The organism is Enterococcus sp. AMC1623 (assembly GCF_058216495.1).
Genome location: NZ_CM177096.1, coordinates 3,261,029 through 3,318,699, shown reverse-complemented (window position 1 = coordinate 3,318,699; position 57,671 = coordinate 3,261,029). Strand labels below are relative to the sequence as shown.

Here is a 57,671-nt window from a genome sequence, read left to right as displayed (position 1 = left end):
GCATCGATAGAATGTTGAAATTCTCCCATAAACATCGATGTTTCCTCCCGTCGCCACCTAATAAACACAGTCTACCACAATCCCCCACTTTCTACCACAATTTATACAAAAATGGAGGGAAAGTTGTTTGATTTATCTTTACCAAAAAAGGAATTTCTAGAAACGACAAGCTTTTAAAAGATTTTAAAAAAACTTTAAGAAAATAGGTCTACACCATAGAAATGATGTTCACTATTACTAGAATAGCATGTAATAATAAGGACAGTAGATATACCGAACGCCAATACATTTTGAAGAAACGCCCATATTTGATTTCTGCATAAAAATACGCATGAAAAAATGCTAGACCAATTCCTAAAGAAAGAATCGATAGTAAGTAATACGGAAAAATAGAGGTCGTAAAAGTTGCTACTGATAGCGCATGTATCCCATAAATTAAAAAAGGTACGGCTAAATCAGGCGCTTTTAATTGAAATCGTTTGGTTAAAGACAATAATTTGACAATTATTTGTGCTACTAAAAGCACAATCAGCGGGAAAATATACCAGAGCAATAGAATCGGTGAGAATGTTGTCATTAGTTTGTATCCTTTCTTTTTACAATTAGTTTATGTTTATTTTTTATAAGTAGTCCTTGAAAACAAATTATTATACCAAAAATCGAAACAGCACAAAAGAGAAACCTATCTCTTCATTTTTTCTGACACTTTGATATTTTTATGATTAGAAATCTTGAGTTATTTGGCTATTGGTTGTACACTGTCACTATCAATAAAAAAGGATGACTCAAAATGAACGACAAAAAACCAAGCAGTACATTTTCTAAAATCACAAAAGTTGTTATTTGGTTAATGTTAGTTATTACTATTGGCACAGCTATTTTAGGTGCACTTGCAGCATTTTCATAAGAAAATACTTCCAAATAAGAGGTCTGAGTGTAATTACCCAGACCTCTTTTTTTGTATTAACTTTGTGCAACTTTCCCTGCAATTCGTAATAGCTCACGTGCATGTTCCAAAGTTAATTCAGTAATTTCTGCACCTGCAAGCATACGCGCAACTTCCTCCACACGTTCTTCATTTGTTAGTTGAGCAACGTGTGTTTGAGTGCGACCTTCTTTAACTGCTTTGGAAATAAAATATTGATAATCAGCAACTGCTGCAACTTGTGGTAGATGCGTAATACACAGCACTTGAGAATTTCTTGCAATTTTTGCGATTTTCTCAGCAATAGCTTGTGCGACACGGCCACTCACCCCAGTGTCTACTTCATCAAACACAATGCTGGTCATTTCTTGCGTTTTCGAAAAAATCGTTTTTAAGGCTAATAAAATACGAGATAATTCCCCACCAGAAGCAACTTTGACTAAAGGTTTTAAAGGTTCCCCTGGATTTGTGCTCAAATAAAATTCAACTTGATCAAAACCAGTTCCGCGTAAAACTTTGCTTTCTTCAAAATGCACATCAAATTGAGTATTTTCCATATAAAGCTCAGATAGTTCTTGCAAAATTTCTTGCTCTAATTGTTGAGCAATTTGTTGCCGTTGCTGATGCAATTCTTCAGCTAATTGCCAGACAGATTGTTCTTTTTCTTCTAACTGCAATTCTAACTCTTCTAATTGACCTTCTGTAATGGTTGCTGCAGACAGCTCATCAGAAATTTTTTCATAATAAGCTAAAATGGCTGGTACCGAATCACCATATTTTCGTTTCAATTGACGGATTGTTTCTAGGCGCAACACAACTTCTTCTAAACGTTCTTCATCTAATTCTAAATGATCCATTTGACGGGAAATATCACTTGCCGCATCTTGTAACAAATAATACGCATTTTGGATGTTTTCGCTAATTTGTTCATATTCCACATCCAAATGGGCAATTCCTTGAATTTCATTAAATGCAATACTAACTCCATCCAGACTATCACCCGTTTCTGATGAAAGCATCCCATATGCCTTTGCTAAAGCATCGACAATTTTTTGAAAATTACTTAGTTTGTCACGCTCTTCAACTAACAGTTCTTCTTCATTTGGTTGCAAATCCGCTTGCTCAATTTCTTCTTGTTGAAAACGCAGCATATCCATCCGTTGTACGTAAGATTGTTCGTTCAATTGAATTTTACGTACGCGTTTTTCTAATTGACGGAATTCATGGTAGTGCATATGATAATTTGCTAATTGTTGTTGAAATTTTTGAGAACCAAAACTATCCATTAACGATAAATGTTTCTCAGCTTGAAGTAATTCTTGATGTTCGTTTTGACCTTGAATATCTACTAAATACATCCCAATCCGACGAAGATTTGCCAAAGTTACTGTCCGCCCGTTCACTCGGCAGATATTTTTGCCAGAAAGAGACATATCTCGTTGAACAATTAATAGTTCATCGGAATAATCAATGCCTAACTCATCCATTACTTGGCGAAACCCTTTTTGTTGTGGTAATTCAAATAACCCTTCCAGTAAACATTTATCTGCTCCTTGGCGAATATAATCACTGGAACCACGACTGCCAGCTAGTAGGCCCATCGCATCAATAATAATCGATTTTCCGGCTCCTGTTTCTCCCGTTAACGCCGTCATTCCTTGATGAAAAGACAAATGTAATTTGGGAATAATAGCAAAATTTTCAATCGTTAGCTCTAGTAGCATACGATTCACTCCTAGCGGTTATATTTTTTTAATTCGTTAAACAAAAGACTACGTGCTTCTTGTGTACGTGCAATCATTAAAATATTATCGTCATCATTAAGTGTACCAAATAATTCCTCTTTAAAACGTTTATCAATTAAATTAGCAACTGCAGAAGCATTTCCTGGTAAAGTACGCAAAATAACAAATTTATCCATTTCATCCACCGAAACAAACGCATTTTTTAATAATTTATCCAATTTTTCGACAACGTCTTCCGTGGATTCTAATGGTAAACTGTAGCGGTAACCTCCTGAAGCCGCCGGTACTTTGATTAATTTCAATTCTTTGATATCTCTAGAAATTGTCGCTTGTGTTACGTAAACATCTTTTTGTTTTAAATACGCTACAAATTCTTCTTGTTTTTGAATATCATATTCAGTTAAAAGTCGCGTAATCAAACGATGGCGCTCTTTTTTTCTCATAAAGCTTTCCCCCTAGTTAAATTCTTATTTATCATAGCTCATTTTCTCCTAGAAAGAAAGAACCATCCCGCTAAAAAAAGACTCTTTAGAAAACTATTTCTTTCTAAAGAATCTCATTTTATTTATCTAATTGTTGATGGGCTTCATGAACTATTTTTTCAATGTCTACCGTTTCAGAAATCTCACCTGCTGTTGCTGATTTTTGTAAATGGACAATAAATTCAATATTTCCTTCGCCACCTGTAATCGGTGAATAACTTAAATTTTTCACGTCATAGTTCTCATTAAGTGCAAAGTGTAAAATATCTTCTAACACCGCTCGATGTGTTAACGGGTCACGAACAATACCATTTTTCCCTACAGCTTCTCTACCTGCTTCAAATTGAGGTTTGATTAAAGCCATTACATCACCTTGATTGGCTAAAATTGCGTGAAGGGGTGGCAACATTAAGCGTAATGAAATGAAAGAAACATCAATTGTCGCAACTTCTGGTACGCCATTTGTAAAATCTGACGGTTGACAATAGCGGAAATTCGTTCTTTCCATCACTGTCACTCGTGGATCTTGGCGGATTTTCCAAGCTAGTTGATTGTATCCTACATCCAACGCATAACTTTGCTTCGCACCATTTTGTAGAGCAACATCGGTAAAACCACCTGTAGATGCACCAATATCTAGTACTGTTTTATCTTGCACGGTAAAATCAAAAATTTTTAACGCTTTTTCTAATTTTAATCCACCACGAGAAACATACGGTAGTTTTTGTCCTTTAATCTGTAACATTGTGTCCATTGGAATTTTTTCGCCGGGTTTGTCTAAACGTTCATTATTTTTTTCCATGTAGACTAACCCTGCCATAACGCCACGTTTGGCTTGTTCTCGTGTTTCAAAAAGGCCTTGTTGAAATGCCAACACATCGACTCGTTCTTTTTTCATGTAGTTCCTCTTTCTTTATAAATAAAATAGGCCGCAAACTTCTTTTAATAACTCTGCGTCAAATGTCGATAATAAAGCTAATTCATTTAAAATTGCCTCAGCAGCAGTTAGTTCATCTGTTAAAGCTTTTTTAGCTCCTTCTAAACCTAATAAACCTGGATACGTACTTTTTTCAAGTAATTTATCTCGATTTGTTTCTTTACCTAATTCTTCAGTCGTACTGACAACGTCTAATAAGTCGTCTCGAATTTGGAAAGCTAGGCCTAGATGTTTGGCTAATTGATCTAACTTTTCAAGGGTGCCTTCTGACTGATTAGCTAAAATCCCCCCGGCAACCACTGCAAAACGAATTAATGCCCCTGTTTTGCGTTGATGAATCGCCATTAATTCTTCTATTGAAAGTTTATTTCCTTCCGCTTGCATATCAGCGGCTTGACCAGCAACCATCCCATGTGTTCCGGAAGCTTTAGCTAATAATTGTAAAAGTAAAACTTTTTCAGTTGGTTCGATTTCCGCCATGCTCACTAATTCAAATGCTAGTGTTAATAAACCATCCCCAGCTAAAATAGCCATCGCATCACCATATACTTTATGATTGGTCGGTTTTCCACGACGTAAATCATCATTATCCATCGCTGGTAAATCATCGTGAATTAATGAATACGTATGAATCATTTCAAGTGCTGCTGCTGTTTGATACCCACCCAAAGAAATTTCTTTGTTAAATGATGCAATTGTAGCTAACAATAAGAGTGGTCGAATTCGTTTCCCACCAGCATCAATTGAGTATAGCATACTTTCTTGTAGTCTTTGATTATTTGTATGCTCACGAACAAACCGAACCATTTCTGTTTCGGTTTGTTGAATTTCTTTGGTTTGAAAAGTTGTTAATCTACTCATTTTTCCGCCTCTTCAAATGGAACTTCTTCATTGGCTTCTGTCATCATTTTAGTTAATGTTTGTTCTGCCTTTGATAGGGTATCTTTACATTGTTTACTCAAAATCATGCCTTGCTGGAAAGCAGTTAATGCTTCTTCTAAAGGAACATCACCTTGTTCTAGGCGTGTAACAATTTGTTCTAATTCTTGTAATGATTCTTCAAATGTTGGATTTATCATGCTTTTCCTCCTTAATTTCAAGAACTTCAACTTTTGCTTGCCCATCTTGATAATGGACATCTAAAACATCGCCGACAGCTAACTCTTGAACTGATTTGACAACCGTTTCTTTGGTCGTATAGCTGTATCCACGTCCCATAATTTTTAGTGGGCTTAATAAATCCAGCGATTGAAGTGTTTGTTGAAATTGTCGTTGCTTCTGTTCAAAAATCAATTGCATTTGTTTATCTAAACGTTCTGACAAATAATTGACTTGTTGTTTTGACTCACGAACGCGTGCAGTTGGCACAACTTGCGCCAAACGATGAATGGTTTGATTGGCTGTACGTTCTTTTTCATAAATTAATGTTTGCATTTGTTGCATTAAGCGTTGTTGTAGTTGATCTAACTTCAATGATTGTGCTTCATATAATCGCTCGGGTTGACGGAATATATAGGAATTTTGTACGCGTTGGAAACGTTCATCTTTCCGTTGCATTTGATTAGCGTACGCTTGAATTAAACGCGCTTGACGTTCTTCAATTCGCAATAACTCCTCTGTCAAAACGGGAACTGCCAATTCAGCTGCTGCAGTTGGTGTTGCAGCTCGAACATCAGCAACTAAATCAGCAATCGTCGTATCTGTCTCATGTCCAACAGAAGAAATAATTGGGGTCTTTGCTTCAAAAATGGCGCGAGCTACCCGTTCTTCATTAAAGGGCCATAAATCTTCAATTGAACCGCCGCCACGCCCAATAATCATTGTATCAAAATTTCCCATCGCTTCTACGCGTCCAATGTTTTTCACCACATCATCCGCTGCTTTAGCTCCTTGAACAACTGTTGGGAATAATACAATTTGAGCAATTGGATATCTTCGTCGTGTCGTGGTAATAATATCACGAATAACTGCCCCACTTGGACTAGTAAGCACTGCAATCCGTTTCGGATATTTCGGCAATATTTTTTTTGGTGCTTGAAATAAACCTTCTTTATCTAATTTGGCTTTTAACTGTTCATACGCTTGATACAATGCGCCTACTCCATCAGGTTCCATATGCTCAACATAGATTTGATAATTCCCACTAGCTTCGTACAAAGAAATACGCCCAACAGCCATCACTTTCATCCCTTCTTCGGGTCTGAAAGCGAGTTTGTCAAACGCTCCTTTGAACATTACTGCTGAAATTTTAGCACCATCATCTTTTAAGCTGAAATACTGATGATTTGGACGCAAACGAAAATTTGAAATTTCTCCAGTTAAAAACACTCGTTCTAAATACGGATCAACATCAAATTTTCGCTTTAAGTATTTCGTCAGCGCAGTCACAGACAAATACTTCTGTGTCATTTTATTTTTCTATCTCCTGACGTTTTGCCGCTTCAACGGTTTGCATCATTAACATGGTAATTGTCATTGGGCCAACCCCTTTTGGTACAGGCGTGATATAACCTGCAATTGGTTCTACTTCGTCAAATTTCACATCCCCAATTAATTTACCTTCTGGACTGCGATTCATCCCTACATCGATGACAACAGCACCCTCTTTAACGAACTCTTTGGTCACAAAATGGCCTCGGCCAATTGCCACAACTAAAATATCGGCTTGTTTGGCAACTTCTGGTAAATTTTTTGTACGTGAATGTGTCATCGTAACCGTCGCATTTTTAGCTAATAATAATTGTCCCATTGGTTTACCCACGATATTGCTACGACCGATAACTACGGCATTTTTTCCTTCTAAATCAATATTGTATGCTTCAAACATCTTCATAATACCATATGGCGTACAAGGAATCATTTCAGGCGCGCCGGCAAATAGACGTCCTAGATTCATTGGATGAAAACCATCGACATCTTTTTTAGGATCAATTGCTAATAAAATTTTCTCTTCATCAATATGGTTTGGTAAAGGAAGTTGGACTAAAATGCCATGAAAAGCTGGATCTTGGTTGTATTTTTCAATTTCTGCCAACAACTCATCTTCAGTAATTGTAGCTGGATAACGTTCTACTTTTGAATGAATCCCGATACGTGTTGCTGCCAATTCTTTGTTTTTGACATAGGTTTGACTAGCTGGATTTTCACCAACTAATAAAACAACTAACCCTGGTTGAAGATTTTTTTTGACTAATTGTTGGACCTCTAAACGAATTTCTTCTTGCATTTTTTCTGCTAATTCTTTTCCATTGATTAATACACCCATTTTGTTAAATAGCCCCCTTGCATTTTTTAACATTTTAACACATATTGATTTCTCAAAAAATATTTTCATTATCATTTTCAAAAAAACATTCATTTTCGTTCGTGTATTCGGTATAAAAAACGAAAATTCGAGTTATCCAATCCATAATCTTCGTTAATTCGTTGTAGAAAAGAAGCTAGCCTATTCGCTAGCTTCTAATTTATTATTGATAGTTGATAACACACCATTGATAAACTTACGTGATTGATCATCACTAAAGGTTTTTGCTAATTCAATTGCTTCATTTAAAGCAACTTTATTGGGAACATTATCGACATACAACATTTCAAATAATGCGATACGTAAAATAGTTACATCCATTTTAGAAAGACGTTGTAGACTCCAACCACGGCGTAAATGCTCTTGAATCATTTTATCCAATGATTCTTTATTTTCACAAACACCAGTTACTAATAAATCTAGATAGGTCGGTATAAAATTTTCGTGTTCTTCATCAATCATATCTTCATGTTCTAATTCAATCGCATGAAAAATGGCGTCTTTTTTCTCTAAATCTTGATTGAAATCTAACGGAAATAGTGCCTGAACAGCCATTTGTCTGATTTCATGTCTTGATAATTCTTTACTCATTTTCTTCCTCGTCATTTCCAAATAGTTCTTCTAAATCCAATTGTTCTGGTTTTTCTGGGACAACCGCCATCACATGAATATTCACTTCTGACAAATTAACATCTGTCATAAATAAAACTTGTTCTTTCACACGTTTTTGCATTTCCATTGCTACTTTTGGTACAGAAACCCCATATTTCATATAGGTATAGATGTCTACTTTGATACCAGTATCGTCCATTTCTAAACGAACACCTTTACCATAAGCAGAACGACCTAATAGTTCTGTTACGTTATTTGCGAATGTGCTTTGCATACGGTATACGCCATCTACTTTTGAAGCAGCAATACCAATAATTACTTCAATCACTTCAGGAGCAATGACAATTTCCCCTAATTCTTGATTAGCATCTAATACGAAATTTTTTTCATCGACCATTCTAAATTCCTCCATCTCTGAATACGATTTAACCTTCTGCGGTATTTTAGATAAACAGATACCACTGAAAAAAATCTTACAGTTCAAAACCTATGTTGACAGTCCTCAAACAATCCTTACCACTGTTTTTTTCTAGTGGAGAATGAGCCTGAACTTCGATTATAGTTTATCATTTAATCACCAGATAAGCTATAAAAAGTCCTCTTATTCAGTCGAAATTACAAGATGATTAATTCTTTTGGCGAATGTGTTAAAACTTTATTTCCTGTTTCAGTAATCAATAAATCATCTTCAATCCGAACGCCGCCAATTCCTGGTAAATAGATTCCTGGTTCATCGGTAATGATATTGCCTGGCACAAAAGCTTTCTCAGCACGGAAAGAAACATTCGGTCCTTCATGAATCTCTAAGCCAATCCCATGGCCGGTAGAGTGGCCAAATGCTTCACCATAACCAAAGGAAGCAATATAATCTCGAGCCACTGCGTCTAATTCAATCCCTGTCATTCCAGGTTTAGCTGCTTCTAAAACCTGCAATTGCGCATCTAAAACAATTTGATAAATTTCTTTTAATTTTTCTCCTGGATCACCAATCGCAAATGTACGAGTCATATCAGAAACATAACCATTATAATAACAGCCAAAGTCAAGTGTAATTAAATCCCCTTGCTCGATGATTTTGTTACTTGCTACCCCATGCGGCATAGCTGAACGGACACCACTAGCTACAATTGTTTCAAACGAGACACTTGTCGCACCTAACGAACGCATAAAGAAGTCTAATTGATTGGCTACTTCAATTTCTGTCATACCAGGACGAACCATTTTTAAGATATGTGAAAAGGCTTGATCTGCAATATGACAAGCTTGTTGAATCGTTGCAATCTCTGTTTCGTCTTTTACTTCGCGTAAATTTTCAATCATGCCAGCAATAGGAACCAAGGCAGACTCTTCAATGATATCTTCTAAAACAGTATATTCTGCAAAACTAACTTGTGTCTCTTCAAAAGCCAATGCGTTAATTTCCTCTTCTTGACAGATACGAGCAACTTCATCAAAAATCGGACCGGCATTTTTGACGATTTCATATCCTTGTGCTTGTTTTGCTGCTTGTTCTGTATAACGAAAATCAGTCACAAAAAAAGCTTTGTCTAATGTAATAACTGCTAATCCTGTTGTACCAGTGAAATTTGTTAAATAACGAAGATTGTAAGGACTCGTAACTAAGAAACCGTCTATCGCTTCTTTTTTCATTGCTTCACGTAATTTTTGTACTCGTAACATGTTATTCCTTCTTTCCCTTTAAATTCATTTTTCATTATAACAAACTTCGTCTTAAAGAGAAAAGAGTAGACTTATAAAAGCAAAAGACGAATCAATGTCTTCACTGATTCGTCTGTTAATTATTTACTTTTTCCAAAGAAAAATGAAATGACTGCTGCAAAAATAACTGCTCCTAAAATAGATGGAATAATCGCCATTCCAGCTACATTAGGTCCCCAGCTACTGAATAAACTTTCTCCAATTGAAGAACCAATAATACCTGCAATAATATTAAATAAACAGCCACGTTTTTCTCCGGTAATGGAACCTGCGATTGCGCCGATAACCGCACCGACAATCAATACCCATAACCAATGCATATGAAGCACCTCCTTATACATGATACTATTATTCTAACACACACGCTTCGTTGCAGAAAATAATATCTATATAAGGTAAGTTATTTTTTCTTCCCAATAGAGAGTACGCCACGTTTGATAACATCGAAAAAGCTCAATGAATGGACCATTCGACTAGGCTCCACGTATGCTCTTATTGCTCGTAGCACTACTTTCGGTTGTTTTGAAGCAAACGTATATGTTCCATTACGTTTCGTTTGAATTGCGTAACGCGGAATCCATTTCCCTTTGAACAAGACAGAAGCAACAACGTAATCAACTTCTTCCCAAGGGATTTGAATGAATTTTCGCGCATCGCGATCGTTATAAAATTCAAATCCTTTATCGCCAATCATAATTTTTCCATAATCTGTTAGTCCTGTAAAAGCTGTTGCGTTGATAACTAGATCAACTTTTGTATTTAACGATTGAACCATCTTTTTCACCTCATATTTTTCTATTAGTATAGCGTTTTTCATTCCAACTTGTAAAATCAAATTATGTAAAGAAAACCAGACGAAGAAACGTTTCTTGTCTGGTTTCGTTTGAAATAATTATAATAATCCGATAACGTGGCCTAAGATACCAACAACGAATAATCCAAGGATAATCACGATTGGTGAAACTTTTTTCTTCAATAACCACATACATAAGAATGTCAATAATAGTCCTGCTAAACCAGGAATCAATTGATCTAAGTTATCTTGTAATGTTGTGACTTGGATATTAGACAATGCTTTACCAGCTGCGATATCACCAAAGACTGATTGCAATCCTTCACCTGTCATTTGAACTTTATCCCATTCGATATAAGCACCTGGTGAAAGTTCAACTTCTGAAACAGTTGGAACAAAACTAATATTTACCCATCGTTGGACTAAGGATGCCAAGACGAACATACCTAGAATCGAAGCACCTTTTGTTACATCTTGTAATAAACCACCAGATAAATCATCTGTAATTGCTGAACCTGCTTTATAACCAAATTCTTGTGTATACCACATGAATGCCCAACGAATAATATTCCATGCTAGGAAGAAAATGATTGGACCTAAGATATTTCCACCCATGGCTAGTGATGCACCTAATGCACCTAACATTGGACGTACAGTGAACCAGAATACTGGATCACCGATACCGGCTAAAGGACCCATCATCCCAACTTTTACCCCTTGAACTGCTACATCATCCACAGCTGCTCCGTTGGCACGTTCTTCTTCTAAGGCCAATGTTACACCCAAAATTGGTGATGCGATATATGGATGTGTGTTAAAGAATTCCAAGTGGCGTTTTAACGCTGCTGCGCGGTCTTCTTTTGTTTTATATAATTTTTTAATTGCTGGAATCATTGAAAAGGCGAACCCGCCGTTTTGCATACGTTCATAGTTCCAAGATCCTTGGATAAATGTTGAACGCCATGCAACAGCTAAACGATCTCTTTTCGTTAATTGAATTTTTTCTTCTGCCATTTTTCCTATTCCTCCTTTGAAAGATTAATAATCGTTTAGAATGTCACCTAGAGGGTCACTTGCGTTTCCTCCGCCTCCACCTGTTGAAGAACCACCCATTTTAGATAGGTTCAAGTAGATAAGCGCTAAAGCAACACCGATTGCACCAATTCCGATAAGAGTCAAATCAGTAATGGCAGCTACAACAAATCCAAGAATGAAGAAAGGCCAAACTTCTTTGTTTGCCATCATGTTAATGACTAATGCATAACCAACGGCTACAACCATACCACCGCCGATAGCCATACCTTCTGTTAACCATGCAGGCATTGATTCTAAACCAGATTGAACAACTGATGCTGGAATAAATAGCAATGCAGCTGCTGGAATTGCAATACGAACACCTTGCATACAAATAGCTAAAATTTGTAAAATTTCGATTTTTCTATAGTTTCCTTCTTCAGCAGCGGCATCCATCATGTGAACTAATGGTACAGCTAATGTACGAACAACCATTGTTAAGAATAAACCAGCTACAGCTAGAGGAATAGCGATCGCAATTGCAGAAGGGATACCTGCTGCTCCTTGACCACCTAAAACTAAAATAATTGCTGCTGCAACTGATGCTAACGCTGCATCGGGTGCTACGGCTGCGCCAATGTTTGCCCATCCAAGAGCAATCATTTGTAATGATCCACCTAGCATAATCCCTGCTTCTAAATTCCCTGTTACTAATCCAATTAATGTACATGCTACCAATGGTTGATGGAATTGAAATTCATCCAAAATTCCTTCCATACCAGCTAAAAAGGCAACAGCAACGACCAATATCACTTGGATAAAATTTAAATCTGACATGATAAACCTCCTAGTTCAATTTATTTTTTTATTTCAACTCTGATTTTGCTTTATTTAATAATTCATCTAAATTAGCTCTAGAGTCATTTGGTACTTTACGAACATCAAATTTTAATCCTAATTCTTTTAATTTTTCATAAGATTTGACATCGTCTTTCCCCATAGATAATACGTTATTTACCACAACTTTACCGGTTGAATGTGCCATTGAACCTACGTTTACTTCTTCAATTTCTACGCCACCTTCAACTGCACGAACAACATCTTGTGGATTTTCAAATAATAATAATGCTTTTGTTGAACCAAAACGTGGATCTTTTGCTACTTCAATCATTTTATCAATTGGAACGACATTTGCTTTTACTCCTGGTGGGGCTGCTTGTTCAATCAGACGTTTTCTCAAATCGTCTTTAGCTACAGCATCACTAACGACAATAATACGTGTTGGCTGTGTTGCTTTTGTCCAAGCCGTTGCTACTTGACCATGTAATAAACGTGAATCAATACGTGCTAAGACGTATTTAATTTTGCCATCGCCCACAACTGTTCCTGGAGGAAGTGCTCCTTTTGGTGTAGCATCATCTGCTGCTTGAGCAGGTGCAGCAACTTCTGGTTCTAATTCTTCTGGTTTAATTTTGACACCATCGCGCGCAGTGTTTAAAATTGCTGCGGCAATATCTTGTGCCGAATTCATTGAAAAACGAGAAGCATAGGCTTCAATCACCATTGGTAAATTCATACCTGAAACAATTGCCCACTTATCTTTATGACCTTCTAATAAATTATTAGCTTGGTTAAAGGGGGTTCCTCCCCACAGATCAACTAAGAAAAGAACTTCTTCTTGGTCATCAAATGAATTAATTGCTTCTTGCATTTTTGCTTTGATGTCATCTGGACCTTCACTTGGTGCTAATACACAAGCAGCTACGTTTTCTTGTTCACCGAAAATCATCGCTCCTGATTGCAAAATCCCTTTAGCGAAATCTCCATGACTTGCTAGGATAATTCCTACCATCTTCTTACCTCCTATTTTCTAAATTTCTATATTTCTTTACAACTTATCTAACAGTTCCATCAAATTGACTTTACGATCAGTTGGGACTTTGCGAACTTCTAATTCAATTCCTTGCTCATCTAAGTAACGAAAAGCGTCCGCATCTTGTTCATCGATTGAAACAAAATTTGTAATCATTCGTTTTCCTGCTGTAAAACGCATACCACCAATATTTAATGAATTCAATCTCATTCCTCCACGTATCAAACGTTCCACATCTTGCGGATTGGTAAATAATAACATGACTTTTTGTTCTTGAAATAATTGGTTATCGTAAACGTCTAACATACGCGAAACAGTTACGACATTGGATTTAATACCTGGTGGCGCTGCTTCTTGCAGTAAAAACTTTCGCAGTGAATCATTAGCTACTTCATCACTAACGACAATAATACGATTAATATTAATTTGTTTTGCCCAAGCTGTAGCTACTTGCCCGTGAATCAATCGATCATCGATTCTTGCTAATCGAATCTCCATTGCCTCGCCTCCTGTCTCTGGCTGTTAGTAATTTTCCACCTCCTCATGCACTTTAATACAAGCAAGAAGCGTGCCAAAACACTAAATGATACACTGTTGATTTAATACTTTTTCTCAAAAAAATACAATACACTAAAACGATACACTTCATTTTGTGTATCGTTTTAGTGTATTGTATCAAACTTTTTCTTTCACTTGACGATGAATCATCGTTAGCAAATAATACTCTTCTGCTAACGGAATCGTTAAGTTTAGCGTTCTTCCTAACGATAACACATGAACATGTAATTGCTCATAGTCTTCATTTTCTTGCAACCAATGTATTTCTTCTTCATTCGTAGTCAGTGGTTGGTTTAATAAAACTCGTTCTAACAAACCTGCTGCATGCAATAAGAAATTAATACGGAAGCCTTTTTCTTCACTTGGAATATGCGAACTATTCATCACATCTGCTGTAAATTTCCATAAGGGCTCAATCATTTTTTTCGGATTCAAGAAAGTATAATTATTTTCTAAAAATTCGATACAGACTTGTTTTGTTTGTTCTTGATTTAGTTCGACTGTTTCAGATAACAGTTGATTTCCTGTCAATAATCGATCAATCAGTTCGTCGGTATCTTGTGTCATAAAGTTTTCTAATGAAATAAAGGGTACCGGTAATTTAGGATCGATGACACCAGTCGTTGCAATCAATTCATATTTCTTTTGGATCTGCGGGACTTTTTCTTTTAAATCCAAAACAGATAACGTTAAAATTTCAATATCCGTGATATTTTTTTTATCTAACGTATGTTGAATGATGCCCTTAATTTGTTCAGCAGTACCTTCACCAGACGCACAAATCGCTAAAATGCCTCGTGGTAAATGTGGCTGAACACCCGAATGTGGAAACTCCTCTAAACGACTGTACCCACGAAAATTCTCTAGTGACTCATACAATTCTTTCAAACTCGTTCCTAATACAGAAGCTTTACGAACTGCTTCTAATACAATGGGTGTAGTGACCATATCAATTGTTCGCACAAACACACCCGTTTCACGTTGAATTTCGGCATTGAAGGTGACTAAAGAACCCATATCAACTAATAATAAAACACCGCTGCCTTCATTGACCATAAGTACTGCTTGTTTCATTTTTTCTAATGCAATTTTAGGTGGCATGTCTAACGGCATATCAACTGCAGCTACCTGTTCAACACCCAATAATTGCTTCACGACATCAACCATACTTGTTGCTGTACTATTGCCATGTGCAGCCACAACTACCCCAATCTTGCCTTCCGCAGAACTATTTTTCAACGAAACCAACAATACAGCTAAATAATATTCTTCGCTTTCTGGAATCGCTACATTAAATGATTCCCCAATAAACTGACGGATTTCTTGCGCAACTTTGAATTCTTCTGGATAGTCCGCTACCATTTCACGGATGTTATCATTGGTATGTCTTGTTTCTCCTAACTGAATTTTTTTCAAAAATGAACTAATATGCAAACTCATCGCATACACAAAATTTTGCTGAAAATCATAATTCAAACGATTGCGAACAATGGTATAAATTCGGTTGGTTAGTTCAATGATTTTTTGGTCAACAAATTCACTCAATTTATTATCCGCATGAAAAGAAAAGCCATGATCTTTATAAAACGATTTTAAATGCACATTAATATCCGTCGAAATAAAATGATTAATTGCTTCTTGATCGACGCCATCAGCTTTTAACAAGGCAGCTTTATCACCGATAATATCATATAAATTATACGGTAGTTCATATGAATCTGATTGAATATTTAAAATGTCTTCATTAGGTTGAATAACAATTTTAGGTTCAAGACTATGAGACAGTTCCATTAAAATTTCACGTTTATTCGCTAACATAATCAAACCAGAACGAATGCCTTCTGGAACATCTTCTAAAGTGATATCAATTTGCGATTGATGCATGTGATTTAAAAAACCGCGCGCGCAAACTAATTGAACGTTTGATTTTAGCTGTCCAATATTTCCAAAACTAACACTTCCAATTAAAGCTTTTACCACATCTTCCGTTAAAGAAATGGTTCGTTGAATACGACTCGCTTCGTGAGATACCATGATTTTAACCAAATCGAGCTTCTCATTAGCCGGCCGCTTTTCAAAAGAAGGCATTTGGATATTAATTGGAATTCTTCGAACAAATGTATCTAATAATGCCGAATTAGGGTCTTCAGTGGTTGCACCCACAATTCGTACATCCGCAAAATGATTTTTCCCTGTTTCACCAAGACGGCTATAAGAGCCATGATCCATAAAATAAAAAATCATTTCTTGTCCTTCTGGTGGCAAACGATGAATCTCATCTAAAAAGAGCATACTTCCGTCAGCCTGATCAATTACACCTAACTTCTCCGCATCAGCTCCAGTAAAAGCACCTTTAACATAACCAAATAAATGACTCATTAACAACTCGGGATTATTCGCGTAATCGGCACAATTGAATACTATCATTTCTTTGTCTTCCGCAATTACTTGATTCGCCTTCGCAAATTGAAACATTGCGTGCGCAAAAAAAGTCTTTCCTGAACCAGTTGGACCGGTGATTAAACAATTCAACCCTCGTGGAGGATACAAAATTGCTGCTTTCGCTTGTTCTCCGGCATTTTTCATACTGCCATTCATCCCAATAATACGCGCAAAAATATCATTCGCTGGTAAAAATTGTGAAATACGCTGAGGTTTTCTTTTTTCACGTGGTTGACGACTTTCTTTGTAGCTTGGTACATATTTTTCCTGTACATTATGAATCGTTGCCGCTAATGTATAACCAACTGGACGACCATCTAATTTAAGTAAACGACCTTCACGTACAAGTTGGTTCAAATCTTTACTGACATTACTCCGTTGAATTTGAAGAGCTTCAGCAATTTCAGCAGTAGTAACAGCAATTTTTTCTAAATTAGAAGATTCATTCTCTCGATCCACAATATATTGATAAATTCTTTCCATACGCTTACTCAAACATCTCACCTCTTCATCAAATTTCTTCTTTCTATTATAAACGGTCTTATCATGAATTACCATGCACACTGAAAAAACAAGACAGATCAAATGACCTATCTTGTTTTTTCATCAAGTTTTGCAAATGGAATGAATGCTTGTGGCGGAATCGTCGGCTCTGTAAGTGTTTTTTGCATCCACACCACATCAAACCATTGATTAAATTTAAAACCAACTTGTGTATACAATCCAACATGTTGGTAGCCAAATTTTTGATGGAAATGTTCGCTTCTTTGATTTCCTGCAGTAATACAAGCTAATAATTGAACAACATTTTGTCGCATTAAGACCGCTTCTAGCGCTTGATACAATTGAGTACCAATTCCTTTAACTGGGCAATTTTCTTGGACATAGACCGTTGTTTCAACCGCCCAATCATAGGCTGCTCGCATTTTATAGGCACCGGCATAAGCATACCCTAAAATTGCTCCATCCTCTGTTTCTGCCACTAAATAAGGGTATCTTTCTAGTGTTTGTTGAATTCGGTTGGAAAAATCTTCAATAGTCGGTACCGTATATTCAAACGTAATGGCAGTTTTTTCTACATACAGTGCATAAATGCTCAATAAAGCTGACGCATCTTCAATGGTTGCTGTTCGAATAGAAATGTTAGTCATTCACTTCACCGGCATATACTGTCAAATGTGCAGGTAATATTTCGACAGTAATTGGCAATTCTGGGCCTTCATCACCATCTACATTCGTACCAAGTGTTTTTTCTTTGACAGCAATTGTTCCTTTCTCAAACGTCACATAACCTACATTGTCCGTACTTTCTTTGACACCTGTTAATAAGTCGGGCAAACTTTTTACAGTCTCCAATAAACTTTCATCTTTAAGATATAATAAGTGCATCTTACCATCATCAACTTGTGCATCGGAAAATAATTGTTCAAAACCACCAACTGAATTAGTTGAACCAATAATGAGGGTTGTACTTGTAATTTCTTGTGACTCTCCGTCAATTGTTAATTCAAAGTCATATGATTCAGTCCCAATTACATTTTTAATGCCTGAAATAAAATAAGCCAATTTACCAAATTTAGTTTTATCTTCAACATCGACATCATTAATTGATTCTGGAATTGTACCAATTGCTACAACATTCATGAAGTATTGGTCATTTAATTTACCCACATCCAATGATTTTGTACGCTTAATATCTAACTTGCTAATTGCTTCTTCTGGATCTAATGGTAAATTTAAGGCCCTGGCTAAATCGTTCACAGTACCTAATGGAAAGAAACCAAAATTTGGTCGATAGGTTTCTTCTGCCAATCCACTAATGGCTTCATTAACCGTGCCATCGCCCCCCATTGCAAAGACGCTATCAAGTTTTGCTTGTGCAGCTTCTTTGGCAAAATCAATCGCATCGCCAGCTTCTTCTGTATGTTTAACAATCACTTCGTCAAATAAAGTGTTTAATTTTTCAGTTGCTTGTTCTTCATATTTTTTGGCTTCTTCTCCACCTGAACTTGGGTTTACAATTAACAAAGCTTTCGTCATCTTCAGTTCCTCCTATTTGTTCTTTAATTTCCAACAAAATGTTACAGATAAGGTTTCTTCAATCATAGCTGGTTGAATCGTGGGCATTGCTGCTTGACGACTCACAGTAGATTGAAAGACCATGGGTGAAAGAAATGGGCGTTGCTCAGTTGTGCTATTTTCAATCTGAACTAAATCACCTAATAGTAAATTTGAAGCTTCTGCAAGAATTTCTGCTTGCAAGCGTGCATCATTTGTTGCGTTGATTAATAATTGTTTTTGTAATGTCAAACGATCACTGACAGTAAATTGAAGTGAAATCACTGGTTGTACCTCTGTTTTAGAAATACTCGTCAACAATTCTTCCAAACGTTCTTGATGAAACGGAAATTGCAACGTCACGGTTTGATTCACTTCATAACCAATGGACTCCGTTTGCCAAACATCTTCTTTGAATTCACTTTTTTCTTTGGTATCTATTGAAAATGATTGTGTTTTTAACTCTTCAACAGAAAATCCCTGTGCCGTAATCACTGTTTCTAATTGTGTAACCTTTTGCTTTGCCCCTTGAATCGCTTGTGCGTATTCAGCATGGACCGTTGCTAATTGTAAAACAACACATACTGTATCAGGAATTGTAGAAACATGACCGATTCCTGTAACTGTCACTAATTTCCCCACTAGATCATTCCTTTCACTATCGTTAGATTTATTTTACACGAAAGTTAAAAAAAATGCGTGAATAAACAAAAAAAGTACGAAAAGAAAACGACGATTTTCTTTTCGTACTCATTCTATTAAACTATTTTAATCCAATTCAATCGCACCAGTTGCTAATTGATAGTAGACACCTTTGTGTTCAAGTAATTCTTCATGGTTTCCGCGTTCAATAATGCGACCTTGATCTAAAACCATAATCGCATCGGAATTCTGAATCGTGGATAGACGATGGGCAATGACGAAAACAGTCCGTCCTTTCATCAAAGCATCCATTCCATCTTGAACGATACGTTCCGTGCGCGTATCGATACTTGATGTCGCTTCATCTAAAATCATCACGGGTGGATCTACGATAGCTGCTCGTGCAATCGCCAGCAATTGACGTTGCCCTTGAGAAAGTCCTTCACCATCTCCAGTAATAACAGTATCATAGCCATCTGAAAGGTGGGATATAAAGTAATCCGCATTCGCAAGTTTGGCCGCTTTGCGCACTTCTTCATCCGTTGCATCCGGTTTACTGTACCGAATATTTTCACTAATTGTTCCAGTAAATAAATGCGTATCTTGCAACACAATTCCTAACGAACGACGCAACGATTCTTTTTTGATTTGTTGAATGTTAATTCCATCATAAAGAATTTCGCCATTTGAAATGTCATAGAACCGATTAATTAGATTGGTAATGGTGGTTTTCCCTGCACCCGTTGCACCAACAAAAGCTAATTTCTCTCCTGGTTTAGCAAACAAATTAATATCATGTAAAACAAGCTGATCCGGTGAATAACCAAAATCAACATGGTTGAACCGTACATCGCCTGTCAGTGGAATATAATTAAAATGATTGTTTTCTGGTACTTTCCATGCCCAATCTCCCGTTTGTTCTGCACATTCCACAGGTTGCCCCGCTTCATAACGAACATTGGTTAATGTGACAACTCCTTCATCTTTTTCCTCTTCTTCATCAAGTAATACAAAGATACGTTCCGCACCTGCTAACGCCATAATTACAAAGTTGATTTGCTGTGATATCTGACTGATTGGCATATTTAACGAGCGACTTAGTTGAAGAAAAGAAGCAATTGCCCCAATCGTTAAGACAGCCAGTCCATGAATACTTAACAATCCACCAACGACCGCAATTAACACATACTGAATATTTAGCATATTCATCATCACGGGCATTAGAATATTGGCATACCCATTGGCTTTCGTTGCATCCTCTGCCAATTGATTATTTAGTGTATCAAATTCTTGAATCGTGATGGTTTCATGATTAAAAATTTTGATGACTTTTTGTCCTTGCATACGCTCTTCCACGAAACCATTTAATTTCCCAAGCGTCGACTGTTGTTTGCCAAAATAATTGCCACTCAAGCTAGTAATTTTTCGGATTGTTAAAAACATCAAGCTCACTGAACAAATCACAAAAATCGTCAAAGGCAAACTGACAAAGAACATCGCTAGAAAAACACTCACAAAAGTTACCAAGGCTTGGAGAAGCTGCGGCAAGCTTTGAGAAATCATTTGACGAAGCGTATCAATATCATTTGTATAATGACTCATTACATCCCCATGAGAATGCGTATCGAAATATCGGATAGGTAAAGTTTCCATATGACTAAAAAGGTCATCACGAATTTTCTTTTGAACGCCTTGCGAAATGGTTACCATCAATTGATTAAACGTAATTGCTGCCAAAATCCCCATAAGATATATTCCCGCCATTTGCAACACAGCTGTCAATAAGCCAGTAAAATCAGCCGCTCCGCTTTGTGCCAATAGGGGAATAGCGTAATCATCAATCACGACTTGTAGAAAGAGCGAACCACGAACCGTCGCAAAAGCTGACAAAATAATACAAACAAACACAATCGCTAATTGCCAAGGATACCCTTTAATTAAATAGCTCACTAAACGTCGTAGTGTTTTTATCGGGCGATCTGCTGGTTGTCGTTTACTCATATACCTCACCAAATCCTTTCACTTGAGAATGATTGACTTCCTGATAGATTTTATTGGTTGCGAGCAATTCTTCATGGGTGCCAATCCCTTGAATTTTTCCTTCTTCCATGACAATAATTTTATCGGCTTTTTCAACAGAAGAAATCCGTTGAGCAATAATAAATTTCGTCGTTTCTGGGATTGTTTCAAAAAAAGCTTGCTGAATCAGATAATCAGTTTTAGTGTCCACCGCACTCGTCGAATCATCAAGAATCAAAATTTTAGGTTTCTTCAATAACGCACGTGCAATTGTAAGTCGCTGTTTTTGACCACCCGACACATTGGTTCCTCCTTGCTCAATATACGTATCATAGCCTTGAGCAAGCTTACGGATAAATTCATCTGCTTGTGCCAAACGACAAGCTTCCACCAACTCTTCATCCGTTGCTTCAGGATTTCCCCAACGTAAGTTTTCTTTGATAGTTCCAGAAAATAAGACATTGTTTTGCAAGACCATTCCTACCGCATCTCGCAGTGCTTGCAACGAATAGTCTCGGACATCTTGACCACCAACCTGCACTGTTCCTTCTGTCGCATCATATAGTCGTGGAATCAATTGGACAAGAGTCGTTTTACCAGACCCAGTTCCACCAATAATTCCCACTGTTTCTCCAGAGGCAATATGAAAATCACAATTGTTGAGCACCAGATTGTCTTTTTTTCCAGAATAGCTGAAAGAAACATTCTTAAACTCTACACTGCCATCAGAAATCTCTGTCAAAGGTTCCTCAGGATCGGTCAAATCACTTGCTTCATTCAATACTTCTGAAATTCGCTCCATCGAAGGACGAGAAATAATCAGCATCACAAAAACCATCGACATCATATTCAAAGCAATTAGAATTTGCATGACATACATGAACATACTCATCAATTCGCCTGTTGTCATCGAACTATCGACAATCAAATGTGCCCCAATCCATGAGATTAGCAACATGCAACTAAACATCGTAAATTGCATTAATGGTCCATTGAAAGCGACAATTCGTTCTGCTTTGGAAAACATCCGATAAATTTTTTCTGAAACAGTTTCGAATTTTTGCACTTCATGCGCTTCTCGAACATATGATTTTACAATGCGAATACCTTGTAAGTTTTCCTGAACGACTTGATTCAACCGATCATACGTACGAAAGACACGATTAAATGCCGGATGAGCAAACTTAATAATGAGAGCTAAGCCGATTGCCAAAAAAGGAATGGCAAATAAAAAAATAACCGCTAATTCATTATTAATCCGAAAAGCCATAAATAATGAGAAAATAAACAACAACGGACTACGAACTAAAATTCGAATTGTCATTTGAAAAGAATTTTGCACGTTGTTGATATCAGTTGTTAAACGTGTAACTAAGCTAGACGTAGAAAAGCGGTCAATATTGGCAAAAGAAAATTTTTGGATATTCACAAAAATAGCGCGACGAATATTTTTAGTAAATCCCGCCGAAGCAATTGCCGCATAACGTGCAGATAACATCCCAAAAATTAACGCCAAGACCGCACATACGACTAAACCTAAACCAATAACCAAAATATTTCGTTGATTTCCTGTCACGATACCTTGATCAATAATTTGTGCCATTAAAACTGGTATCAGAATATCGAGAAGAACTTCTAAGGAAACAAAAAAAGGCGTCATTAACGCATCTTTTTTATATTCTCCAATATTTTTCAAGAGAGATTTTATCACGTTTTTCACACTCCTTTAATTAAATTATCAAAAAAACGCTATAAGTAAAGTGTGCGGAACTTCTTTATAAAAGTCAATGAAAGGGGTTAAAAAAGTCAAAAAAATTTTAAAAATTCGAATAACATGCTGATGTAATCTTCTATTCACATCAGCAATAACTACTTTTGAAGTAAAAAAACATTTAGTATATAAAAAAACCCGTTTTCCAACGGGCTTTGTGTTATCGATTCGACTTACTATTTGACGCATAGTTACGAGATAGTGGATCACACGTCCTTTCTCCGATTATCTCGGGTATAAGAAAGTTTAATCCAATTATCTGGTGGTTTTTTGATTAATCCCATGCTCATCAACAGTTTGTTTACTTTCCTTTTATACAAGTTACTTCGGTATGCGTTTTCCATAACTTCACGTCCTTTTTATGAACTTGGGTAGTGAAAAGAAGATATCTTCTTTTCACCTTTACTATACTATGCGTTGTTTTTTTTAACAAATAAAAGACGTATTATGGATGAAAGTTTATGTTAAATGATGAAAATTCAATAGGATCATTTCCCCCTCTTTCTCTAGTAATAACTTGCGGTTTAACAGTGATAAAAGCAGTTTGTTCTTGAACAGGAAATAAAATCATTGTTCTTCCTTGAATTACAAGCTTGTCATTTATAATTTCTTCATTCAAACGAATCCCATTAACAATATTATTCATCTCATTGCCTTCTTTGTCATAAAGACCTAAGCGTACTTGATTATATTGGTTATTCTTTGAAAATGTTGCGGTATAGTTAATAGCTACCGAAGCTTGCCCTACATACATAGAAGTAAATTCAAGTGCGATTTGTTCCGTTATATGTTCTCTTTTTTCCGCCAGTGAGATGGTTTGATACGTTAGTTGTGTAACTGGTACATCAAATTTCCATCGACCACTTTGTTTACCAATTTCTATAAACTCTATAGGAACACGCACCTCACTTGCTGAAACTTCTGATGGATAAACAAGCATGATATGTCCTTGATAACCTTCTACATTTTTTTCAAGATACGTAATTTCTTGGGTTTCTGAAATTCTAGAATCACCATTAAAAATTTTGTACGTCGCTGTAAAACTACCCATATGATCTGGGTTAATGTCACCCTTTATCTTAAAGCTAATTCCAACTGTTCCACCATCAAAATAGGCATCAGAAATTGTCACCTTAATCCCATCATCAATTGCTTCTTCATTTAATTCGGTTATCAAGTTTTGTTTGTCTAACTCATTTCCAATTAAATCTTGAAAACGACTATAGAATGAACCAATCACTGGAACATTAGCTAAAACTTCAGAAATCGGCGTAATAATAAATGTCGCCATAATCAAACTAACTGTTGCTAGAGTATACATACCAAAAGAAAACCAAATAATGTTTCTTTTTGGTTTATCTGCTTGAGTAATCCCTGTTTTTATTGCATTTTCTAACTCTACTGTCGGAATGTCAATTGCTTGATATAACTTATGAAAACCTTTCTTCTCCATCATTAATCTCTCCTTTCATTAGATTTCTCAATTCATTTTTCCCTCGAAATAAATAGGTTTTTACAGAACCTACAGGAATCGCCAAAATTTTTGCGATTTCTTTAATAGGTATATCTTGAAAATAAAATAAAATTAGTACGTCTTGATATTCTTTTCTTAATTGTTGAATCGCTGACATTAAATCCATAACGGCTACCAAATCCTTCTCTTCTACTTGAAAATTCTCAGCGATAGCGTCCAAGGTGAATGTTCGTTGATTACTCTGTAGATGTTCATAAGCTGTATTTATAAGAATGCGCATGAGCCAAGTCGAAAAATATTTTTCTTTTTTTAATTTATGAATTGAACGATATGCTTTATAGGAAGTTTCCTGAACAATATCTAATGCATCTTCTCGATTCCCCACATATAAAAAAGCCATTTTATAGAGTTGCTCACTATAACTTAACAAAAGTACTTCAAACGAATTCGAATCCCCTTTTTTTGACAATTTAACCAAATTTATCTCCTTCATAGTTTTCCCTCCTTACTTATTAGACGGTTTATTTATGGAAAAAGTTTCAAAAGTGAGGATTTATTTTCAAATAACTGTTCATCCTTATTAGATTGACAGTACAACAAAAAAAGTGAACGAACAATCGTCCACTTTACGTATTTAAATTCGCAAGTTTTTGTAGCAATCCCGTATAATCAACTTTAGAAAAATCTGATACATCATATTCATATAAAGCCCCTAGTGAGAAATGGTTGTATTGTCTTTCTTCAATGATTTTTTTGAAAGCTTCTTTGGTAATTAAATCATCTGCTAAGGCGCGATTTTCTAATTGATCACCAAAATGATAATGTGTGCTGATATGACTCAAATGTCGATCTGATTGAACGTCACGAAGTTTTCGTCGTGCCCATAATTTTTCGAAGTCACTCACTAAACGTATCGTAATCACTTGATAATCATACGTTGTTGTCAACTCTACCAACTGTTGTTTCTGTTTATCGGAAAAAGGATACTCGGATAGAATAAAGCGTTTGCCAATACCCATGTACAAGCCAAGAACTTGATAATAAAATTTCCATACTTCCTTTTCAAGTTCTTTTTTCTCTGCTAGATTATTAAAACCCACTGAATCCGCCAAAATTTCTTTAATCTCATCTGGGGTAATACTAAATATATCCGGCAATACCTGCTTTATCTGATTGACCAAATAACTCTTTCCAGTTGCTGGACTACCTGCTAATAAAATCAGATACTTATCCATTCGTCCCAACACCAATTTTTAGTGGTTCATCGATATTCATAAATAAACTAATTTTATGTTTGACAATTTCTTTAACAGTTAAATTAGCAGGAATGATATTGTGACGCAAGGATTTGTTGACTTCTGTTTCTCCAAACGATTCTTTTGCTTGTTTTGTCCAATTAACTAATAGTTCGGTGCCAACGTTAAATTTACGAATGCCATGATTGATTAACTCTGGATAGTCTTCTTCTTTGACGCCAGTTCCTCCATGGATGACCAAAGGAATATCCACTACCTTATGAATTTCTTTTAATAATGGAATATTCACTTCAGTTTTTGACTTGAACTGTCCATGGTTTGTACCAATCGCAATTGCTAAGGCATCAATACCGGTTTGTTTGACAAATTCCACAGCATCTTCTGGACGTGTATAGACTTTATCATTTTCAGCTACTGAAATTCCTTCTTCCGTTCCTCCAATTGTTCCAAGTTCCCCTTCCACAGATACCCCATGAGCCTGAGCGTAAGAAACGACTGCTTTGGTTTTAGCAATATTTTCTTTAAATGGTAAATGTGAACCATCATACATAACACTAGAATACCCCGCATCAATTGCTGCTTTGATTTCATTAAAATCACGTGCATGATCTAAATGCAAGGCAACATCAACCATTTCATCTTCTGCAATTTCTTTGACTACAGCTACGACTACTTTATAACCGATGTATTTTGCTGTATCAATACTTGTTTGAATAATAATCGGACTTCCCATCTCTTTTGCCGCTCGAATCATTTCTGGAAGCATTTCTAAGTTGTGCGTATTAAACGCACCAATGGTCATATTTAAATCTGTTGCTATTTGTGTGACTTCTTTTAATGTTTTATACATATTCTTCCATCCTTTGTACTTATTTTCCACCGGTAATGGTTAATTTTTTTGCTATTTGACGCATATCATCCATTTTGTTCATATATTTTTCAATTCCAGTATCATCGCCATTTCGTGCGGCTTCTGCTCGTTTTGCATTATAAAGACTCATTAGTTTTTTATAACCATCGCCCATAGTTAATTTATACTCGAGGCTTTTCTCTAACGTTGGAATTGCCTGTTCGTCTTCTAATTCTGCATAAGCTAAGCCTATTTCTTCATATAATTTAGCTAATTGCTCATCAGACGTTAGCTGCTTCATTTCATGTTCTTTTTTAGAAACAAACGCCAACAATTCTATTCTACGTTCTTCTGATAAAACGGGTTGTTCAGGTTGCTTTTCTTTTGTTTTTTTCTTAAAGAAACCAAACATCTAAATTCCTCCTTAGAACATTTTTAAAATTGGGCTTAAAATCCAAGCGTATAATAAAGCAGCTACTACTGTATCAACATCTGTTGCGGTTGCATTAACAAAGCCCATACTATTAAAAATAGTAACAAGCAGTGCAGGTAATAAGGTAATGAAGAAGCCGTGAGCAATTCCTCCAATAATCGCACCTCGACGACCACCAACTGCATTCCCAAAAATACCAGCTGTCCCACCAGCGAAGAAGTTAGTTAACATTCCTGGTAAGATCATTGCTAACCCAAAAGCTGGCAACGTAAACATCGCAATGATTGTTCCAATTGTCGTTGTAATAAATCCTAAAATCACCGCATTTGGTGAATATGGGAAAAATACTGGACAATCTAACGCAGGAATTGCATCGGGTACTAATTTCATAGCAATTCCTCGGAAAGCAGGGACAATTTCACCTAACAATAAACGCACACCTGCTAATAACACATACACACCAACAACGAATTGAATAGCTTGTAAAAAGGCAAACATCAAATAATGTTGTGCGCCATGCTCGCCAATTCCGGGACCCGCAAATACTGCTGTAATCACATACAAAGGTACCATTACCACCATGACAGAAAGATAGGTATCTTGTAAAAATTCAAAGGAAGACGGTAATTTAATATCTTCAATTGATTTTTTATTTTCACCTTTTTCACCAAAAATTTTTGCTACACCTGCTTCAAATAGATAACCAATCGTACAAAAATGACCTAAGGCAATATCATTTGACCCCGTCACTTTACGAATAATTGGCTGTGCAATCGCTGGCATCGCCACAGCAAAAATGCCACCAACAAGCCCACCTACCAAAATTAAGACAATCCCTCGCAAGCCAGCAAAGAAACCAAAAACCGTTGTCATTGTCGCCATCCATAAGATCGCTTGACCTGTTAAAAAGATATATTTCCACTTCGTAAAGCGTGCAATTAAAATATTAAAAATAAAGATAGCTAAAAACGTTAAAGCAATATCTCGCCCTAAACCAAGTTCGTTCATCGCTTGTCCATTGATTGCTTCAATCGATGGAATAATTCCTTGCATATTAAATCCCGCTGTAAAAATTTCCCCAAAATAAGTCAAACTACCTACAATAATGCTTGAACCTGCACTTAATACTTGGAAACCTAGTAACGTTTTTAACGTTCCTGAAATTACTTGTCCCATTGATTTTTTTTGCAAAATTAATCCTAACATTGCAATCAATGCAATCGTAATGGATGCCTGTGTTAAAATGTTTTCAATAATAAAATTTATAACGCCCATTTCATTCATTCCTTTCAACTTGATTTTATAAAGCGCCTTTTGCTTGTAAAACTGGAACTAGTTTTTCTTCAATTTCTACTTTTGACACAATATTTTTCAAATAAACAATCGCTGTTTTATTTTCATCAATATTGAATTTTTCAAATTGTGATTTAAAATTTTGTGCAGTGATAATAATATCCGGTTGCATAGATGCTGCTGTTGAAATGTCCACGTGATCTAACTTGGCACTAACATTGTATTTATTTAAAACATCCTCTGCTGACATTTGTGCTGCAAAACTACTTCCTAATCCAGCACCACATACAAATAAAATATCAATCTTTTTACCCATTATTCATTCTCCTATTCTTCTTTTAATTAAAGAGAGTTTGTTTAAACTCATCTATTGTTTTAGTAGTAACAAGTTGATTTAATTTTTCTTCATCATTAATTAAATCAATCAAATGACGCATAATATTAAGATGTGAAAACGAATCGACTGCTGATAAACAAAAAATAATTTTGACGGGATCATTTTCCTCATGACCAAATTCCACACCTGACTTAACTGTCGCAACACTTAACCCTAAACTATTTGCGCCATCTTCTGGTCTAGCATGTGCTAGGGCAAGGTGTTTACCAATTACGATATAAGGACCATATTCATCAACAGAATCAATCATCGCTTGAATATAATTTTCTGTAATAATCCTTTCTTTCAGCAATGGATGAGAAACCTTTGTAATTAATTCTTTCCAATTCTTTGCTTCAACATTCATCAAAATATTTTCATCTTTTAAGACATCCTGAATCATAGGCTGCAACTCCCTTTTATTAATCGTTAAGTGATTTTTTCTAAATATTTTTTCCAATTCTTGGTACTGACATTCCACTTTTTGTGAAGTTTTTTTATCAAACAACGTTAAAATGTCTGAGAATAACTGTGTCGAATCTCTATGTTCATTCGATAAACGACGATATTGCGAATGTTGACTCAGAAATGCAGCGATGGCTTCTTTGCTATCTTCTTTAATAATTGGTTCTAAAATCAATAATGGTTTATTTTTGATTTCAATAGAGACCGTAGAAAAGACAAAATCAACATCTAATTTTTTGATTAGTTCGATTTCACGTGAACTTAAAACGGCTAATACTTCAATATGAAATAACTCTTTAAGGTTTTCTGATAATAGCTTGCCAGTTGCCAATCCGTGATTGCAAATCACTACCGCTCGATAAAAATAAGTCAATTCTTGATTCAATTCACTTAAAGAGGTTGAAAAATGAATCGTGAGAAAAGCAATTTCATCTTCAGTCAATTGTTTCTTTAAAACCTTGTTAAATTCAGGTGTAAAACTTTCCACTGCTCGATAAATGGTGTCATAATTGGCTTTGATTGTTTCCTTCAAAGGATTAGCAAATTGCACATCATATCGCAAACGACTGAGTAAACTACCAATATGTTGATACAAGCCTTCTTGCAAATCCGCTTCTTTTTTAGTAAATGGAATATGTGTTTCATTTTCAACATGTTGAATTAATTGAATTGAAAGCAATTGTGCTTGCACCCATTCAATAGATGTACTCATATTTTTAGGGTTAAAGGTATCTAAAATAAAGGTGAGATACTTGTATTCATTTGCTGCATCCTGAATCGAAAATTTATCAAAAATCGCTTGAACAAACTCTTGAATTTCTTGAGAAGCATGTGTTTCTTTATGTGACCAATCGGGCGATTGAATACTCTGTTTATTTTGAAAACGAGTCAACCAAATTCCAGTAAATAAGACGAGATTTTTTCGATACAAATTATCTTCACTTGCTGAAATCGACTCACCATAAATTTGATCAATCTTTTTAAATACTTCTAAAGAAATATATTTAAAAATAATTTGCTGTTTGACTGATTGATTTTTTATCTCATCGGTTAAAGTAAAATTATCTACCATTTTATTGATAAACGAATAAATCATTGTTCGAATACTGCGTTCCTTGCCATTCAGTACTAACCCTTGTTTGGGAATACTTAAAATTTCGACAGTATATTTTGTTAACAACTGACGTAACCGTCGCATATCCTCGTCTAAGGTACTTTTAGAAATTTGTAATTCCTCTTCTTTTTGATAGAGAAATACTTTCTTTTTTCCGAGTGAAATAGAAAGAATTAAATCTAACAGTCGTTCATCACGAGTCAATATCTCATCATGAACATCGCGACCAATTAATTCAATAAGCGCTTCTTTTTTCTGCTCTGTCATTGTTAGTCGCAAACCTTTCCCACGAATTGTTTGTAAAACAGGGAAATCATTATCGATAAAATACGTATTCAGTTGATTTATTTCATTTCTCATCGTTCGTTTGCTTAATTGAAATTCTTCACTAAGCGTATCGATGCTAATCGGAAAATCAGAATATAGAAATTTTCTTATCAGCTTAATTGTTCGATCTTTCATGAGCTTATCTCCTTCTCTGACTATAGTATAGGTGCTCGCCTACTCGATTGTTAGTAGAGATTTTTGCATCTTAATCGAGCAAAAATGTAAGCGTTAACTAAAAAAATACAAAAAAAGAGCTTAATCAAACGTCAAAAAGCGAAGTGATTAAACTCAAATCAATGATGCAATTAAAGTACGGTTTTCTTACAACAAAAAAAGCTAGAAACTTCGAAAAGTTTCTAGCTAAAAAATATCTAATTAAGCTTCTTGAGCTACTGGGTATACAGATACTTGTTTTTTGTCGCGACCTTTACGTTCGAAACGTACTACGCCGTCAACTTTAGCAAATAAAGTATCGTCTCCACCAATACCTACGTTTACGCCTGGATAGATTTTAGTACCGCGTTGGCGATAAAGGATTGAACCACCTGTAACAGTTTGACCGTCTGCACGTTTAGCGCCTAAACGTTTAGATTCAGAGTCACGTCCGTTAGATGTAGAACCGCCACCTTTTTTGTGGGCGAATAATTGTAAATTCATTTTCATCAACATGAGATGCACCTCCTGTGGTTATAATTGTGTGTTAATTTGGATATATTCGCTATTCTCTTCTTGAACAGCTTGAAGACCCAACAATAAATTCTCTATTAGAATTTGTACGATATTCATTTGTTCTTGCGTCATTCCAGTCGGTACTTCTACATATAAGTAGCCACCTTCTTCATGATTAACCTCAAGAATGGGCTGAATGCCTGCTAAGGCTTCAATACCATTCACGGCGCTAATCGCTAAAGCTGAAACAGCTGCACAAACGATATCATTGCCATATTCTCCAGCATTCGCATGTCCTGTAATCTCGTATGAAACGATTCTACCAGAATCATTGCGTTTAAATGTTCCTTTAATCATAGCTTACCCTACTTTTTTGTAAGAATTATGCGTTAATTGCTTCGATAACAACTTTTGTGTAAGGTTGACGGTGACCTTGTTTACGGTGAGTGTGTTTTTTAGGTTTATATTTGTAAGTTACAACTTTCTTTTGTTTACCGTGTTTTTCAACAGTTCCTTCAACAGTTGCACCTGCTACAGTTGGAGCACCAACTTTTGTAGATTCGCCACCCACTAAGATTACTTCGTCAAAAGTTACTTTTTGTCCTGCTTCAACGTCTAATTTTTCAACGTAGATTGCTTGACCAACTTCAACTTTTACTTGTTTACCACCAGTTTTGATAATTGCGTACATGCTATACAGCACCTCCTTGTAATATACTTAGACTCGCCATCCCAAGCGACAAATTGTACTTAATAACTTGTTCTGTGCGGTTGTAGCTGTGGAGTCCACAATTACAACAATACTACTTTATCAAAAAACAATTCTCACGTCAATGAAAAGTTTTGAAATTTTTCCAAAATATTTTCTTATTGCCAATAAGCCGGAATAGTTTTCTCATAAGCTGTGATAGCTTCGTCTTCTTTTAGCGTGATTCCAATCTCATCTAATCCGTTTAACATTTTGTGCTTCCAAGTTGAGTCAATGTCAAATGAATATTCATTTTCACCAGAAACAACTTTTTGATTAGGTAAGTCAATCGTAATTTTATCCGTTGGAGTAAGTGCAGCAAGCTGTTCAAGTGCAGGTCGTGGCAAAGAAATTGGCAATAACCCATTTTTTAACGAATTCATATAAAAAATATCACCGAAGCTTCCAGCAATGACTGCACGAAAACCATAGTTTGAAATCGCCCAAACCGCATGTTCCCGAGAAGACCCTCCACCAAAATTATCACCTGAAATCAAAATAGACGCTTCACTATATTCTGGAAAGTTTAAGATAAAATCTGGGTTTGGTTTTCTGCCTTTGATATACCGCCAATCATCAAACAAAAATTCTCCAAAGCCTGTTTTTTCAATTAACTTTAGGTATGTTTTCGGTAAAATTTGGTCCGTATCTAAATTATCATTCATAAAGGGAACTGTTTTCCCCTCATAGACTGTAAAAGGTTCCATATTATTCCCCTCCTATAATTTCTCGTACATCAATAAAGCGACCGTTAATTGCTGCAGCTGCTGCCATTGCAGGGCTACACAAATGTGTTCGTGAGTTTTTTCCTTGTCGACCAACAAAGTTCCGGTTAGAAGTTGAGGCACAATGCACAAATTCTGGGACTTTATCTGGATTCATTCCCAAGCACATCGAACATCCTGGTTCACGCCATTCAAATCCCGCTTCAATAAAAACTTTATCTAAGCCAATTTTTTCGGCAGCGTGTCGGACTGGTCGTGAGCCAGGAACAACAATTCCAGTCACGCCTTCTTTAATTTTTTTACCTTTTAAGATTTTGGCAGCTTCTTGTAAATCGGATAGACGACCATTCGTACAAGACCCAATAAAGACGTATTCGATATTGATGTCTGCTGCTTTTTGACCGGGATGCAAGTCCATATATTCGTAAGCTAGGCGATCGTTATGGTCTTTGATTTCTGGAAATGGTGTATTAATAGACACACCCATTTCTGGATTCGTTCCCCAAGTAATATATGGTTCCAATGTGTTTGCATCCAATTCGATGATACGATCAAACTCTGCATCTTCATCTGTATACAATGTTTTCCAGTCAGCAATTGCAGCTTCCATGTCTTTCGGTGCATATTCGCGACCTTGAACATATTCAAAAGTTTTCTCATCAGGAGCCATCATGCCCATTTTTGCGCCGCCTTCAATCGACATGTTACAAATGGTCATTCGTTCTTCCATTGTTAGATTTTTAATGGTTTCGCCATAGAATTCTGCTGCATAGCCAACTCCAAAATCAACACCGTATGTCGCAATCAAGGCTAGAATAATATCTTTGGCATAAACGCCTGGTCGCAACTTTCCGGTAACATGAATACCTAAGCGTTTAGGTTTCTTTTGCCAAATAGTTTGCGTTGCTAGAACGTGTTCTACCTCACTTGTACCGATCCCAAAAGCAATCGCGCCAAATGCTCCGTGTGTCGCTGTATGAGAATCCCCGCAGACAATCGTTTTCCCCGGTTGTGTTAAACCTACTTCAGGTCCGACCATATGCACAATCCCTTGACGAGCAGAACCATTATCACAAAGAGTAATACCAAATTCCTCACAATTTCTTCTTAGCGTATCAATTTGTTTTTTTGAAATTAAATCAGTAATGTTAAAAATATCTTTTGTTGGTACATTATGATCCATCGTACCAAATGTTTTATCGGGACGACGAACTTTACGACCAGCTTCACGCAATCCTTCAAACGCTTGAGGTGATGTCACCTCATGAATCATTTGTAAATCAATATAAAGGAGTTGCGCTTCTCCTTCTTCACCACTGACGACATGACGTTCCCAGACTTTATCAAATAGTGTTTTTCCCATGTGAAAGCCTCCTTTAATTTTTTGATTTCACAATTACGTTAATTTTTCTAGAATGGCTTGTGTAAATGCTGTAGTCGTTGTATTCCCACCTAAATCTTTTGTTAAAATGCCTTCTTCCATCGCCTCAAAACAAGCTTTTTCTATTCGATCTGCTTCTTCGTTCATATCAAATGATTGACGTAGCATCAAACTAGCCGACAAAATCATTGAGACAGGATTCGCAATATTTTGCCCCGCAATATCTGGTGCAGAGCCGTGGATTGGTTCATACAAGGAAACGCCTGATTCACTGTGGCTGGCACTCGGTAAAACCCCCAATGTACCTGGCAAAACAGATGCTTCATCACTCAAAATATCTCCAAACAGATTTTCTGTTACAACTACGTCAAAAGCAGTTGGATTTTGTACAATTCGCATTGCTGCTGAATCAACATATTGATGTTCTAACGTACAATCTGGAAATTCTTGAGCGACTTCTTCGGCAATTTTACGCCATAATTTACTGGTTGCTAATACATTCGCTTTATCCACTGACAAGACATGTTTGCGACGTCCTTGAGCAATCTCAAACGCCTTACGGATAATGCGACGAATTTCAACTTCTTGGTAACGGTTGGTATCAAACGCCTCCTCTTCTCCTAAGTGACGTGGTTCACCAAAATAAATACCACTTGTTAATTCTCGAACAACAACAAAATCCGTTCCTTTGACGATATGTTCTTTAATAGGAGAAAGTGGTAACAACGCATTTGGAACAGAAATCGGACGAATATTTGCAAATAAATTTAATGCTTTACGTAAAGCCAATAATCCTTGTTCTGGCGTTTTCTCTGCTTGTTCCCATTTAGGACCACCAATTGCTCCTAATAAAATGGCATCGGCTTGCTGGCAAGCAACTAGTGTATCTTGTGGTAATGGTTCACCTTTAGCGTCAATTCCCGCGCCACCAAAAGGATGTTCTTCAAATTCAAAAGTAATGTTTGCATGCTCTACAGCTTTTTTTAAGACGGTGACACCACTTGCCATAATTTCTGGTCCAATTCCATCACCTGCTAAAACGACAATCTTTTTTTTCATTTGCGTTCCCCTTTTTCTTTAAGAATAGCACTTGCTTGGGTATATGCCTCAGCAGAAGCTTGTAATACGTCAAAATCTACACCAATTCCATTAATCCGTTCTTTTGTTGCTTCACATTCAATCGATACATGAACTTCTGCTTGGGCATCTTCGCCGCTAGTTAACGCTGTAATCTCATAGTCAACCAAACGCGGCTGTTGATTAAAAATTTGATCAATCGAATTATAAATTGCTTGAATACTTCCGGCACCAATAGCAGAAGCAGTATGAACTTCTTGGTTGTCGTCTTCAATAGAAACAACCGCTCCTTGATAGCCGTTTGATACATATTGTAATTGAACTGTTTTTAGCTTGTAAGTTTCTTCACTACGACGAACTTCATCCGCTTGTAGTGCAATTAAATCTTCATCGGTAATCTGCTTTTTCTTATCGGCTAGTTCTTTAAATTTCTTGAAGAGATTTTTCACTTCTTCTTCCGATAATTCATAACCTAATTCTGCCATTTTCGTAACAAACGCATGACGACCAGATAGTTTACCTAAAGGAAGTGAATTTGTATGAACTCCTACAAGCTGTGGTGTAATAATTTCATAAGTTTCTGGATTTTTTAAGACACCATCTTGATGAATACCTGATTCATGAGCGTAGGCATTCCCACCAATTACCGCTTTATTTTTAGGAACAGCAAAACCTGAAAGGCGAGCAACGATATCACTCGTACGTTTTGTTTCACTCAATACAATATTGGATTCACATTCATAAAAATCTTTACGAATGTGCAAAGCAACGGCAACTTCTTCTAAAGCCGTATTACCAGCTCGTTCACCGATGCCATTAATGGCTCCTTCCACACGTTTTGCGCCATTTTCAATCGCCGCCAAAGCATTGGCTGTTGCCATTCCCAAATCGTCATGACAATGAGAAGAGAAAATGATTTCTTCTTCACTTTGAATATTTTCGATTAGGTAAGCAAACAATGCACCATATTCAGTTGGATTGGAATAACCGACTGTATCCGGTACGTTAATAATTGTTGCACCTGCATCAATCGCTGTTTGGACAGCTTTTAAAAGAAATTCTTTGTCTGTTCTAGTCGCATCTTCTGGCGAGAACTGAACTTTGTCGAAACGTTCTTTTCCATAACTCACATGCTCTTTAATGGAGGCCAACACTTCTTCACGTGTCATTTTCAATTTATATTTCATATGAACATCACTAGTTGCTAAAAAAACATGGAGTTGTGAATGTTTAGCATCCTTCAATGCTTCGTAAGCACGATCAATGTCTTTTTTCTGACAACGTGCCAAACCAGCAACGGTCATTTTTGTTGCTACCTTTGCAATTGCTTGAACAGCTTCAAAATCACCAGGTGACGCAATTGGGAAACCAGCTTCAATTGTGTCAATTCCCCACTTTTCAAGTTGAAGGGCAATTTGAACCTTTTCATTGGTATTAAAATTCACACCGGGTGTTTGTTCCCCGTCTCGTAGGGTTGTATCAAAAAATTGTATTTTTCTCATTGCACTTCTACCTCTCTTTTTTCCATCGTTTTTTTAGGATGATTTCTACGTATAATTTCTTACTAATAAAAAAAGCACTCCACAAAGGATTTCCTTTATGCAATGCGAATAGGACTCTTCTTAAATGTAAACTAGAAAAGAGTCCTGGACTATAATAATAAAAATGTAGTTGTTGAAATTACTATTGTATTTTTCATAATAACCACCTAATCAATAAGTTCTTGATAAAAAGATACCGAAAAAGAAAAAATAAGTCAATACTTTTGTTTTAATTTTCTGAATATTTCGGCATAAAATAAAAAATAGCTAACTTTAGGCATTTAACCTAAAGTTAGCTAGGGTAGTTTTACTTTTTTGCTGCCTTTTTTGCTGCCTCAAATTCATCCTCTGAGCCAAAATATTGGACAAATGTTGTTACAGCATTTGCTTCATGACGATTCGAAACATTTACTTCTGCTACTTGTCCTTGTCGATAACCGGTAATGACAAATCGGCATAAAACATTCCCTTTGGATAATAAAGAAACCACACTATCCTCACGTTTAAATTCATAATTTTTGTTTTTTGCATAACCACTTTCATAACCGTCTTGACATAAACTTTCAATTACCTTTACTTTCTTTGCCATTTGCATCACACTCCTTTTTGTAAAATTATACACAAATTCTGGTATTTGGCAATACAGAGGGTCCTAATAGACGAAAAACAGCTCTAATCATTAGAGCTGTTGCTGACTTTTGCAAAAAATTGGAGGTGCGTAATACTTGTTAAAAGAACACCTAATACAATACCAATTGCTAAATTATGTGTATAAACAATCACAGCAACGGTAATAAACAAAATGAAACTTTCTTTGAATTCACGATTTTTAAATAAACGCAAACTTTCCCAATCAAAGGTATCCACCGCTACGGTCATCATAATCCCAATCAAAGCAGCCGTTGGAATACCCACCATCAAGTCTTTTAATGCAAAGATAAATAGCAATAAAGTCATGCCTGAAATAAATGTGGATAATCGTTTACGTCCACCAGACTTCACATTAATAACTGCTTGACCAATCATGGCACAACCAGCTTGTCCGCCAAAAAGACCAGTCACTATATTGGCTAATCCTTGTGCTTTGACTTCACGCTGGCTGTCGCTTTTGCTATCAGTCATCTCATCTACAATCGGCACGGTCAATAACGACTCAATCAAACCAATCATAGCTAACGCTAGTGAAGTTGGCAAAATAATCCATAATGTTTTTAATGTCAATGGGACAACTGGTAATGCCAAAGTCGGTGTGATATCATTCATCGCCCCTAAATCCCCTACGGTCTGTAAATTTCCTTTAAATAAAAAGGCAACAATGGTCATCACCACAATCACAATTAACGCAGAAGGAACAACCGTTATAAACCGAGGAATCAGATAAATCAAACCAATACTCACAATAACCATTGCATAAGAAGCCCACGTTTGACCGGGTAATTGTTGGACTTGTGCCATAAAAATTAAAATAGCCAAAGCATTAACAAAACCAAACATCACCGTTTTAGAAATAAAACGCATCAACTTATGAATTCCTAGAAAGCCGAAAATCATTTGTAAAATCCCCGTTAAAATTGTTGCAGCAATCATGTAATTCAAGCCATGTGAGTTTACTAAACCTGCGATTACCAGCGCCATTGAACCGGCAGCAGCTGAAACCATCGCTGGCCGCCCACCCGTAAACGTCACCACTAACAGCGTAATCGCTGAAGCAAACAACGCAGCGATTGGCGGCACGCCAGCAATAATTGCAAAACCAATCACTTCTGGTAAAATTGCCACGGAAGACACTAACCCCGCAAACAAATCATTACGTTCATTGCCCAACCATTCATTTTTTTTAATTTGAAACAACATCTTTAAACTCCTTTAGTTCATTTGAAAACCTTATTATCTTATCACAAATGAAAGCTAAGATGAAAGATACTGTTTGTAAAAAAATCAACGAACGTGTGATTTCTCAAAAAAACGCTTCTAATATTCTGATTGAGGGTCTATCTCTGATGGTTCATTGATTGCATGAATAACATCCTACAAATTTTTTATTTCATTTGTCGTCCTCAAGTTTATGTACAAAAAAACCTCCTCGCCAAGCAAGGAGGTATCCTCATTTTATGGTCCCATAACGACGTAGATAATAGTCTTCTAAATACTTTTGTACATATTCAATAAGTAAACAAATACACCAATAAATAATCGCAACTAATACATACATCGACATATAATCAAATGTTCGTCCGCCAACAATTTTAGCTTTTTGAAAAATATCTGGAATCGTAATCATTGCAGCTAAAGACGTTCCTTTAACTAAATCCATCGCCACATTACTTAGTGCGGGGATAGAAATACGAAACGCTTGCGGCAAAATAATCGAACGCATAACTTTTGGAAATGAAAACCCTAACGCATAGGCCGCATCCCACTGCCCGCGATCCACTCCGGCAATTGATCCTCGATAAATTTCACCAATAAAGGCACTACTTGTTAAACTAAAACAAACAATTGTCGCTGTCAGCGCATCTAATTGATATGGCAAGCCAAAATATAATAAAAACAAAATGACCAGCGCTGGTACGCCTCGTAGAAAAGAAATCAGCACTCGAATGACACGATTCAACCAACGATTTGGAAGAAAGCTCAGAGTTGTAAATAAGATTCCCAAAAGATTTCCAAAGAAAAACGAAGCAAACGCAATCCCAATTGTATAAGATAAGCCTCCTAAAATAAAGGGGAGCGATTCCCACATCAATTGAAAATCAAAGGTTGGAATATACATTACTCGGCCTTTTTACTTTCAAGCAAATCTTCTTTTGGTTTTTCAGAGACATCTGTTTGGAAATATCCTTCTGAAATTTTAGCAAGCGTGCCATCTTCCTTCATTTCTTTTAGCGCTGTATCTACTTTTTCGCGTAATTCATTGTTTTCTTTGACAAATAAAAATCCTGTATGATCTAAATCAAAATAAACATCTTCTAAAATTTTTACTGGAATATCAGGCAAAGCACCTACAGACATTTTTTGTAAATAATAATCGTTGATAATAACATCTGTCCGACCATTTGCGACATCGGTTAAATATTGATCGTTCGTTGCATTATCATAAACAACTAACTCAGCACCATAGCTTTCTGCTAACTTCATGTAACTAGTGTTCGGCTCACCTGCTGCTTTTTTGCCTTTTAAATCTTCGAGTGAATGAATCCCTGAATCATCACTTTCACGTACAATCATACTTGTGAATGAATATTTGATTGGTGTACTTAAACTAAATTTATCTTTACGGTCGCCCGATAAACCAAAATCATTTGCTGCAAAATCGGCTTCTCCTCGTTGTAATGCAGCAATTTGACCATCAACATTATATTCTTTGAATTCAATATCGACATCTAAGCGCTTCGCTACTTCTTTTGCCAAATCAACATCATAACCAACCAATTGATTGTTATCATTATAATAAGAAGATGGAAAAAGTGTCCCTGAAGTTGATACAGTTAACTTACCTGCTTCTTCAACTTTTCCCCAACTTTCATCTTGTCCCTCTTTTTCCTTTGTTCCACATGCAGTTAATACTAAACCTGCTGTAAGAAGTGTTGCTACCACTAACCATTTCTTCATGTTTTCCCCTCCAAAATTATAACAGTTTTTTTATCTGTTACATATCGTAACATTTTGATTATACCCGATATTGGAAGGGATTACCAATGAAGTGATACAGAAAAAAAGACTGCTCACACAGCCTAATAGTAAAAATTGATTCCTTGTTCTGTATCTTCTATCCAGATGTTTTTGGGAGCAAACAAAATTAAATAGGTGAAATAAAAATCACCGACACATCCAGCTCCATGCAAAGCAACTAAAAAAGCAAACATACTCGCTGGCAAGATGTTTAATAAGAAAAAAACAATTAGTCCTGCTGTAATAATAATAAAGGGTGCTAAACAAATGATAATAAATTGGTGTTTTTTATAATACGAATGAGGACTTGTCGCATAAGCCATCCCATTCTTAAAACCAAATTTCACCTTTTTTGTTGGCTGAAAAGTTTTGAAAAAAACAGCATGAATAAGCTCGTGAATAATAATTAAACCCAAAAAGAGGATAACCCCCAACATCAATGCCCAAAAATCAAATGTTTGATAGAGCGAGGCAGAATATAAAAAGCCCAATTTAGAAAAGATAAAAAAGAAAACAAAAAACAATATAATTCCGGCGATGTTTAATCCCCAAATCAACTTTTTGTTTTCTAATAGGTTGATTTCTTTTAATAAAATTCTCTTTTCATTCCCCATAGAAAGCCCTCCTTTATATAAAATCTACAAAACGTCGGTCCCAAATATTTTCATAAAATTGAATAGTCTTTGCTGCTGACATATACTTATTATCCATTGTCGTTATTGCGTTAGGAAGCGTCAACTTTAATCGTTGAATCCACACAATATTCTGTTTGTGTCTCACATGTTTCGATGGATTCTACATCAATTTTTGTCAATAACTGTTGTAAATCTTGCACTAGCATGTTTTTTCTGAACAAATTAAGCATCTTCTGGTTGGTTTATTTGAGAAATGATTTCCCAATTTTTCTCTTGATAAATCAACTTTGAATCACAATGTTGAATAAAAATAATTGCTCAATTAGTTTTATTGTATTCATCAATTCGTTGATTGACTAGTAACGTCAACTTTTGTAGTTGATAGCTATCCTGACAAACACCATTTTGAAGATCAATCACTAATAAAGCATCCGAAAGCTTACACATATATTCATCTCTTCGTTTATTTATCTCTATTATAACAAACATTCTAAGCTAAAAAAGAAGAAGCTTGGTCTTTGCAGACCAAACTTCTTCTAGATAATTAAAAAAAAGTTGATATTAAAGCAAGGATGGCTAACCCACCTTGCGTGAAAATAATTTTTTTATCGCTTGTAAAGCTTCCATATAAAGCAACGAAAATAATGTATAGCAGAATTAAACGACTGATTTCCAGCGATGCAGTAGCAAAGAAGATACTATACAATAACCCAACACCAATCAATCCATTATAAATACCTTGATTTTTAAATAAGGTGTTTAATGATTTATCTGCTAAACTTTCCCTCGTCATATTAAATACACGACTTGTTGCAGCTGAGGTTGTAGCGAAAGTTTCTAAATACATAATATAGAAAAATTCTAAGGCGACAAAAATAATTAATATAGTCGAAATAAGTGACATTGTTCTCCTCCTTGGAAGGTTATTTTTAATTGCCCACTTTTATTTAAATGCTGTAATTTTTTCCGCTGCTAAACGGACAGATGAATAACCCGTTTCTTTTGCTTTACCAATCGATACAATCATCACGGGGACATAACGCTCTTTGTCTAAACCAAATGCTTCTGCTAATTGATCCTCTTCAAACCCACCAATTGGATTTGTTTCATAACCATGTGCACGAGCAACTAACATCAATTGCATCGCAGCTAAACTTGAATCAATTTTTACAACGTCATTCATTTTTTCTTTAGTAAAGTTTTTATAGTAAGGGATAATTGCTTCTAGTTGTTGATCTCTGACTTCTGGAGGCATTCCTCCTTCTGCTACTGCTTGGTCGTAAATTTCTTCGCCTCGTTCATAACATTCCATATCTCCAAAAATTAAAATCATTGCAGAAGATGTATCATTTTGACGAGTATTAAAACGAATTAATGGTTTTAATTTTGCTTTTTCTGCCTCGCTTTCAACGACTACAAAACGCCATGGTTGCATATTTACTGATGAAGGCGCAAGTGTTGCTTCTTGAATCATTTCTAGCATTTCTTCATGAGAAATTTTATAGGATTCATCATAGATACGTACAGATTTTCTATCAAAAGTAATTTCAGAAAAATTATTGTTCATTAAGTTGTTTGACATATTAATTGGCCTCTTTCATTTCACTAATTTGGTTAATAATTCTAAGAGAAGTTCTCCTTCTTGATCATTAAGTGATACAGGTATTTGTTTTTCAGAAGAACTATATTTTTTTTCACAAGTTTCTAACTCGTTGAAAGCTTTAGCTGTAATCTTTACAAAAACTTCGCGATTGTTTTGTTGATTTCTTTCACGAGTTACATAATTCTTATCTTCTAGTATTTTTAGATGTCTCGTTACTGCGGCACTATCAATTTTCAATTCTTTTTGTAGAATAGTTTGCGAACATTGCCCATTTTCTTTTAAAAACATCATTAGTTCATAACGAGTAATACTAAACCCCGTTTCTTTTTCAAACTTGGCGGTCATTTCTTGATTCGCCAACTTTAGCTGATAAAATAATTTACTAATTTTTCTAAGATTCATATTAACTCCCTTCTACATTTGACTAGTCAACAGTTGATTCATCAAATATACAGAAAAGAATTTAATTTGTAAATTACTTTGCTTGCATTGGTGATTCATACGTGTGAATATACGCTATAAAACAAAAAAACTGCTAGAAAATAGCAGCTGTGTGTTAAACATTAATTAATTAAGGCAAAATATCATCGTTATAAAATTTTTTGGCACAAAAAACAAAAAAAGCCTTAGAAACCAACGTTTCTAAGGCTTAATTAGCGTCACAGGAGGGATTCGAACCCCCGACCGTCCGCTTAGAAGGCGGATGCTCTATCCGGCTGAGCTACTATGACAGATGTTTTAGCAACAAAAATTATTATATGGAAATTCCTTATAAATGTCAATTGTTTTTCTGTTATTTTTTAAGGTGCCAAAAAAAGACACCTTAAAAAACAGCTTATTCTACAGGTTCAATCACAACTTCATCTGCTTCTTTGGTGATTAAAGCAATCCCATCCCCTAATGGTACCAAACTCGTTGTTAAATCAGGGTGTGTATTAATGACATCTAAAAATCGTTTTAGTTTACGATGAATAGTACGACGATTCCGAGGAATTTCTTCGATTGGATCTAACACTGTTCCTCCTTGAAACACATCATCTACCATCAATACGCCACCTTTTTTCAACAAGCGTAAACACTCTGGTAAAAACTCAATATATTTTGACTTAGCGCTATCCATAAAAATAAAATCATATGGACCTGTTAATTCTGGTAAAATATCTGCTGCTTGACCTTCTAATAACGTTACTTTATCTTCTAAGCCAAGACGTTCATAAGTTTTTTTCGCTTTACGAATCATGACATCAAAGCGATCAATGGTGGTAACATGCCCGTCTTCTCCAACATATTGCGCCATTAAACTAGAAGAAAATCCCAGTGCTGTTCCAATTTCCAACACTTGCTTTGGTCTAATTTGACCTAATAAAAATTGCATAAAAACAACTGTTTCATGGGGGATAATCGGTACTTCATTTTCATTGGCTTCTTTTTCAATTTGACCCAGTTCACCAGCTAATTGTTTTTGTTCATTACGTAAAAATTCGACAAGTTCGGGTTTTACAACTGGTCGATACATCATTTCGTTTCTCATGTTTTACACTCCTACTTATTCACTGTTTTTCATTATACGAATTTCAGCGACAACCTGCAATCTTTTCTCATTAAAAACTTCTACTTGCTTTTTTGAGCAATTCCTATTAGTCTATAGACAGGATTTGGATTACTATCAAAAATATGTTTTAGAGAGTCGGGGCAAGGCTGGAACCTCGATACCCCTATTTTTGTGAACCTACCAATGTCAATGATTGTGAAAACAATCGGGTTAGAACCCTTATCTTCGTTACAAGTGGGATAGAGTTATTCTATTCAATGAAGGTGGTACCGCGAATGTTCAGCATTTCGTCCTTTTTATCGGGATGAGAATGCTTTTTTTATTGCAAAAAATTAAAGGTGGTTATCAAATGACTTACGACGAATTTTTACAAAAACTTTCTAACCCCGCACGAAATGCACTTTTACACGAAAAAATTGATAGCTTTGATAAATTAGCCAGCTTAACTGAAAAACAGGTCTTAGCTATCCATGGCGTGGGACCAAAATCTTTACCCACTATGAAAGATGCGCTCAACCAAAATAATCGTACATTTAATCAATAGGAGGAAACAAAATGGCAGAACAAAAAAATGATTTTACAGAATGGTATTTACAAACCGTTCAACAAGCAGAATTAATGTCTTACTCACCCGTTAGAGGTTCCATCATCTTCCGTCCAGATGGTTTTGAATTATGGGAGCATATTCAAGAAGAATTCAACAAATTCTTACGTAGCGAAGGAATTCGCAATGCCTATTTCCCAATGTTGATTCCAAAAAGTTTCTTCATGAAAGAAGCGGATCATATTGAAGGCTTTGCTCCAGAGCTTCCTTGGGTAACTGAGGTAGGCGATGAAAAGTTAGAAGAACCTTTAGCTTTACGCCCAACTTCTGAAACAATGATTGGGACTGCTTTTTCTGATTGGATTAATTCTTATCGTGATTTACCTTACGAAATTAATCAATGGGCCAACGTCTTCCGCTGGGAAAAGAAAACCTTACCATTTTTACGTACTTCTGAATTTTTATGGCAAGAAGGACATACCGCACATGCAGATGCAGAAGATGCTCGCAAACGTACCTTACGTATCTTAGATGAGTATGCGCGTTTATGTGAAGAATTTCTAGCGATTCCTGTATATAAAGGTGAAAAAACACCTTCTGAACGTTTTGCAGGCGCCGAAGAAACTTATTCAATTGAAGCAATGATGAAAGATGGAAAAGCCGTTCAAGCAGGAACTTCACATTATATGGGAACCAAATTTGCTGAAGCCTTTGACATTACTTATTTAAATAAAGAAAATAAACACGTTCACGCCCATACAACTTCATGGGGAGTATCTACACGTTTGTTAGGTTCATTAATCATGACCCACGGAGACGAAAATGGGTTAGTTTTCCCACCAACTATTGCGCCAACACAAATCGTTTTAATGCCAGTTGGTCCTTGGAAGAAAAATCCAGCAATCATGGAAAAATTAGACGAAATTTTTGCAACATTTAAAGCAGAAGGTTTCCGCGTACGCTTAGATGATAGCGATAATTCTCCAGGTTACAAATTCAACGAATGGGAATTAAAAGGAGCTTGTGTCCGTATCGAATGTGGTCCTCGTGACTTAGAAAACGGTCATGTAATGGTTAAAGTTCGTGACCTTTCAGAAAAAGAAAAAGTAAGCTTCGAAGAGTTAACTGCTTATGTGAAAGAACAATTGGCAATTATGCCAAACCGTTTATTAGAAGCTGCTCGTGCTCGTAACAAAGAAAACGAACACTATGACATCGAAACATTAGATGACTTAAAAGCACACATTGAAAAATGTAAAGCAGAAGATAAAGTAACTGGTTTTGTCCTAATTGGTTGGGATGGAACAGAAGAAACCGAAGCAAAAATCAAAGAAGAAACTGGATTTACAACCCGTAATATTCCATTTGAAACACCAATGGAAAAAACAGTTGATATTGTAAGTGGCAAACCCGCAAAACACACCGTGTGGATTGCACGAGCTTATTAATAAAAAAGAAGCAAAATCAGTTTTGATTTTGCTTCTTTTTTATAATTGTGTCAGAATTTCTGGCCCATTTTCGGTAATAGCCACTGTATGCTCATATTGTACACAAATCGAATGATCTAACGTTCGAACTGTCCAACCATCATCTTCCGTATAATTTGCCGTTTTACCTAAAGTAAACATTGGTTCAATGGCAATTACCATGCCTTTTTTCAAACGAGCACCTTTGTTACGAATACCATAATGTGGTACAGTGGGTTCTTCCCAAATTTCTCGTCCGACACCATGACCTGTAAAGTCGTACACATTGCCATAACTGTGTTCTCGTGCATAACTATCAATAACATAACCAATATCCCCAACTCGTCGTCCTGCTAACGCTTCTTGAATGCCTAAGTAGAGACTTTTTTCGCAATGTTCCATCATCGCTTGAATTTCTCCACTCACCGTTCCAACGGCATATGTCCAGCCAGAATCCCCATGATAGCCTTGGTAACAAGCGCCAATGTCAATGGTAATCACATCGCCGTCTTTTAAGGGTTGGTTATCTGGAAACCCATGACAAATAACATCATTTGGTGAAGAACAAATCGAATAGGAAAAGTCATGATGATTAATAAAGCTAGGAATAGCTCCTTTCTCACGAATAGTTTTTTCGACTAGTGCATCAATTTCTAAGGTGGTGATTCCTGGACGGATAACTTTACCAACTAATTGATGGCATTCGGCGACAATTTTTCCAGCTTTACGCATTAAGTCTAATTCACGCTCTGATTTAATAATGGTCATTGTTTTTCTCCTTATTGATTAGATAATTGGCACGATTTCGGCATTTTTTGCTACAAAATTTCGAGACTTTCGCTCGTTTATAAGGCAGAAACCATTCGCTACATTGCTCACAACGTTTAATTTCAATTGGTCCTTTTTCTAAAGCCTCTACCACACTCACAATAGCTTCAATGTAATTACGATCAACCCTACTTAAAGAAGGTGAAAATTGTGAAGTAACAACTAATTCACCTGTATTGAACTGCACGCATAAATCAAAATAGTGGCGCTGTTGTAAAGCTTGATTTATTTTTTTAATTAATAACTCATTAATAGTCCCTTCTTGAAGTAATGCTTCACCTATTTCTAAAAGTAATTCCTGTAACTGTGTTTCTTGTTTTGTTTGGGCTTCTTCATTTTTTATTTGATTTAAAATTAAAACAAAAAAGTTTTCTTTCGCTAATTGTGGGCTCATTCTCTTCCCTTTCTTTTTAAGCTTATTAAAACATTTAATAAGCTTAATTATACTATTTTTTCTAAAAAATACCAGAATAAAATCTAGTCTGACAGGTTAATTTCTAATTTTAATGGTAAAAAAACTGAATCAGCGGATGCTTTTATTTGGTGTCATCAGTAGCAGCTAATTTCTATTGATGTACTACTATCTATAGCGAAAATGAGAAGGTTTGCAAAACAAAGTCGCTTATTTTATTATTAACTGAGGAGGAGATATTCATGAAGAAAATATGTTTTGTATTAATTGTTAGTACCGGAATCAATTATGGTTCAATATTTCCCTATCCACTTGTTAGAAATAACGATGCTTTGAAAGAGTATTTTTCTAAGGATTACGACGTTTCGATTGACTACGCTAACGATAAAGACGTAGTGGATTATTTAGTCGTCCCTAAACCATTTGTCCCTTTTGATAATGAAACAGAGCTTCCAATAATCGAAGTACCCGCAGACTTATTTATAAAAAAGGATTTTGAGGGAATAAAATCATATATAGACAATTATTTTGCCAATAATCCGGATGAACTTAACTCTTCGTTATCAACACTAAAAACTGAATGAATCAAAAAAATAGCAAGTCAACATCTTGAAAAAGAATTTGACTCGCTATTTTTGATTCGTTGAGACTATCTATACGTTTTCCAATTTCTTTTTATATTAGGGGTTTCCATTGCCGCCAGGTCCGCCACCCATATTACCTCCAGGGCCACCCATCATACCACCTTCTGGTAAGTCTGTTAACGTTTCACCATTCACAATTAAAGTGCCACCAGTAAAGCTGCCTGTACCATCATAGTCGACCGCAGATTGGGCGGTTAAAGTCACCACACCGCCAGTAATGGTCAAATCGCCGTTACTGTCTAACGCATCCGTATCTCCTTGACCAACTTCTACCGTTACATTGCCACCATTAATAGTTAAACTTAAATCCGTTGTGATAATCTCAGAGGCAGAAGCATTGATACCATCATCTGTTGCGTAGAGAGTCACATCCCCATCATCAATAACAATCACAGGTGCTTCAATACCTTCTACACTAGTCACAATATCTAACGTTCCTCCTGTAATCCAGATACTTTGTTCTGCTTTAACCGCATCATCTCCTGAAGTAATGGTGATTTCACCACCACTAATGGTTAACTGACCTTTTCCTAAATCTGTGTCATTGCTTGATTTAATGCCGTCACCACCTGCATCAATCGTCAAGGTTCCACCAGAAATGGTTAAGGAATCTTTGCCTCGAATTCCACCATCTACGCTCGTAACATTAATAGTACCCGATTCAATCCATAAATCATCTTTACCTACAATTCCGTCTTCAAAATTGGCTGTTACGTTCAATGTTCCTTGACCTGTAATTATCATGTCATCTGATGAGTAGATCGCTCCATCAATTTCTTCATCACTACGTGTCGCCGCATCTTCGACTGTATTGGTTGTTCCATCTGCTAATTCTAAAACTGTTTTTTCTGCATTTTCAATTGAGATAGCTGCTCCTTCACTGCTTGTAATGGTTGCGTTGTTTAAAATAATTCGTACATTACCTTCTGTATTAACGGTCACTTGACCAGTTGTTTCACCACTCAAAATATACGTACCAGCTGCGGTAATGTTTAATCCTTCATCGGTTAAATCAACTTCTGTCGTTTCCAAAGCATCCCAATCGACGTCAGCATTGTCACTCGTTTCAGTTTGTACGAGTGTTTCAGTTGTCGCAGTAGAGGTTGATGTCGTAGCAACGATACTAGTATTTGTTTCTAATGCAGCGGTCTCTGCTTGACTACTTTCTGTTTGACTGCAAGCGGCAATCACCGTTACTGTAAGTGCTAAGGTAGCTGCGGTTAATCCTTTTTTACGTTTATTCATCTTCTTTTCTCCTTATCTTCTATAAATTATGACGCGTTATTTTTGTTGTTGCGAATAAGCCCATTGTCGAAAACGCGAGGGCTGTTAAAAAAATTAATTTCAAAGCAGAGCGTTTCTTTGCCTTCATTATCATTCCCTCCTTTTTTCTGTAATGTATTCGTTCTTAGTACTGTGTTTACTATATATCGCCTAGCTTAAAGTTAGCTTAACTCACTGAAAAAAAACAAATATTCCATAAAAAAACCTTTCAAACCATCTTCATGAGACGATTGAAAGGTCCTTTTTATAATATAGCTAAAGGCTGTTTAGCCGTTGGCGTTGGATACAAAGCATCAATTAGTGCCAATTCTTCCTCAGTTAATTGAAGGTGACCTGCTTGAATATTGCTAATTGTATGTGCCACACTACTTGATTGAGGGATCGCCAATGTTTGCCCATCACGAAGACACCAAGCCAAGAGAACTTGAAAAATGTCTACTTGATGCTGGTGCGCAATTTCTTGTAAGACACGTTGCTCAGTTAAATGTCCACCTAAACTATCACCTTGTGCAATCGGAGAATAAGCAATTAATGGCAGTTGGTGTTGCTCCATATACGGCAATAAGTCAAACTCAATTCCTCGCTCACTTAAATTATATAAAACTTGATTCGTTTGACAATTTTGTCCGTTTGTTACTCTCATTAACTCTTCCATATCTGCTAAATCAAAGTTAGAGACACCCCATGCCCGAATTTTTCCACTTTGTTTCGCTCTTTCCAATGCTTCTACCGTTTCAGCTAAGGGAATATTCCCACGCCAATGTAGCAAATACATATCTAGATAATCTGTTCCTAACCGTCGCAAGCTATTGTCTAAACGAATCGGCAATTGCTCAAGAGAAGCATTCCATGGATACACTTTAGAAATTAAATAAAGTTCTTTTCGACGATACGGTTGGATTGCTTCGCCAACTAATCGTTCTGCATTGCCTTCTCCATACATTTCAGCAGTATCAATCACGGTTGCTCCATGGTCTAAACCGGCACGTAATGCTTGGATTTCTTGCGCTCTTTTTTGAGGAACATCGCCCATATGCCAAGTACCTAAGCCGATTGGAAAAACAGATTGTTGGTTAATTTTTACCATTTAAGCTTCCTCCTATTAAAAAAATCTGCAACAACAAATTGTTTTTGCAGATTTTCAATATTAATAAATTAATTCAAATAAATCGTTTGTTTCAATGTTCCCAAAATATTTTTTCACATCGATAGCATCAACGACTTCTTTTAACGCATTTTTTTCATATTTTGTTCCTACTAAAGCATCTTCTACGTCTTTTACTTCTCCTAAACCAAAGAAATCACCATAAATTTTCGCATCAGTAATTTTGCCTTCTGCAACATTTAAGCGCACTTCAATAGAACCAATTGGGAATCGTTTACGACGTTCAATGTCAAAAGCTGGAGATTTTCCATAATTCCAATCCCAGTTCGCATAATATTTTTCTGAGATTGCTTTGACTTTTTCCCAATCATTATCAGTTAAGGTATACGTCTTGATAGCTTCTACTGAATCGACACCAAAGATTTTCAATAAGATTTCTTGACTGAATTCTTCCGTTGTCATCTCTTGATTCTTTTTTGGTAGGAATGGTTTGATATTCGTTACCCGTGAACGAATCGATTTGATGCCTTTTGATTCAATTTTGTCTTTACGAACTTTTAAGGAGTTCACCACTTCATTTACATCGCTGTCAAACATGATTGTACCATGCGCAAACATGCGGCCATTTGTAGCATACATCGCATTTCCAGAGAACTTCATGTCATTGATGACTAAATCATTACGACCTTTTAGTTGTGCCCCTTCAACGCCCATATCATGTAGTGCTTGAATAATTGGCTTCGTTACTTTTTCAAAATCGCGGAATGAATTGCCATCATCAGGCATGATGAAACTAAAGTTTAGATTTCCTTCATCGTGATAAACTGCCCCACCACCACTAAAACGGCGAACAACATGGATTCCATTTTCATCCACATATTCTTTGTTAATCTCTTCAATCGTATTTTGGTTACGACCAATGATAATTGATGGTTCATTGATATAAAAAAGTAAAATCGGCTCGTCAATAGCCATTTCTTGCAATAAAAAAGTTTCAATCGCTAAGTTTACTCGTGGGTCTCTTAAATCATTTGGTACAAAAATCATGCTTCGTTCCTCCTAAATTTCAAAAGTTTTCCCTACTTTTGCTAATTCGACAGGCACTTCATGCTGCGCTGCTGCACTTGCTTCGGTGCGTAATTGTTCCAAATCACCGAATTGAGGTAAATGAGTTAAAACTAATTTTTTCACCCCTGCTTGACGTGAAATTTCTCCAGCTTCTTTAGAAGTAAAATGCGCAATATGATTTTCATTACCTTCAAACAGATAGGTATCTGCTAAAAATAAATCCGCATCTTTGGCAAAATCAACAAAACTTTCTAAATAACCAGAGTCACCAGTAAATACAAATATTTTACCTGTACTATTTTCTACAAACCGCATTGCGTAACAAACGACAGGATGAATCGTCTTCATAAATGTAACAGAAAAAGGTCCTAAGTTCAACTGTTCTACTTTTAGATAATCATGTCCTTCTGAAACATTCGGTAAGGTCAAGCGAGCAAACTGTTCGGCATCTTCTCCATGACCATAAATCGGTAGAATTGGCCGTTCTTCTGTTTTGGGGAATAATTGCCAATAATGTTGTAGCACACCTAAATCAGCCACATGATCGGGATGATAATGACTGAGAATCACTGCATCTAAATCTAATGGATTAAACACTTTTTCCAGTTGAATCAATGTTGCACTTCCCGCATCAAGCAGTAGATTATAACCTTCTGATTGCAATAAAAAACTCGTTGTCCCTTCCCCATTATAAGGATATGCGCCAAGGCAACCTAAAACTGTTAGTTTCATAAAAATTCCTCCTCACCTTTTGTCCTTAGTGTAAACGTTTCGCTAACGACACGCAAATAAAAAATAGAGTGAAAAACCTATCAAAGGATTCTCACTCTATTTTTATTTAATAACTTCTTAACTCATTCACTTTTTTATCATCTAAGCGACGAACTACTTCTGTCACTAATTTAACCGTATTTAAATAATCATCTTCATGAATGATGGATGTATGCGAATGTAGGTAACGTACAGGGACGGTAATTGCAATTGATGGAACGCCATCTCTAGTTAAATGCATTTGTCCTGCGTCTGTTCCACCACCTGTAATGACGGTATATTGGAAAGGAATCTCTAACTCTTCAGCAACGTTAATAACAAAGTTCAATAATTTTTTATGTGGAATCATCGAGGCATCAAAAATTAACACTTGCGGTCCTTTACCCAGAACAGAATCTGCTTCTTTCGGTGTCATTCCTGGTGTATCCCCAGCAGTACCCGTGTCTAAAGCAATTGCGATATCAGGATTAACTAAGTGCGTACTTGTACGAGCCCCACGTAATCCGACTTCTTCCATCACGTCACTTCCAGCAAACAAGCAATTTGGATGGCCTTCATTGGCTAAGTTTTCTAATACACGTAAAGAAACAGCAGTCCCCACACGATTATCCCATGCTTTGGCTAATAAGAATTTACTGTCATTCATCCGTTTGTATTCGATATATGGCGTAATCATATCACCTGGTCGGATGCCCCAAGCTTTTGCCTCTTCTTCGCTTGATGCCCCAATATCAATAAACATATCTTTGACATCATACGGTTTTTTACGTGCTTCCATTGATAGTACATGTGGTGGTTTTGAACCAATAACGCCGTGAATTAATTTTCCATCTTGCGTTTTAATTTCTACTTGTTGCGCAAGCATGACTTGGCCCCACCAGCCACCTAATGTTTGGAACTCAATAAAGCCTTTTTCAGTAATTTTGGTGACCATAAAACCAACTTCATCCATATGACCAGAAATAAAGATTTTAGGACCGCCACCTTTTCCAGAATGTTTCGCAATCACGCTCCCTAAGCCATCAAAGAAAATATCCTCGGCAAAATCTTTGGCATAGGCTTTAAAAACCTCCCGAACTTCTTCTTCGTTGCCAGGTACACCACGAGCAGAAGTTAAATCAATCAATAGTTGTTCCTCTTTTTTTTCTAACATCACATACGCTCCTTTTTTTATACTACAAATTAAGTATAGCACGCATCCAATGAAAGAACAGAATAGCTCGGTTATGTCTCAATTAATTTTTTCTCACTATTTTTCTTTGGATAGTTGTTGATTATTTTTGCTAGTACCTGCATAAGAAAATTTATGATCACTTAAGACGAAAGTAAACGTTTCTCGATCAATCGAACCCACAATACTATCACTATCGTAGAGTTGCATTAAGAACTGCGCCATCTCTTCACTGTCATGGTATCTTGAAAAGGCTTGGTCATAATTATATGTTGTCGTGTTGTTGGCGACCTTGCCAAATTCCGTTTTTGTTGCTGCCGGCGCCAAAACCTTCGCTTGTAGTGGTGAATTTGACGCACGTAATTCTAAAGCCAAACCTTCTGTAAAAGAACTAACATAAAATTTTGAGGCACAATACGTTACCGCCGTTGGAACGATTGTATAACCACCAGCTGATGAAATATTAATCAATTGCGTCTGTGGTTGCTGTTGGTATTTTTGTACGTACAGCATGGATAAAATCGTGAGCGCCTCTACATTGAGTTGCAATAAGGCAGATGTACGCCCAATGGATTGTTCCTCCACCATTGTGTAATAACCAAAGCCCGCATTATTAATCCAAGCTTCAATAAAATAGCTGTCTAATTGCTGAAATAGCTTTTCTAGTTCGGCAACTTGCGTTAAATCAAATGGATGCACCACAATATCAACCTCTGGACAAGCCTGCTGAATTTGTTCTTTCACTTCTAGTAATTTTTCTTCACGACGAGCGATTAAAATGACATTTTTTCCTCTTTGGGCAAAAGCTCTCGCTGTAGCCGCCCCAATTCCGGAGCTAGCTCCTGTAATAACAATGTACTTTTTCATGAATTTCTCCTCCTTAATAACTTAAGGATACGAGCTGGAGTTTACTCCATGTCAACTATTTTTTCGTGATAGATAGTTATTTTTTTTGCTAAAAATGCTAGATGTTCATCAATTTCGTGTCGCTGTTTTTCAAGAAGTTGTTCTTGTTTATAAAGCAATTGTAAACGTTCGTTGATTGTTTCATCTCCTTGGTATCGGAGTTTCGCGTATGTTTGAATGTCGCGAATAGGCATGCCAATTTGTTTCAGACGTAAAATAAACAGTGTCCATTCATAATCGTTTTCTGTATAGATACGTTGATTTTGTTGATTGCGCCTTGGTTTAAGCAATCCTTCTTTTTCATAATATCTCAACGTATCCACGCTCAAATGAACACGTGTTGAAAAAGCGCCAATTGAATATTCTTGTTGATTTTCCATAAGTTACTCCTATTCTTCTACAATCCGCAAATAAAAATTTGTCGTTAAAAAATAAGCTGATGTAAAGATAAATATGGTAATGAAACAAAAGAGATACGCCACCCAATAATTAGCATCTTGCACTAATTTGGTGAGCATATAAATCGCAAATGAGCCATGACTTGTGGCAAGCAACATTGTTGGAAAGAAAATCCAGGCATTTTGCTGGTAAACCGCACGATGTAACGCTTTTTTTGGAAGACCAATTTGCTGTAGTAATTGATAATTTTGTTTTTCTCGTCCAGCTTCAAAAAACTGGCGAACCATTAAGGTACTCGCTGTAGTAATCAACACAATCATCCCGACAAAAAGCGTGACATACAAGAAAATGCCTCCTTGACGTCGATCGGCACGTACATTAGGATAACGACTTGTTTGATTTAAACGACTTACACGTTGTCCTTCTGAATCTTCAGAAATATCATCATCAGTAGCACGTTGAATATCGCCTTTTAATTGCCCATTCGTATATTCATACTGGTAGCTAATATCATTGCCCCAGTCTGTAGGTAATTGAGAGACATATGTTTTTTGAAATTGCTCTTCATCGTATCCAGTCGCATTCAAATAAACCAATTGATAATCTATCCCCTCTGCCTGCTGATAGAGATTGTCAGTTACCACTAATAAATTCGAACCATAACGCAACAAACTATCCCCAATTAAATTGGAATAACGCTCACTGAGATGAACGTTTATACCATTTGGTAAAGTTATTTTCTGCTCAGCTTTTGTCAACAATCGTTTGTTCATCATCGCCGTATTCAAATCAATCATCACCGCCTCGTCTGTTTTGTCTAAATTGACTGCGGGTAAGTGGGGAATCATCGTCCGAATTTCATTGTAGCTTTGTTCAGAAATCAAATCAAAAAGAGCAATCTCTTCATAGGTTTCCTCATCTAAAAATTGAATCGGACGTAATGAATGTGTACCGACTACTTTTAAAGGGACGATAGTTTTTTGAGTAATTTCTCCGCCATTTTGTTGAAGTAATTCTTCTAAACGCGTAGATTCTTCGACAGTAATTTGAAAGTCAACTGGTTGACTTAAATCCGTGTACCGATAAGACATGGCAAAAATACCAATTGCTCCACCAATCAATGAAATGGCAATGCCCACAATAACAGAAATCAACGAAAGGGTTCGCCAGCTTTTTGACAGCAAATGACGCGTATGATTCAACGTAAAAAAACGTAACTGACGATAGCTAAATGCACGCCATTTGGTTGATCCATCTAATAAAGCTTGTATACCATAGGCAAAAAACAAATACGTCCCGAAGACGCACAAAGAAAAAATGAACAACGGTACCCATAACACAGAAGAAAAGTCCTCGGTTTGTTGAATGTAACTATTTAGCACGTCAACAAAATTTACTGCAATGTAGTAACCAATACTAATCAATAAAACACTAAATATGCCAATTAAATAGGCACTCCAACGAACTGTTAAATGCCGACTAGCTATCACTCGTTTAGGCTGAAACAAGTCAATCAATTGTTTTTGCCAAATCAACCACATATTTTGCAACGAAATTAAACTAATGGCGACAAAAAACATCACTACAGTTGTTAACACAGAAGCCCATGAAATAAAGAAACGACTTTCAATGTTTAAATCCATAGCTTTGATTAAAATCATCGCAAAAAATTTTGAAAAAACAATCCCCATAATGATTCCCACAAGCAGAGAAAAAACGTTCAAAACCACCCCTTCAATTAAAAATTGAAAAATAATACGTGATTTTCGTAGCCCAAACAATTGATACAACCCAATTTCTTTTTGTCGTTGCTGGATAAAAAATTGGTTAGCGCCTAGCATAAAAAACAACACGACCATGGCAACAAATACATTCCCTAACGTCAATACACCTTCAATTTGAATATCTTGTCTAGCACGCAAGGTTAGAGGCTGATCGTATGTCATCGCACTAAATGAATAAAAAATCATCACGGCAGTTGTCATGGATAAGAAATAGACAACATAATTCCGCGTTTGACGTAAAAAACTACGCCAAATAATTTTAAAAAGCATTCCGACGACCACCTCCTCCGATTGTCGCCTGCATATCAATCACTTGTTCAAAAAATTCTTTACGGGTCCCGCGACGAACAACTTCAGCAAAAAACACCCCGTCTTTAATAAATAAAATTCGATTACAATAACTCGCAGTAAACGGATCATGGGTCACCATTAAGATTGTCGTGTCATTGTGTAAATTGACTTCACTTAAATAACGAAGCAATTCTGTTGCTGATTTAGAATCCAAAGATCCAGTCGGTTCATCTGCAAAAATGACGGACGGTTGTGCAACAATCGCTCGTGCAGCAGCGACTCGCTGCTTTTGCCCAATAGATAACTCATCTGGATACCGATTTAACAAATACGAAATACCTAATAAATCGGCCACGGTTTGTACGCGTTGCTCCATTTCTGTGCTAGATAATTTATCAATCGCCAAAGGTAATAAAATATTGTCCTTACTGGTGAGTGTATCCAATAAATTAAAGTCTTGAAAAATAAAGCCGATTTTTTGACGGCGAAAATCACTTAATTCATTTTCTTTCATACGGGTGATATCTTTGCCATCAATATAGACCGACCCCATCGTTGGTAAACTGATGGAAGATAAAATATTCATCAGGGTGGTTTTTCCCGCTCCACTCGGTCCCATAATTCCAACAAATTCACCTTGATCGACACTAAAAGATAAATTATCTAATACCTTTGTTTGATTAAAGCGGGTACCATATGTTTTTGTTAAATGTTTGACATCGATTATTTTTTTCACGATTCTCGCCTCTTTTCTCTCTTGTATCTTAGCATATTTTCAATTAATTCTCTAAAATCTAAAAATAAATTTTATACATTTTGTGTAAAATAAAACAATGAAACTCCCTACTCTCACCTAGCTTATGCCACCCTCTGCATATACTACATATAGTGTATAAACAAAAATAAACAACTA

General features: G+C 36.2%; 64 protein-coding genes, 1 tRNA gene and 2 other annotated features (1 of these 67 cut by a window edge). Of the genes, 4 read left to right on the top strand and 61 right to left on the bottom strand.

The genetic code is table 11. The features are described from left to right. A protein-coding gene (mraZ, locus tag AC4BC7_RS16325) for a division/cell wall cluster transcriptional repressor MraZ (protein WP_207941713.1) crosses the window boundary here: on the bottom strand, positions 1-35 show its 5' end (the start). The gene continues 397 nt to the left of window position 1, outside the view; only the first 35 of its 432 coding nucleotides appear in the window; it begins with the start codon at positions 33-35; the stop codon falls past the left edge of the window. Between the two features lie 173 nt (positions 36-208). Then, on the bottom strand, positions 209-577 hold the full coding sequence (locus tag AC4BC7_RS16320) for a DUF3397 domain-containing protein (RefSeq protein WP_207941712.1): 369 nt from the start codon (positions 575-577) through the stop codon (positions 209-211). A 213-nt stretch (positions 578-790) separates the two neighbouring features. On the opposite strand from AC4BC7_RS16320, the gene AC4BC7_RS16315 reads away from it, so the two are divergent. After that, the gene (locus tag AC4BC7_RS16315; RefSeq protein WP_207941711.1) at positions 791-907 is read left to right on the top strand and encodes a DUF4044 domain-containing protein; all 117 of its coding nucleotides are present in this window, start codon (positions 791-793) and stop codon (positions 905-907) included. Between the two features lie 56 nt (positions 908-963). On the opposite strand, the gene recN is transcribed toward AC4BC7_RS16315, so the two are convergent. From recN to AC4BC7_RS16075, 48 genes are all read right to left on the bottom strand, one after another. Continuing rightward, positions 964-2,649 carry a DNA repair protein RecN gene (gene recN / locus AC4BC7_RS16310; protein ID WP_490503400.1) on the bottom strand — a complete coding sequence of 562 codons (1,686 nt, stop codon included), beginning with the start codon at positions 2,647-2,649 and terminating at the stop codon, positions 964-966. Positions 2,650-2,660: 11 nt separating this feature from the next. Beyond that, the gene (argR, locus tag AC4BC7_RS16305; RefSeq protein WP_207941709.1) at positions 2,661-3,113 is read right to left on the bottom strand and encodes an arginine repressor; all 453 of its coding nucleotides are present in this window, start codon (positions 3,111-3,113) and stop codon (positions 2,661-2,663) included. A 118-nt stretch (positions 3,114-3,231) separates the two neighbouring features. Next, a complete protein-coding gene (locus AC4BC7_RS16300; protein WP_490503399.1) occupies positions 3,232-4,050 on the bottom strand; it encodes a TlyA family RNA methyltransferase in 819 nt (272 codons plus the stop codon). Positions 4,051-4,065: 15 nt separating this feature from the next. Continuing rightward, positions 4,066-4,950 (bottom strand): polyprenyl synthetase family protein, encoded by an 885-nt coding sequence (locus tag AC4BC7_RS16295; RefSeq protein ID WP_490503398.1) that lies wholly within the window; start codon positions 4,948-4,950, stop codon positions 4,066-4,068. Continuing rightward, a complete protein-coding gene (locus tag AC4BC7_RS16290; RefSeq protein WP_490503397.1) occupies positions 4,947-5,168 on the bottom strand; it encodes an exodeoxyribonuclease VII small subunit in 222 nt (73 codons plus the stop codon). The genes AC4BC7_RS16295 and AC4BC7_RS16290 overlap by 4 nt, the downstream gene beginning before the upstream one ends. Continuing rightward, positions 5,149-6,498 (bottom strand): exodeoxyribonuclease VII large subunit, encoded by a 1,350-nt coding sequence (gene xseA, locus AC4BC7_RS16285; RefSeq protein WP_207941705.1) that lies wholly within the window; start codon positions 6,496-6,498, stop codon positions 5,149-5,151. Before xseA ends, AC4BC7_RS16290 begins: the two co-directional genes overlap by 20 nt. 1 nt (position 6,499) lies before the next feature. After that, positions 6,500-7,354, bottom strand: coding sequence for a bifunctional methylenetetrahydrofolate dehydrogenase/methenyltetrahydrofolate cyclohydrolase (locus tag AC4BC7_RS16280; RefSeq protein ID WP_207941704.1), 855 nt, complete (start codon positions 7,352-7,354; stop codon positions 6,500-6,502). 180 nt (positions 7,355-7,534) lie between these two features. After that, on the bottom strand, positions 7,535-7,984 hold the full coding sequence (gene nusB, locus AC4BC7_RS16275; protein ID WP_207941703.1) for a transcription antitermination factor NusB: 450 nt from the start codon (positions 7,982-7,984) through the stop codon (positions 7,535-7,537). After that, positions 7,977-8,402, bottom strand: coding sequence for an Asp23/Gls24 family envelope stress response protein (locus tag AC4BC7_RS16270; protein ID WP_207941702.1), 426 nt, complete (start codon positions 8,400-8,402; stop codon positions 7,977-7,979). Before AC4BC7_RS16270 ends, nusB begins: the two co-directional genes overlap by 8 nt. 218 nt (positions 8,403-8,620) lie before the next feature. Then, on the bottom strand, positions 8,621-9,685 hold the full coding sequence (locus tag AC4BC7_RS16265) for a M24 family metallopeptidase (RefSeq protein WP_207941701.1): 1,065 nt from the start codon (positions 9,683-9,685) through the stop codon (positions 8,621-8,623). A gap of 119 nt (positions 9,686-9,804) precedes the next feature. Further along, positions 9,805-10,044, bottom strand: a complete 240-nt coding sequence (locus AC4BC7_RS16260) for a GlsB/YeaQ/YmgE family stress response membrane protein (RefSeq protein WP_207941700.1) — start codon at positions 10,042-10,044, stop codon at positions 9,805-9,807. Between the two features lie 80 nt (positions 10,045-10,124). Continuing rightward, positions 10,125-10,499: a DUF956 family protein gene (locus tag AC4BC7_RS16255; RefSeq protein ID WP_207941699.1), complete on the bottom strand. Its 375-nt coding sequence runs from the start codon at positions 10,497-10,499 to the stop codon at positions 10,125-10,127. A gap of 117 nt (positions 10,500-10,616) precedes the next feature. Beyond that, positions 10,617-11,531 carry a PTS system mannose/fructose/sorbose family transporter subunit IID gene (locus AC4BC7_RS16250; protein ID WP_207941698.1) on the bottom strand — a complete coding sequence of 305 codons (915 nt, stop codon included), beginning with the start codon at positions 11,529-11,531 and terminating at the stop codon, positions 10,617-10,619. Between the two features lie 24 nt (positions 11,532-11,555). Further along, complete coding sequence (locus AC4BC7_RS16245) at positions 11,556-12,368, bottom strand: PTS mannose/fructose/sorbose transporter subunit IIC (RefSeq protein ID WP_207941697.1); 813 nt, start codon at positions 12,366-12,368, stop codon at positions 11,556-11,558. 28 nt (positions 12,369-12,396) lie between these two features. Then, positions 12,397-13,383: a mannose/fructose/sorbose PTS transporter subunit IIA gene (locus AC4BC7_RS16240; RefSeq protein WP_490503396.1), complete on the bottom strand. Its 987-nt coding sequence runs from the start codon at positions 13,381-13,383 to the stop codon at positions 12,397-12,399. Positions 13,384-13,419: 36 nt separating this feature from the next. After that, a complete protein-coding gene (locus tag AC4BC7_RS16235; protein WP_207941695.1) occupies positions 13,420-13,902 on the bottom strand; it encodes a mannose/fructose/sorbose PTS transporter subunit IIB in 483 nt (160 codons plus the stop codon). A 177-nt stretch (positions 13,903-14,079) separates the two neighbouring features. After that, positions 14,080-16,899: a sigma-54-dependent transcriptional regulator gene (locus AC4BC7_RS16230; protein ID WP_207941694.1), complete on the bottom strand. Its 2,820-nt coding sequence runs from the start codon at positions 16,897-16,899 to the stop codon at positions 14,080-14,082. Between the two features lie 95 nt (positions 16,900-16,994). Then, complete coding sequence (locus tag AC4BC7_RS16225) at positions 16,995-17,546, bottom strand: GNAT family N-acetyltransferase (protein ID WP_490504446.1); 552 nt, start codon at positions 17,544-17,546, stop codon at positions 16,995-16,997. A gap of 1 nt (position 17,547) precedes the next feature. After that, on the bottom strand, positions 17,548-18,444 hold the full coding sequence (locus AC4BC7_RS16220) for a diacylglycerol/lipid kinase family protein (protein ID WP_207941693.1): 897 nt from the start codon (positions 18,442-18,444) through the stop codon (positions 17,548-17,550). Positions 18,445-18,456: 12 nt separating this feature from the next. Next, a complete protein-coding gene (locus tag AC4BC7_RS16215) occupies positions 18,457-19,104 on the bottom strand; it encodes an SIMPL domain-containing protein (protein ID WP_490503395.1) in 648 nt (215 codons plus the stop codon). Positions 19,105-19,230: 126 nt separating this feature from the next. Continuing rightward, the gene (locus AC4BC7_RS16210) at positions 19,231-21,105 is read right to left on the bottom strand and encodes an ABC transporter ATP-binding protein (RefSeq protein WP_490503394.1); all 1,875 of its coding nucleotides are present in this window, start codon (positions 21,103-21,105) and stop codon (positions 19,231-19,233) included. Then, a complete protein-coding gene (locus tag AC4BC7_RS16205; protein ID WP_490503393.1) occupies positions 21,098-22,834 on the bottom strand; it encodes an ABC transporter ATP-binding protein in 1,737 nt (578 codons plus the stop codon). Before AC4BC7_RS16205 ends, AC4BC7_RS16210 begins: the two co-directional genes overlap by 8 nt. 505 nt (positions 22,835-23,339) lie before the next feature. Next, positions 23,340-24,350 (bottom strand): DUF4179 domain-containing protein, encoded by a 1,011-nt coding sequence (locus AC4BC7_RS16200; RefSeq protein WP_490503392.1) that lies wholly within the window; start codon positions 24,348-24,350, stop codon positions 23,340-23,342. Further along, entirely contained in the window at positions 24,325-24,861 is a 537-nt protein-coding gene (locus AC4BC7_RS16195; protein ID WP_490503391.1) for a sigma-70 family RNA polymerase sigma factor, read from the bottom strand. The genes AC4BC7_RS16200 and AC4BC7_RS16195 overlap by 26 nt, the downstream gene beginning before the upstream one ends. Positions 24,862-24,994: 133 nt before the next feature. Next, the gene (locus tag AC4BC7_RS16190; protein WP_207941689.1) at positions 24,995-25,603 is read right to left on the bottom strand and encodes an AAA family ATPase; all 609 of its coding nucleotides are present in this window, start codon (positions 25,601-25,603) and stop codon (positions 24,995-24,997) included. After that, a complete protein-coding gene (locus tag AC4BC7_RS16185; RefSeq protein WP_207941688.1) occupies positions 25,596-26,474 on the bottom strand; it encodes a class II fructose-bisphosphate aldolase in 879 nt (292 codons plus the stop codon). The genes AC4BC7_RS16190 and AC4BC7_RS16185 overlap by 8 nt, the downstream gene beginning before the upstream one ends. 19 nt (positions 26,475-26,493) lie before the next feature. Beyond that, complete coding sequence (locus tag AC4BC7_RS16180) at positions 26,494-26,886, bottom strand: tetratricopeptide repeat protein (RefSeq protein ID WP_207941687.1); 393 nt, start codon at positions 26,884-26,886, stop codon at positions 26,494-26,496. A 12-nt stretch (positions 26,887-26,898) separates the two neighbouring features. Beyond that, positions 26,899-28,182: a PTS sugar transporter subunit IIC gene (locus AC4BC7_RS16175; protein WP_207941686.1), complete on the bottom strand. Its 1,284-nt coding sequence runs from the start codon at positions 28,180-28,182 to the stop codon at positions 26,899-26,901. A gap of 25 nt (positions 28,183-28,207) precedes the next feature. Beyond that, positions 28,208-28,516, bottom strand: a complete 309-nt coding sequence (locus AC4BC7_RS16170) for a PTS sugar transporter subunit IIB (protein WP_207941685.1) — start codon at positions 28,514-28,516, stop codon at positions 28,208-28,210. Between the two features lie 22 nt (positions 28,517-28,538). Further along, a complete protein-coding gene (locus AC4BC7_RS16165) occupies positions 28,539-30,617 on the bottom strand; it encodes a BglG family transcription antiterminator (RefSeq protein WP_207941684.1) in 2,079 nt (692 codons plus the stop codon). Between the two features lie 240 nt (positions 30,618-30,857). Then, the gene (rpmA, locus tag AC4BC7_RS16160; RefSeq protein ID WP_016175701.1) at positions 30,858-31,151 is read right to left on the bottom strand and encodes a 50S ribosomal protein L27; all 294 of its coding nucleotides are present in this window, start codon (positions 31,149-31,151) and stop codon (positions 30,858-30,860) included. A gap of 18 nt (positions 31,152-31,169) precedes the next feature. Next, on the bottom strand, positions 31,170-31,508 hold the full coding sequence (locus AC4BC7_RS16155; RefSeq protein WP_207941683.1) for a ribosomal-processing cysteine protease Prp: 339 nt from the start codon (positions 31,506-31,508) through the stop codon (positions 31,170-31,172). A gap of 25 nt (positions 31,509-31,533) precedes the next feature. Continuing rightward, complete coding sequence (gene rplU, locus AC4BC7_RS16150; protein WP_016175703.1) at positions 31,534-31,842, bottom strand: 50S ribosomal protein L21; 309 nt, start codon at positions 31,840-31,842, stop codon at positions 31,534-31,536. 19 nt (positions 31,843-31,861) lie between these two features. After that, positions 31,862-31,934 (bottom strand) — a sequence feature (ribosomal protein L21 leader region). An 84-nt stretch (positions 31,935-32,018) separates the two neighbouring features. Then, positions 32,019-32,606 carry a 3-isopropylmalate dehydratase small subunit gene (leuD, locus tag AC4BC7_RS16145; RefSeq protein ID WP_207941682.1) on the bottom strand — a complete coding sequence of 196 codons (588 nt, stop codon included), beginning with the start codon at positions 32,604-32,606 and terminating at the stop codon, positions 32,019-32,021. 1 nt (position 32,607) lies between these two features. Further along, the gene (gene leuC / locus AC4BC7_RS16140; protein ID WP_207941681.1) at positions 32,608-33,987 is read right to left on the bottom strand and encodes a 3-isopropylmalate dehydratase large subunit; all 1,380 of its coding nucleotides are present in this window, start codon (positions 33,985-33,987) and stop codon (positions 32,608-32,610) included. A 33-nt stretch (positions 33,988-34,020) separates the two neighbouring features. Further along, entirely contained in the window at positions 34,021-35,064 is a 1,044-nt protein-coding gene (gene leuB / locus AC4BC7_RS16135) for a 3-isopropylmalate dehydrogenase (RefSeq protein WP_207941680.1), read from the bottom strand. After that, positions 35,061-36,584 carry a 2-isopropylmalate synthase gene (locus AC4BC7_RS16130; protein ID WP_490503390.1) on the bottom strand — a complete coding sequence of 508 codons (1,524 nt, stop codon included), beginning with the start codon at positions 36,582-36,584 and terminating at the stop codon, positions 35,061-35,063. Before AC4BC7_RS16130 ends, leuB begins: the two co-directional genes overlap by 4 nt. A gap of 346 nt (positions 36,585-36,930) precedes the next feature. After that, positions 36,931-37,212 (bottom strand): hypothetical protein, encoded by a 282-nt coding sequence (locus tag AC4BC7_RS16125; RefSeq protein WP_207941678.1) that lies wholly within the window; start codon positions 37,210-37,212, stop codon positions 36,931-36,933. 83 nt (positions 37,213-37,295) lie between these two features. Next, the gene (locus tag AC4BC7_RS16120) at positions 37,296-38,477 is read right to left on the bottom strand and encodes a SulP family inorganic anion transporter (RefSeq protein ID WP_490503389.1); all 1,182 of its coding nucleotides are present in this window, start codon (positions 38,475-38,477) and stop codon (positions 37,296-37,298) included. Between the two features lie 250 nt (positions 38,478-38,727). Then, positions 38,728-39,396, bottom strand: a complete 669-nt coding sequence (locus tag AC4BC7_RS16115; RefSeq protein WP_207941676.1) for an amino acid ABC transporter permease — start codon at positions 39,394-39,396, stop codon at positions 38,728-38,730. Continuing rightward, positions 39,396-40,235, bottom strand: a complete 840-nt coding sequence (locus tag AC4BC7_RS16110) for a transporter substrate-binding domain-containing protein (protein WP_207941675.1) — start codon at positions 40,233-40,235, stop codon at positions 39,396-39,398. The genes AC4BC7_RS16115 and AC4BC7_RS16110 overlap by 1 nt, the downstream gene beginning before the upstream one ends. 122 nt (positions 40,236-40,357) lie before the next feature. Further along, on the bottom strand, positions 40,358-40,909 hold the full coding sequence (locus AC4BC7_RS16105) for a DUF3267 domain-containing protein (RefSeq protein ID WP_490503388.1): 552 nt from the start codon (positions 40,907-40,909) through the stop codon (positions 40,358-40,360). A gap of 339 nt (positions 40,910-41,248) precedes the next feature. After that, the gene (locus AC4BC7_RS16100) at positions 41,249-41,377 is read right to left on the bottom strand and encodes a cysteine hydrolase family protein (protein ID WP_279381661.1); all 129 of its coding nucleotides are present in this window, start codon (positions 41,375-41,377) and stop codon (positions 41,249-41,251) included. 97 nt (positions 41,378-41,474) lie between these two features. Next, entirely contained in the window at positions 41,475-41,834 is a 360-nt protein-coding gene (locus AC4BC7_RS16095) for a DUF1304 domain-containing protein (protein ID WP_490503387.1), read from the bottom strand. Between the two features lie 39 nt (positions 41,835-41,873). After that, entirely contained in the window at positions 41,874-42,512 is a 639-nt protein-coding gene (locus tag AC4BC7_RS16090) for a nitroreductase family protein (protein ID WP_490503386.1), read from the bottom strand. Between the two features lie 15 nt (positions 42,513-42,527). Beyond that, complete coding sequence (locus AC4BC7_RS16085; RefSeq protein WP_207941671.1) at positions 42,528-42,935, bottom strand: MarR family winged helix-turn-helix transcriptional regulator; 408 nt, start codon at positions 42,933-42,935, stop codon at positions 42,528-42,530. 255 nt (positions 42,936-43,190) lie between these two features. Further along, a tRNA-Arg gene (locus AC4BC7_RS16080) sits at positions 43,191-43,264 on the bottom strand. Positions 43,265-43,368: 104 nt separating this feature from the next. Further along, entirely contained in the window at positions 43,369-44,064 is a 696-nt protein-coding gene (locus tag AC4BC7_RS16075; protein ID WP_207941670.1) for an O-methyltransferase, read from the bottom strand. Positions 44,065-44,174: 110 nt separating this feature from the next. Then, positions 44,175-44,383 (top strand) — a binding site (T-box leader). Positions 44,384-44,434: 51 nt separating this feature from the next. Here AC4BC7_RS16075 and AC4BC7_RS16070 point away from each other — a divergent pair. Together AC4BC7_RS16070 and proS are read left to right on the top strand one after the other, a co-directional pair. Next, the gene (locus AC4BC7_RS16070; RefSeq protein WP_207941669.1) at positions 44,435-44,629 is read left to right on the top strand and encodes a helix-hairpin-helix domain-containing protein; all 195 of its coding nucleotides are present in this window, start codon (positions 44,435-44,437) and stop codon (positions 44,627-44,629) included. 11 nt (positions 44,630-44,640) lie between these two features. Further along, positions 44,641-46,077: a proline--tRNA ligase gene (proS, locus tag AC4BC7_RS16065; protein WP_207941668.1), complete on the top strand. Its 1,437-nt coding sequence runs from the start codon at positions 44,641-44,643 to the stop codon at positions 46,075-46,077. Between the two features lie 39 nt (positions 46,078-46,116). On the opposite strand, the gene map is transcribed toward proS, so the two are convergent. Continuing rightward, entirely contained in the window at positions 46,117-46,863 is a 747-nt protein-coding gene (map, locus tag AC4BC7_RS16060) for a type I methionyl aminopeptidase (protein ID WP_490503385.1), read from the bottom strand. Beyond that, positions 46,850-47,317, bottom strand: coding sequence for a hypothetical protein (locus AC4BC7_RS16055; protein WP_490503384.1), 468 nt, complete (start codon positions 47,315-47,317; stop codon positions 46,850-46,852). Before AC4BC7_RS16055 ends, map begins: the two co-directional genes overlap by 14 nt. Before the next feature lie 260 nt (positions 47,318-47,577). On the opposite strand from AC4BC7_RS16055, the gene AC4BC7_RS16050 reads away from it, so the two are divergent. Continuing rightward, on the top strand, positions 47,578-47,919 hold the full coding sequence (locus AC4BC7_RS16050; RefSeq protein WP_207941665.1) for a hypothetical protein: 342 nt from the start codon (positions 47,578-47,580) through the stop codon (positions 47,917-47,919). A gap of 96 nt (positions 47,920-48,015) precedes the next feature. On the opposite strand, the gene AC4BC7_RS16045 is transcribed toward AC4BC7_RS16050, so the two are convergent. The 9 genes from AC4BC7_RS16045 to AC4BC7_RS16005 all read right to left on the bottom strand — a co-directional run bounded on the left by AC4BC7_RS16045 (position 48,016) and on the right by AC4BC7_RS16005 (position 57,494). Next, positions 48,016-49,224, bottom strand: coding sequence for a carbohydrate-binding domain-containing protein (locus tag AC4BC7_RS16045; RefSeq protein ID WP_490503383.1), 1,209 nt, complete (start codon positions 49,222-49,224; stop codon positions 48,016-48,018). A 283-nt stretch (positions 49,225-49,507) separates the two neighbouring features. Continuing rightward, the gene (locus AC4BC7_RS16040) at positions 49,508-50,350 is read right to left on the bottom strand and encodes an aldo/keto reductase (protein WP_490503382.1); all 843 of its coding nucleotides are present in this window, start codon (positions 50,348-50,350) and stop codon (positions 49,508-49,510) included. Positions 50,351-50,410: 60 nt separating this feature from the next. Beyond that, entirely contained in the window at positions 50,411-51,415 is a 1,005-nt protein-coding gene (lplA, locus tag AC4BC7_RS16035) for a lipoate--protein ligase (protein WP_490503381.1), read from the bottom strand. A 12-nt stretch (positions 51,416-51,427) separates the two neighbouring features. Continuing rightward, complete coding sequence (locus tag AC4BC7_RS16030; RefSeq protein WP_207941661.1) at positions 51,428-52,168, bottom strand: MBL fold metallo-hydrolase; 741 nt, start codon at positions 52,166-52,168, stop codon at positions 51,428-51,430. Positions 52,169-52,274: 106 nt separating this feature from the next. Beyond that, on the bottom strand, positions 52,275-53,360 hold the full coding sequence (locus tag AC4BC7_RS16025; RefSeq protein ID WP_490503380.1) for a M42 family metallopeptidase: 1,086 nt from the start codon (positions 53,358-53,360) through the stop codon (positions 52,275-52,277). Positions 53,361-53,456: 96 nt separating this feature from the next. After that, complete coding sequence (locus tag AC4BC7_RS16020) at positions 53,457-54,245, bottom strand: SDR family NAD(P)-dependent oxidoreductase (protein ID WP_490503379.1); 789 nt, start codon at positions 54,243-54,245, stop codon at positions 53,457-53,459. A gap of 41 nt (positions 54,246-54,286) precedes the next feature. Next, positions 54,287-54,664: a MerR family transcriptional regulator gene (locus AC4BC7_RS16015; RefSeq protein ID WP_207941658.1), complete on the bottom strand. Its 378-nt coding sequence runs from the start codon at positions 54,662-54,664 to the stop codon at positions 54,287-54,289. 9 nt (positions 54,665-54,673) lie between these two features. Beyond that, a complete protein-coding gene (locus tag AC4BC7_RS16010; RefSeq protein WP_490503378.1) occupies positions 54,674-56,737 on the bottom strand; it encodes an FtsX-like permease family protein in 2,064 nt (687 codons plus the stop codon). Continuing rightward, entirely contained in the window at positions 56,727-57,494 is a 768-nt protein-coding gene (locus AC4BC7_RS16005; RefSeq protein ID WP_207941656.1) for an ATP-binding cassette domain-containing protein, read from the bottom strand. The genes AC4BC7_RS16010 and AC4BC7_RS16005 overlap by 11 nt, the downstream gene beginning before the upstream one ends. Positions 57,495-57,671: the final 177 nt, after the last annotated feature.

Excerpts from the sequence above, each read along its gene's own strand:
- AC4BC7_RS16320 (WP_207941712.1), bottom strand. The coding sequence starts at position 577 with ATGACAACATTCTCACCGATTCTATTGCTCTGGTATATTTTCCCGCTG.
- AC4BC7_RS16315 (WP_207941711.1), top strand. The coding sequence starts at position 791 with ATGAACGACAAAAAACCAAGCAGTACATTTTCTAAAATCACAAAAGTT.
- recN (WP_490503400.1), bottom strand. The coding sequence starts at position 2,649 with ATGCTACTAGAGCTAACGATTGAAAATTTTGCTATTATTCCCAAATTA.
- argR (WP_207941709.1), bottom strand. The coding sequence starts at position 3,113 with ATGAGAAAAAAAGAGCGCCATCGTTTGATTACGCGACTTTTAACTGAA.
- AC4BC7_RS16300 (WP_490503399.1), bottom strand. The coding sequence starts at position 4,050 with ATGAAAAAAGAACGAGTCGATGTGTTGGCATTTCAACAAGGCCTTTTT.
- AC4BC7_RS16295 (WP_490503398.1), bottom strand. The coding sequence starts at position 4,950 with ATGAGTAGATTAACAACTTTTCAAACCAAAGAAATTCAACAAACCGAA.
- AC4BC7_RS16290 (WP_490503397.1), bottom strand. The coding sequence starts at position 5,168 with ATGATAAATCCAACATTTGAAGAATCATTACAAGAATTAGAACAAATT.
- xseA (WP_207941705.1), bottom strand. The coding sequence starts at position 6,498 with ATGACACAGAAGTATTTGTCTGTGACTGCGCTGACGAAATACTTAAAG.
- AC4BC7_RS16280 (WP_207941704.1), bottom strand. The coding sequence starts at position 7,354 with ATGGGTGTATTAATCAATGGAAAAGAATTAGCAGAAAAAATGCAAGAA.
- nusB (WP_207941703.1), bottom strand. The coding sequence starts at position 7,984 with ATGAGTAAAGAATTATCAAGACATGAAATCAGACAAATGGCTGTTCAG.
- AC4BC7_RS16270 (WP_207941702.1), bottom strand. The coding sequence starts at position 8,402 with ATGGTCGATGAAAAAAATTTCGTATTAGATGCTAATCAAGAATTAGGG.
- AC4BC7_RS16265 (WP_207941701.1), bottom strand. The coding sequence starts at position 9,685 with ATGTTACGAGTACAAAAATTACGTGAAGCAATGAAAAAAGAAGCGATA.
- AC4BC7_RS16260 (WP_207941700.1), bottom strand. The coding sequence starts at position 10,044 with ATGCATTGGTTATGGGTATTGATTGTCGGTGCGGTTATCGGCGCAATC.
- AC4BC7_RS16255 (WP_207941699.1), bottom strand. The coding sequence starts at position 10,499 with ATGGTTCAATCGTTAAATACAAAAGTTGATCTAGTTATCAACGCAACA.
- AC4BC7_RS16250 (WP_207941698.1), bottom strand. The coding sequence starts at position 11,531 with ATGGCAGAAGAAAAAATTCAATTAACGAAAAGAGATCGTTTAGCTGTT.
- AC4BC7_RS16245 (WP_207941697.1), bottom strand. The coding sequence starts at position 12,368 with ATGTCAGATTTAAATTTTATCCAAGTGATATTGGTCGTTGCTGTTGCC.
- AC4BC7_RS16240 (WP_490503396.1), bottom strand. The coding sequence starts at position 13,383 with ATGGTAGGAATTATCCTAGCAAGTCATGGAGATTTCGCTAAAGGGATT.
- AC4BC7_RS16235 (WP_207941695.1), bottom strand. The coding sequence starts at position 13,902 with ATGGAGATTCGATTAGCAAGAATCGATGATCGATTGATTCACGGGCAA.
- AC4BC7_RS16220 (WP_207941693.1), bottom strand. The coding sequence starts at position 18,444 with ATGACGAAAGCTTTGTTAATTGTAAACCCAAGTTCAGGTGGAGAAGAA.
- AC4BC7_RS16210 (WP_490503394.1), bottom strand. The coding sequence starts at position 21,105 with ATGAGTAAACGACAACCAGCAGATCGCCCGATAAAAACACTACGACGT.
- AC4BC7_RS16200 (WP_490503392.1), bottom strand. The coding sequence starts at position 24,350 with ATGATGGAGAAGAAAGGTTTTCATAAGTTATATCAAGCAATTGACATT.
- AC4BC7_RS16195 (WP_490503391.1), bottom strand. The coding sequence starts at position 24,861 with ATGAAGGAGATAAATTTGGTTAAATTGTCAAAAAAAGGGGATTCGAAT.
- AC4BC7_RS16190 (WP_207941689.1), bottom strand. The coding sequence starts at position 25,603 with ATGGATAAGTATCTGATTTTATTAGCAGGTAGTCCAGCAACTGGAAAG.
- AC4BC7_RS16185 (WP_207941688.1), bottom strand. The coding sequence starts at position 26,474 with ATGTATAAAACATTAAAAGAAGTCACACAAATAGCAACAGATTTAAAT.
- AC4BC7_RS16180 (WP_207941687.1), bottom strand. The coding sequence starts at position 26,886 with ATGTTTGGTTTCTTTAAGAAAAAAACAAAAGAAAAGCAACCTGAACAA.
- AC4BC7_RS16175 (WP_207941686.1), bottom strand. The coding sequence starts at position 28,182 with ATGGGCGTTATAAATTTTATTATTGAAAACATTTTAACACAGGCATCC.
- AC4BC7_RS16170 (WP_207941685.1), bottom strand. The coding sequence starts at position 28,516 with ATGGGTAAAAAGATTGATATTTTATTTGTATGTGGTGCTGGATTAGGA.
- AC4BC7_RS16165 (WP_207941684.1), bottom strand. The coding sequence starts at position 30,617 with ATGAAAGATCGAACAATTAAGCTGATAAGAAAATTTCTATATTCTGAT.
- rpmA (WP_016175701.1), bottom strand. The coding sequence starts at position 31,151 with ATGTTGATGAAAATGAATTTACAATTATTCGCCCACAAAAAAGGTGGC.
- AC4BC7_RS16155 (WP_207941683.1), bottom strand. The coding sequence starts at position 31,508 with ATGATTAAAGGAACATTTAAACGCAATGATTCTGGTAGAATCGTTTCA.
- rplU (WP_016175703.1), bottom strand. The coding sequence starts at position 31,842 with ATGTACGCAATTATCAAAACTGGTGGTAAACAAGTAAAAGTTGAAGTT.
- leuD (WP_207941682.1), bottom strand. The coding sequence starts at position 32,606 with ATGGAACCTTTTACAGTCTATGAGGGGAAAACAGTTCCCTTTATGAAT.
- leuC (WP_207941681.1), bottom strand. The coding sequence starts at position 33,987 with ATGGGAAAAACACTATTTGATAAAGTCTGGGAACGTCATGTCGTCAGT.
- leuB (WP_207941680.1), bottom strand. The coding sequence starts at position 35,064 with ATGAAAAAAAAGATTGTCGTTTTAGCAGGTGATGGAATTGGACCAGAA.
- AC4BC7_RS16130 (WP_490503390.1), bottom strand. The coding sequence starts at position 36,584 with ATGAGAAAAATACAATTTTTTGATACAACCCTACGAGACGGGGAACAA.
- AC4BC7_RS16125 (WP_207941678.1), bottom strand. The coding sequence starts at position 37,212 with ATGGCAAAGAAAGTAAAGGTAATTGAAAGTTTATGTCAAGACGGTTAT.
- AC4BC7_RS16120 (WP_490503389.1), bottom strand. The coding sequence starts at position 38,477 with ATGTTGTTTCAAATTAAAAAAAATGAATGGTTGGGCAATGAACGTAAT.
- AC4BC7_RS16115 (WP_207941676.1), bottom strand. The coding sequence starts at position 39,396 with ATGTATATTCCAACCTTTGATTTTCAATTGATGTGGGAATCGCTCCCC.
- AC4BC7_RS16110 (WP_207941675.1), bottom strand. The coding sequence starts at position 40,235 with ATGAAGAAATGGTTAGTGGTAGCAACACTTCTTACAGCAGGTTTAGTA.
- AC4BC7_RS16105 (WP_490503388.1), bottom strand. The coding sequence starts at position 40,909 with ATGGGGAATGAAAAGAGAATTTTATTAAAAGAAATCAACCTATTAGAA.
- AC4BC7_RS16100 (WP_279381661.1), bottom strand. The coding sequence starts at position 41,377 with ATGTGTAAGCTTTCGGATGCTTTATTAGTGATTGATCTTCAAAATGGT.
- AC4BC7_RS16095 (WP_490503387.1), bottom strand. The coding sequence starts at position 41,834 with ATGTCACTTATTTCGACTATATTAATTATTTTTGTCGCCTTAGAATTT.
- AC4BC7_RS16090 (WP_490503386.1), bottom strand. The coding sequence starts at position 42,512 with ATGTCAAACAACTTAATGAACAATAATTTTTCTGAAATTACTTTTGAT.
- AC4BC7_RS16085 (WP_207941671.1), bottom strand. The coding sequence starts at position 42,935 with ATGAATCTTAGAAAAATTAGTAAATTATTTTATCAGCTAAAGTTGGCG.
- AC4BC7_RS16075 (WP_207941670.1), bottom strand. The coding sequence starts at position 44,064 with ATGAGAAACGAAATGATGTATCGACCAGTTGTAAAACCCGAACTTGTC.
- AC4BC7_RS16070 (WP_207941669.1), top strand. The coding sequence starts at position 44,435 with ATGACTTACGACGAATTTTTACAAAAACTTTCTAACCCCGCACGAAAT.
- proS (WP_207941668.1), top strand. The coding sequence starts at position 44,641 with ATGGCAGAACAAAAAAATGATTTTACAGAATGGTATTTACAAACCGTT.
- map (WP_490503385.1), bottom strand. The coding sequence starts at position 46,863 with ATGACCATTATTAAATCAGAGCGTGAATTAGACTTAATGCGTAAAGCT.
- AC4BC7_RS16055 (WP_490503384.1), bottom strand. The coding sequence starts at position 47,317 with ATGAGCCCACAATTAGCGAAAGAAAACTTTTTTGTTTTAATTTTAAAT.
- AC4BC7_RS16050 (WP_207941665.1), top strand. The coding sequence starts at position 47,578 with ATGAAGAAAATATGTTTTGTATTAATTGTTAGTACCGGAATCAATTAT.
- AC4BC7_RS16045 (WP_490503383.1), bottom strand. The coding sequence starts at position 49,224 with ATGAATAAACGTAAAAAAGGATTAACCGCAGCTACCTTAGCACTTACA.
- AC4BC7_RS16040 (WP_490503382.1), bottom strand. The coding sequence starts at position 50,350 with ATGGTAAAAATTAACCAACAATCTGTTTTTCCAATCGGCTTAGGTACT.
- lplA (WP_490503381.1), bottom strand. The coding sequence starts at position 51,415 with ATGATTTTTGTACCAAATGATTTAAGAGACCCACGAGTAAACTTAGCG.
- AC4BC7_RS16030 (WP_207941661.1), bottom strand. The coding sequence starts at position 52,168 with ATGAAACTAACAGTTTTAGGTTGCCTTGGCGCATATCCTTATAATGGG.
- AC4BC7_RS16025 (WP_490503380.1), bottom strand. The coding sequence starts at position 53,360 with ATGTTAGAAAAAAAAGAGGAACAACTATTGATTGATTTAACTTCTGCT.
- AC4BC7_RS16020 (WP_490503379.1), bottom strand. The coding sequence starts at position 54,245 with ATGAAAAAGTACATTGTTATTACAGGAGCTAGCTCCGGAATTGGGGCG.
- AC4BC7_RS16015 (WP_207941658.1), bottom strand. The coding sequence starts at position 54,664 with ATGGAAAATCAACAAGAATATTCAATTGGCGCTTTTTCAACACGTGTT.
- AC4BC7_RS16010 (WP_490503378.1), bottom strand. The coding sequence starts at position 56,737 with ATGCTTTTTAAAATTATTTGGCGTAGTTTTTTACGTCAAACGCGGAAT.